Genomic DNA, 51,592 nt, shown 5'->3' with positions numbered 1-51,592 from the left:
TATTTATTCTTATTACTATTTCGTTCTTTATGATGCGCCTCGCGCCGGGAAGTCCCTTTACCGGCGAACGTACGTTACCGCCAGAAGTAATGGCCAATATTGAAGCGAAATATCATCTTAATGATCCCATCATGACGCAGTATTTCAGCTATCTGAAACAACTGGCTCATGGCGATTTCGGCCCTTCATTTAAATATAAAGATTATTCGGTCAATGACCTGGTCGCATCCAGTTTCCCCGTTTCAGCAAAACTGGGCGCTGCTGCATTTTTCCTCGCAGTGGTACTGGGCGTTAGTGCTGGCGTTATTGCCGCATTAAAACAAAACACCAAATGGGACTATACCGTCATGGGATTGGCTATGACGGGAGTGGTTATACCAAGCTTTGTCGTTGCGCCATTATTAGTCATGATATTCGCGATCATTTTGCATTGGCTACCGGGCGGTGGCTGGAATGGTGGGGCGCTGAAATTTATGATCCTGCCGATGGTTGCCTTATCACTGGCTTATATCGCCAGTATTGCGCGTATCACCCGTGGATCGATGATTGAAGTTTTACACTCCAACTTCATTCGTACCGCACGCGCGAAAGGTCTGCCCATGCGGCGCATTATTTTCCGCCACGCATTAAAGCCCGCGTTGCTACCGGTGCTTTCTTATATGGGACCCGCATTTGTTGGCATTATCACCGGTTCTATGGTTATCGAAACCATTTACGGTTTGCCGGGCATCGGACAATTGTTTGTTAATGGTGCCTTGAACCGTGACTATTCATTGGTGTTAAGCCTGACCATTCTGGTTGGTGCTTTAACCATTTTGTTCAATGCCATTGTCGATGTGCTATATGCGGTTATCGACCCGAAAATCCGTTACTGATACTGGAGCTCGCGATGATGTTAAGTAAGAAAAACAGCGAGACGCTGGAGAATTTCAGTGAAAAGCTGGAGGTCGAAGGCCGCAGTTTATGGCAGGACGCACGTCGACGTTTTATGCATAACCGTGCAGCAGTGGCCAGTCTGATTGTACTGGTGCTTATTGCACTGTTTGTTATCCTGGCGCCGATGCTCTCGCAATTTGCCTATGACGACACCGACTGGGCGATGATGTCCAGCGCCCCTGATATGGAATCTGGTCACTACTTTGGTACCGACTCTTCCGGTCGCGATCTGCTGGTGCGCGTTGCCATTGGTGGGCGCATCTCATTAATGGTTGGTGTTGCTGCAGCGTTGGTGGCAGTAGTCGTAGGAACGCTTTACGGTTCACTTTCCGGTTATCTTGGCGGCAAGGTGGATTCCGTAATGATGCGCCTGCTGGAAATCCTCAACTCCTTTCCGTTCATGTTCTTCGTCATTTTGCTGGTGACCTTTTTCGGTCAAAACATCCTGCTGATTTTCGTAGCGATTGGGATGGTTTCCTGGCTGGACATGGCACGTATCGTGCGTGGTCAAACCCTTAGTCTGAAGCGCAAAGAGTTTATTGAGGCGGCACAAGTTGGCGGTGTATCTACGCTTGGCATTGTGATTCGCCACATTGTGCCGAACGTGCTTGGTGTGGTGGTGGTCTATGCCTCTCTGCTGGTACCCAGCATGATCCTCTTTGAGTCTTTTCTTAGCTTCCTGGGACTGGGTACGCAAGAGCCATTAAGTAGTTGGGGCGCATTGCTCAGTGATGGTGCGAACTCGATGGAAGTCTCTCCGTGGTTGCTGCTATTTCCGGCAGGTTTCCTTGTGGTGACACTGTTTTGTTTCAACTTTATCGGCGATGGCTTGCGTGATGCCCTCGACCCGAAAGATCGTTAAGGAGTGCAGCCATGAGCGTAATTGAAACTGCAACCGTGCCGCTCGCACAGCAACAGGCTGATGCACTGCTGAACGTGAAAGATTTGCGAGTGACATTTAGTACCCCGGACGGTGACGTCACGGCGGTCAATGATTTAAATTTTTCCCTGCGTGCCGGGGAAACGCTGGGTATCGTTGGCGAATCTGGCTCCGGTAAGTCGCAAACCGCGTTTGCTTTAATGGGGCTGCTGGCGGCTAACGGACGCATTGGTGGATCGGCAACCTTTAATGGGCGCGAAATCCTCAATCTGCCAGAACGTGAACTTAATAAACTGCGCGCTGAACAAATCTCGATGATTTTTCAGGACCCGATGACCTCGTTAAATCCATACATGCGCGTCGGCGAGCAGTTGATGGAAGTGCTGATGCTGCATAAAGGTATGGGCAAGGCCGAAGCGTTTGAAGAATCGGTACGAATGCTCGATGCGGTGAAAATGCCAGAAGCGCGTAAGCGCATGAAGATGTTCCCTCATGAGTTTTCTGGCGGCATGCGTCAGCGTGTGATGATTGCGATGGCGTTGCTGTGTCGACCTAAATTGCTGATTGCCGATGAACCGACTACTGCGCTGGACGTGACAGTACAGGCGCAGATCATGACGCTATTGAATGAACTGAAGCGGGAATTTAATACTGCCATTATCATGATCACCCACGATCTCGGTGTGGTCGCGGGGATCTGTGACAAAGTTCTGGTGATGTACGCTGGGCGCACGATGGAATATGGCAACGCGCGCGATGTCTTTTATGAACCCGTTCATCCTTATTCTATCGGTTTACTCAATGCGGTGCCGCGTCTTGATGCGGAAGGTGAAACTATGTTGACCATCCCGGGTAACCCGCCAAACCTGCTACGTTTGCCGAAAGGTTGCCCGTTCCAGCCGCGTTGTCCGTATGCGATGGAGATTTGCAGTAGCGCGCCGCCGCTGGAAGAGTTCACGCCAGGCCGACTGCGTGCCTGCTTTAAACCGGTGGAGGAACTGTTATGAATGCTGTAACCGAAGGGAGAAAAGTCCTCCTCGAAATTGCCGATTTGAAAGTGCACTTTGAGATCAAAGATGGCAAACAGTGGTTCTGGCAACCGCCGAAAACCCTTAAGGCCGTTGATGGTGTGACGCTCAGGTTATATGAAGGGGAAACGTTGGGCGTCGTAGGGGAATCAGGTTGCGGAAAGTCCACTTTTGCCCGTGCCATCATCGGTTTGGTCAAAGCTACCGACGGTCATGTTGCCTGGTTAGGTAAAGAGTTGCTGGGCATGAAGCCCGATGAATGGCGTGCCGTTCGCAGTGATATTCAGATGATTTTCCAGGACCCGTTGGCATCGCTAAACCCGCGTATGACCATCGGCGAGATCATCGCTGAACCGCTGCGTACCTATCATCCGAAAATGTCACGCCAGGAAGTTCGCGAGCGCGTGAAGGTGATGATGATGAAAGTCGGCTTGCTACCTAACCTGATTAACCGTTATCCGCATGAGTTTTCCGGCGGTCAGTGTCAGCGCATCGGGATTGCGCGTGCACTTATTCTTGAACCGAAGCTGATTATCTGTGACGAACCGGTGTCGGCGCTGGACGTGTCAATCCAGGCGCAGGTGGTGAATTTACTCCAGCAGTTGCAACGTGAGATGGGATTGTCATTAATCTTTATCGCTCACGATCTGGCCGTGGTAAAACACATTTCCGATCGCGTGTTGGTGATGTATCTCGGCCATGCGGTAGAGTTGGGGACGTATGATGAGGTCTACCACAATCCGTTGCATCCCTATACCAAAGCATTGATGTCGGCAGTCCCCATTCCAGACCCTGATCTGGAGAGGAATAAATCTATCCAGTTACTGGAAGGGGAATTACCGTCGCCCATCAACCCGCCTTCTGGTTGTGTGTTCCGCACTCGTTGTCCGATTGCTGGTCCGGAGTGTGCCAAAACACGACCTGTGCTGGAGGGGAGTTTCAGGCATGCCGTTTCTTGCCTGAAAGTCGATCCGCTTTAAAAACAAAAAGGGCTGACAGTTGTCAGCCCTTTATCACGCCAAAAGCGATTATTTATTCCCGCCAGATAATATGGCAAAGTTTGTGATCTTTTTCGCGGCATAACAAAATACGGGCGAAAATATCGTTGATTTCGCCATCTTCACTGTCTGCCAGACCAATCACCACTTCGGCAAAAAAGTCCGGGTTCAAGTCGAAATCAACATGTTCCTGCCAGTCTTCCGCCGGATCAAATAACTCTGCACCACCGCGCTCTTCAAACTGCAGATTGAACAACAGAACATCAGCCGGATCGAGATTATCAGCGGCCAGTTCGAGAAAAATATCGTAGGCCTGCTCAAGCGTTTCATCTTCAGTCAGGCGATTGTTTAAATCCATATCCATAGTCACTACCTGTTTAATCTCTGTTGGCGACGTTTTACAGCAACGGGCTGAAGAAGTAAAACAGTCGCTCGGCGACACGTTGCCAGAGTGGACGTTTTAACCACAGCCGCGCATCGAGCAGACGCGAACGAGAAATGTAGTCGTCCTGAACGGCAGCCAGATCGGCACCAAAACCTTTATCGTCGATAGCCAGCGTGATTTCAAAATTCAGCCACAGACTACGCATGTCGAGGTTAACGGTGCCAACCAGACTTAATTCGCCATCGACCAGCACGCTCTTGGTATGCAGTAACCCACCTTCAAACTGATAAATCTTAACCCCAGCAGCAAGTAGTTCTGTAAAGAATGCGCGACTGGCCCAGCCTACCAGCATTGAGTCATTTTTCCTCGGCAAAATAATACTGACATCAACCCCGCGTTGCGCCGCCGTGCAGATTGCGTGAAGTAAATCATCGCTGGGGACGAAGTAGGGCGTCGTCATGATTAAATATTCACGAGCTGAATAAGCTGCAGTCAGCAAAGCCTGGTGGATCAGGTCTTCCGGGAATCCAGGGCCGGAAGCAATGGTATGAATCGTATGACCGCTGGCCTGCTCGAACGGCATAATATTGACATCAGGCGGTGGTGGTAAAATACGTTTTCCCGTCTCAATCTCCCAGTCGCAAGAATAGATAATTCCCATCGCGGTGGCGATAGGGCCTTCCATGCGAGCCATTAGATCAATCCATTGTCCTACGCCCGCATCCTGTTTGAAGAAGCGCGGATCGACCATATTCATGCTACCGGTGTAGGCGATGTAGTTATCGATCATGATCATCTTGCGGTGCTGGCGCAGGTCCATGCGGCGTAAGAATACGCGCATCAGGTTAACCTTTAAGGACTCGACCACTTCGATACCGGCATTTCGCATTAACTCTGGCCACGGGCTACGGAAAAAAGCAACACTCCCCGCAGAGTCGAGCATTAATCGGCAATGAATACCGCGTCGTGCTGCGGCCATCAAAGATTCTGCCACCTGGTCTGCCATACCGCCTGGTTGCCAGATATAAAACACCATCTCAATGTTATGGCGAGCGAGTTGAATGTCGCGGATTAACGCCTGCATCACATCATCAGACTCGGTCATCAGTTGCAGTTGGTTACCCTTGACCCCGGCGATCCCCTGACGACGCTCACAGAGCTTGAATAACGGTCCAGCGACGCTGCTATTTTCTTCAGCAAAAATATGCTTACAGGCTTTAAGATCGTTAAGCCATTTCGCCGTGGAAGGCCACATCGCTCTGGCGCGTTCGGCACGGCGTTTGCCTAAATGGAGTTCGCCAACGGCCAGATAAGCAATAATTCCGACCAATGGCAGAATGTAAATGATCAACAGCCAGGCCATGGCGGAGGGAACTGCGCGTCGTTTCATTAGAATGCGTAAAGTTACGCCTGCAATGAGCAACCAGTATCCCAGAATGGCCAACCAACTCACCAACGTATAAACGGTTGTCATAGATTAGAAATCCTTTTGAAAGCGCATTGTTATGAGTTTACGCATATGGATTCATCTGGCAAATAAAAACGCGGTAAAAGCACTGGTCAGCGTCGGGACCGGGGGTATAATGACCGCTCTGTTATTGCATAGAGTAGTTAACATGAAGCGGAGTAGAACGGAAGTGGGGCGCTGGCGCATGCAGCGTCAGGCTAGCCGACGGAAATCGCGTTGGCTTGAGGGGCAGTCACGCCGAAATATGCGTATCCACAGCATCAGGAAGTGCCTTCTAAACAAACAGCGAAACTCGTTATTGTTTGCGATCTACAATATCTAAATGTTCTGGGCACCAACGCGGTGCCCATTAAGATTATCTTTCCGCCGTTAAAATCTATTTTTGCGCAGATTCATTGTTGTCAGTTTTGGCTTCGTCGTCATTGTTATCGCTGAAAATGCCATGCCCGGAGTTCAGCAACATCGAGACGAGCATATCATTATTAATTTCTTCCCCATTGAGAATACGCGCCAGTATCTCGCTACCAAATAGCTGCGGTGAAAGAATAATATCCGGATGCACCATCTTAATCTTATTCAGGTTTTTGCTATCACTAACGGCAAGCACGGTTTTAACATCTTTGCTCATATCTTTCGCCGACAGAACGACAAAAGCATTATCGGCGTCATTATCACTTAACGCCAGAATAGCCCGACAGTGATCAATTCCCGCTTTTTTTAGTACTGAACTGTCATTGCTGTCACCGGGGATAACATCGGCATTGTCACCGAGTCTTTGTTCAAGCTGTTTTATGTCATCCTCTGGCAGGTTGCTGATAACCGTGACGTTTTGTCCGCGTTGATTCAGTTGCAGAATCGTGTTGATTGCCAGAATGGAATGCCCGCAAACAATAAAGTGATCTTTACGACGCATTGTATGATTGTTTCCTTTCACAAGTTTATTGAATCCTCCGCGGATAAGCGGGCCGAAAATCGAGGTCATGGAGGTGGCAAAAACGGTAATACCGGAAATAATGACCGAAATAGTAAACAGGCGCGCTGATTCAGAAACCGGGACGATATCGCCGTAGCCCACGGTTGACATAGTTTCTATCGAAAAATAGAACGCGGTCATTAGACTCTCTATTCGCGGATTAAAACCTTCGCTTAAATAAAGGGCGCCGTAGGTAGAGTAAAACAGTAACGTCGTAAAACTAATAAAAGCAAAAATTGTCCCGGCTGCAGCACTACTGTGAGAGAAGTCTTTACGCAGCACCAACAAAATTATCAAGGTAAAGATGCAAAAACCAATGCTGAATTTCAGCCAGGGATAAAAGTGCAGGGTGTAAATCAGCGTTATCAGCAATAAAATGATACTGATAGCCCATGCCAGCTTTGCCCGAAATAGCAAGCCGATCGAGTTCAAAACAAGAAAGACGCCGAGCATAAACAGTGGCGCATTGGCCAGCAAGGAGAGGTCAAGTTCTGAAAACGCCTGGATATGGAAAATATCGAGCAGATTGACCGACATGCCATAAATTGTTTTAAAAATAAGCAATCCATTTGAAAGGACCGCCAGCGCGATAACATCGTGCCGCAGGGTCACCCATAAATTTACCGCTGTTTGCTTGAATGTAGCCCAGTGACTCACTGATACCTCTGTAACCACAATTTTGTTTAATTATCTTCACGCGTACAGAATGTGAAAAACATGCGGCACGTGAATGTGTTAAACCATAGTAGATGACTTTATCCGCAGCAATCAAAGGTTTTGATTGTTCAAAACCGAGTCAGACAGAGGAATTTTGTCATTTTTAGACGGAGATGCCGAGGGTATATAGGGAGATACAGATAAAGTTATTATCTGTTTGTGGTGGTGGATTGGGGGCATCGGTAAATATAAAGAAAAAACAAGAGCACGGTTTCTGTCACCGCGCCCCTGGATGTTGATATTCAGAACACTTTCTTAAAGGGTTTCACGGAAACTTGCTCATAGACTCCCGCTGCCACGTACGGATCGGCATCTGCCCATGCCTGGGCTGCTTCCAGCGATTCAAATTCAGCAATAACGGTTGAGCCAGTAAATCCTGCGGCGCCTGGATCGTTACTGTCTACCGCTGGCATTGGACCGGCGGTCAGCAGACGCCCTTCATCATGCAGTAACTGCAAACGCGCTAAATGTGCCGGACGAACGGAAAGGCGCTTTTCGAGGCTATCGGCTTTGTCTTGAGCGTAAATAACATACAACACGGGCACAACTCCTTGTTCGGAAAAGTTATAAAGTACGTTATTTGAAAGGGCGAAGATCTGCAACGGAAAGATGATGTCTTTGTTAAGGCGTCACTAAAAGTAAGGTTAACAGCGCCAAAAATTGCGTTTTCACTGATCCTGATCGTCTTGCCTTATTGAATATGATTGCTATTTGCATTTAAAATCGAGGCCTGGTTTTTTTACTGAAACGATTATGACTTCAATGACCCTTGATTTACCTCGCCGCTTCCCCTGGCCGACGTTACTTTCTGTCTGCATTCATGGTGCTGTTGTGGCGGGTCTACTCTATACCTCGGTACATCAGGTTATTGAACTACCTGCGCCCGCGCAGCCGATTTCTGTCACCATGGTTGCCCCGGCCGAACTTGAGCCGCCACAAGCCGTTCAACCGCCGCCGGAACCAGTGGTGGAGCCAGAACCGGAGCCTGAGCCGATACCAGAACCGCCAAAAGAAGCTCCGGTAGTCATTGAAAAGCCGAAGCCGAAACCTAAGCCAAAACCGAAGCCGGTGAAAAAGGTACAGGAGCAGCCAAAACGCGATGTCAAACCGGTAGAGTCACGTCCGGCGTCACCGTTTGAAAATACGGCACCAGCTCGCCCGACATCAAGTACGGCAACGGCTGCAACCAGCAAACCGGTCACAAGTGTCGCGTCTGGTCCACGGGCATTAAGCCGTAATCAGCCGCAGTATCCGGCGCGCGCGCAGGCACTACGCATTGAAGGGCAGGTTAAAGTTAAATTTGACGTCACACCGGATGGTCGCGTGGATAACGTACAAATTCTTTCAGCCAAACCGGCGAACATGTTTGAGCGCGAAGTGAAAAACGCGATGCGCAGATGGCGTTATGAGCCGGGCAAACCCGGAAGTGGGATTGTGGTAAATATCCTGTTTAAAATTAACGGCACCACCGAAATTCAATAACCTGAAAATCAAAAGCCTCCAACTTGGAGGCTTTTGACTATTACTCTACAGGTAAGGCACGAGGCTTTCCTTCAGGGTCGACGGCAACATACTTAAATAACGCTTCCGTCGCTTTATAGCGCTGCCCAATCGGCTCAGACGCCACTTTTTTCACCCATACTTCAATATTAATGCTGACTGATGTCGTCCCTTTTTGGAGACAGCGCGCATAGCAGCACACCACATCACCAACCGCAACTGGTCGTAAGAAAGTCATTCCTTCAACCCGCACGGTCACGACGCGACCGTGGGCAATTTCTTTTGCCAGAATGGCACCGCCAATATCCATCTGCGACATCAACCAACCACCAAAGATATCGCCATTGGCATTGGTATCGGCAGGCATGGCTAAAGTACGTAAAACAAGATCGCCCTGAGGGACGTTAGGTGTTGTAGACATGGTAAAACCGACATAAAAGGAAAATCACAGGCGCGATGCTACTATGATTTTCCAAATGAGAACAGAGGATATGCAGCGCCGACCCCGAAGGGCCGGCAGACAGATTATGATTTATCTTCCTGAGGCATATGGCGGTAGATATAAATACCGCTTAACAGTGTGAAGATTAAGGTGAGGGCGGTCAGACCGAACACTTTGAAGTTGACCCAAATATTTTGCGGTAGCCAGAATGCGATGTAGATATTCGCCAGCCCACAAAGAATAAAGAAGACTGCCCAGGCCAGATTCAGTTTCGACCACACCGGCTGCGGTAGAGTGAGTTCTTTACCCAGCATGCGCTGAATCAGCGGCTTTTTCATTACCCATTGGCTAACCAACAAAGCACCGGCAAACAGAGCGTAGATGACAGTGACCTTCCATTTAATAAACTCATCATTGTGGAAGAACAGCGTCAGACCACCGAAAACAACCACCAGAACGAAGGTGATCAGGGCCATCTTCTCAACTTTCCGGAAGCGAACCCAGCTATAAATAATCACAATCGCCGTGGCGACGATGAGCGCCGCAGTTGCCGCATAGATGTCATAAATTTTGTAGAACGCGAAGAAGACAACCAGCGGTAAAAAATCAAGAAACTGCTTCATTTTACGATTCCGTAATCAAATACTTCAGGTTATTGGCGAATCAACATGTACAGGCGGAACAGATAGATAAGCAATACGGCTGAAATCAGGTTGCTTAAGGTATTCGCCAGTACGGCACCAATTTCCGGGGTTAATGCGGCAAACGAAGAGGCAAACAGCAGCAACAGTGTTTTTGCCAGTAACCAGCTTAGTACTGCAGGTGCCACCAGACGCATATTCGCCCATGTCAGCCGCATACTGCTGCGCATAGAGGCGAAAACGCCCATTTTATCCTGCACCAACATCACCGGCGCCAGTGCCAGTAAAATGGCCATTAAAATTCCCGGAACGACCACCAGCATGATGCCAATCTGTACTAAAAGGGTAGTCAGAAAAATCAGAATAAATAACTTTGGCAATATCGGCGCACTGGCACCAATAGCGCGTAGCGCACTGACTCTCTGACCCGCGGACACCAGTTGGATGATTAATATTACGCCTCCGGCGAGTATGGCGTTACCGATTAATCCTGAAAAAGTGGACGCAGCGGAAGCACGCAGCAAAATTTGTTGCTGTTCCGGGGACATATTTTGCACCAGATCGAACAACCCACCGCCGCCACTAACGGGCGCGCCGTCATTGAGCTGCGCAAGCTGTGCGTCACTGGGTGAGAAAACATGTCCTAACACCACTGTGATAAATGCACAAAGCAACGATACCAACAGAATGGTCATAAATTGATTACGGAAGAAATTTCCGGTGTCACGGTATACGGACTGCGCCGTGATAGACATGCACTCTCCTTGAGTTTTATGCAGGTGTTAATTAGCGGGCAATTGTACCCTGGTTATCCCTTCAGTGGCAGCATCACGACTTGTATGGAAAAGCATATCTTTGTAAAGCGCAGGTAATCCACAGCGTGCGTGGGTGCGATCACAGGATCCATTGCTTTCTCCAGACACGACAAATTCCTGACAAGCAGAAGGGCTGTTTGCATAAATACCGCAACTTACCGCCTGCTTAAAAGGCCAATAAGGTAGCAAAAGAATACTTTCGGAGATGGAAAGCATTCAAATTGATTTGAATCATATTAACCAGGATTTGCGATACAACTTCTAAATTAATCCAGATCAATAAATGGTCATTTAGCGAATGCAATGTGATCTATGTAGGATCATTTGTTACTCCAATGTAGGTATATTCGTCACGTTTTTATAACCATAACGACGGAGCGAACATGAAAAAATTAACAGTGGCGGCATTGGCAGTCAGTACACTTCTCTCTGGTAGCGTCTATGCTCACGAAGCAGGCGAGTTCTTTATTCGTGCAGGTTCGGCAACGGTACGTCCAACGGAAGGCGCAGATGGAACTCTGGGAAGCCTGGGTGGCTTTAGCGTGACCAATAACACCCAACTGGGCCTGACCTTCACCTATATGGCGACTGATAACATTGGTGTGGAATTGCTGGCGGCATCTCCGTTTCGTCATAAGGTTGGCACAGCCACAACCGGAGATATTGCGACAGTCCACCATTTACCGCCAACACTGATGGCACAATGGTATTTTGGCGATTCCGGCAGTAAATTCCGTCCTTACATTGGTGCGGGTATTAACTACACCACCTTTTTTAATAATGACTTCAATGACACCGGTGAAGGTCTTGGCTTATCCGATCTTAGTCTGAAGGATTCATGGGGCGTGGCGGGACAAGTCGGTGTGGATTATCTCATCAACCGTGACTGGTTGCTGAATATGTCGGTTTGGTACATGGATATCGATACCGACGTGAAATATAAATCCAACGGCGCAGTGCTGCCAGCAGGACATTACTCTGACAATGTCCGCCTTGATCCGTGGGTATTTATGTTCTCTGCGGGTTATCGTTTTTAATTATTTGCCCGTCAATAAACCGCCAGATGTTTTCTGGCGGTTTGTCTCGTATTAACTGCGCGTCGCCGCTTTCATCGGTTGTACAAAAGCTTTCAGTGCCGCCAGCATTTTCTCTGGCTGATTAATATGTTGCTCGATGATTTTAACAATTGCAGAACCAGAAATTGCGCCCGCAGCTCCTGCATCAATTGCTGCTTTTACCTGATCTGGGGCGGAAATACCAAAGCCCTGCAATGGAGGCGCAGCATTGTATTCTTTCAGCTTCGTGACCAGATGATTGAGCGGTAATGCCGCGCGGTTTTCCGCTCCGGTCACGCCCGCACGCGACAGTAAATAGGTGTAACCACGACCGTAAGAGGCAATCTGGCGCAGCAAATCATCATCAGCATTCGGCGGGCAGATAAAGATAGGTGCGACATTATGACGCAACGCGGCCTGGCGGAAGGGCGCGGACTCTTCCACTGGCACGTCGGCAACCAGCACCGAATCGACGCCGACTTTTTCACATTGAGCGTAAAACTCATCAATGCCTTTGTTAAACACCAGGTTGGCGTACATCAGCAGGCCAACAGGAATGGTCGGATGTTTTTGACGAATCAGTGCCAGCATCTCAAAGCACTGCGCCGGGGTCACACCCGCCGCAAAGGCACGCAGTGTAGCGTTTTGAATCGTCGGGCCATCCGCCAGTGGGTCGGAGAAGGGGATGCCTAGCTCCAAAGCATCAGCACCTGCTTCGATCAACGTATCGATAATTTTCAGCGACTGCTCAATGCCCGGATCACCGAGTGTGACGAAAGGAACAAATGCGCCTTCTTTGCGTTCCTTCAACTGGGCAGACAGAGATTCGTAGCGTTCCATCAGATTTCCCCTCGTGCTTTCAAAATATCGTGAACGGTGAAGATGTCTTTATCGCCGCGACCGGAAAGGTTAACCACCAGTAGCTGCTCTTTTTCCGGGTTTTCGCGCATCATTTTCAGCGCATGGGCCAGAGCGTGGGAGGATTCCAGCGCCGGGATAATCCCTTCGTGCAGGCACAGCGTTTTAAAGGCTTCCAGTGCTTCATCATCGGTAATTGAAACATAATCAGCGCGACCGATGCTGTTGAGATACGCGTGTTGTGGGCCGACGGACGGGAAATCCAGTCCGGCAGAGATGGAGTAAGATTCTTCAATCTGCCCGTCTTCGGTTTGCATCATCGGCGCTTTCATACCGAAATAAATGCCCACGCGACCATGTTTTAATGGTGCGCCGTGCTCACCGGTTTCGATACCGTGACCGCCTGGCTCTACGCCAATCAGGCCGACATTGGTTTCGTTGATGAAATCAGCAAACATCCCGATGGCATTCGAACCGCCGCCAACACAGGCGATAACGGCATCCGGCAGACGACCTTCTCTTTCCAGAATCTGCGCTTTCGTTTCTTCGCCAATCATCCGCTGAAACTCACGCACAATGGTCGGGTAAGGATGCGGGCCAGCTGCGGTACCCAGCATATAGTGCGCGGTTTCATAACTACCGGACCAGTCGCGCAGAGCCTCGTTACAGGCATCTTTCAGCGTCGCGGAGCCGCTATGCACCGGGATCACTTCCGCACCCATTAAGCGCATACGAAAAAACGTTGGGCGACTGGCGCTCCACGTCTTTGGCACCCATATAAATACGGCATTTCAGACCGAGCAGGGCGCTGGCAAGGGCAGACGCCACGCCATGTTGACCGGCACCGGTTTCGGCGATGATTTCGGTTTTACCCATCCGCTTCGCCAGCAATGCCTGACCGAGCACCTGGTTGGTTTTATGCGCGCCGCCGTGCAGCAAATCTTCGCGCTTCAGATACAGCGTGGTGTTCGTGCCAGCCGTAATGTTCTGGCATTTGGTCAGCGCGGTTGGGCGCCCGGCATAGTTTTTCAGCAGGTCGTTGAACTGGGCCTGAAATTCAGGATCTTTTTGCGCGCTGACAAAAGCTTCTTCCAGCTGGCGCAGAGCAGGCATCAGGATTTGTGGCACGTACATGCCGCCAAACTCACCAAAATACGGGTTAAGTAATGTTGTCATTGTTCCTTTCCTTAATATGCGCGCAGCGTCTGGAAAACCGAGGCCAAAAGGCGTACGTCCTTAATGCCCGGTTGCGACTCTACAGCAGAATTAAAATCAAGCCCGGCGCAGCCGGTTTGTGCCGCTTCCACGCAGTTATCTGCGCCTAAGCCCCCCGCCAGCAGGACGTTGCCAAGCGATTGACCGTTTAACAGTGACCAGTCGAAACGTTGCCCGCTTCCACCCTGGCCGTTGTCGAAAACATATTTATCAACGTGCTGAAAATCGCGCGCGGGAAGAGTTTCACCGACGCTCAATGCTTTCCAGATGGCAACGTTAGCGGGCAGCACGTCACGCAGCGTATCGATATACAGCTGATCTTCATTACCATGCAGTTGCACTGCTGCCAGCGATAACGCGTTAGCTTTGTCCACCACATCGGCAATATCGTGATTGCGGAATACGCCAACGTATTGCAACGGTGCCGCAGCCATCACTTCCTGCGCCTGTTCAACGCTGACGCAACGCGGTGACGTTGTAACAAATATCAATCCACCGTAAATCGCGCCCGCGTCATAAGCGGCTCTGGCATCTTGTGGGCGAGTCAGGCCACACACTTTATTCTCACCCAGCAACACCCGACACACGGCGGCGTTCAAATCGTCATGGGCCATCAACGCCGAACCAATTAAAAAGCCGTTAGCGAAGTGGCTTAACTCGCGTACCTGAGCGTAAGTATTGATGCCGGATTCGCTGATTACCGTCACGTTGTGTCCCAGTTTCGGCGCAAGCTCGCGGGTACGGTTGAGATCAATCGACAAATCACGCAGATCGCGGTTGTTGATGCCAACGACCTTTGCCCCCAATGCAATGGCGCGCTCCAGTTCCTCTTCATTACTGACTTCGGTCAGCACACCCATCTTCAGACTATGGGCGACGGCTGCAAGCTGGCGATATTGTTCATCGTCCAGAACCGACAGCATTAATAAGCAGGCATCGGCCTGGTAATAACGCGCCAGATAGATCTGGTAAGGGTCGATAATAAAGTCTTTACATAAAATCGGCTGCGGGGCGATTTGGCTGACGATGGGGAGGAAATCAAAGCTCCCCTGGAAATATTTCTCATCGGTCAGCACCGAAATTGCCGAAGCGTAATGTTTATAAATCGAGGCAATGCGTGCCGGATCGAAATCATCACGGATCACGCCTTTTGACGGCGACGCTTTTTTGCACTCCAGAATAAACGCCGTGCGCGCGCCCTGTAGCGCATCATAAAAATGTCGCGTGCTCGGCTGAACCTCATTCTGAAAACTGGCCAGCGGTTGCTGCTGTTTGCGGGCTTCTACCCAAATCGCCTTGTCTGCGACGATTTTCGCTAAAACGGTTTGCATCATTTACCCTCGTGCCGCCAGTGCGGTGACTCTGTCGTAAGCGGAACCACTGCGCAGTACCTCAAGAACGGTTTGCGCATTGGCTTGCAGATCTTCATGGCCATGCAGGCGCATTAACATGGCGACGTTCGCAGCGACGGCTGCTTCATGGGCGGAGTCGCCTTTACCTTGTAACAAGCGTGTTAAAATGTCACGGTTTTCTTCCGGTGTTCCGCCTGCCAGTTGCTCCTGGTGGTAGGGCGTCAGGCCAAAATCTTCAGCGGTCAGTTGATAGCTTTTAATTTCACCATCGTGCAGCTCGGCAACAATGGTCGGCGCGTGTAAGGAAACTTCATCCATCCCGCCGCTGTGCACCACCGCCGCGCGTTGATACCCCAGCACGCGCAAGGTTTCGGCAATCGGCAGCACCAGTTCCGGGCTGTAGACACCAATTAACGCCAGTGGAGGATGCGCCGGGTTAATCAGTGGCCCCAGCACGTTGAACAGGGTGCGAGTTTTCAGTTGCTGGCGAACCGGCATCGCGTGGCGGAATCCGGTGTGATACTTCGGCGCAAAGAGGAAACAAACACCTAACTCATCCAGCGCCTGGCGCGATTTATCGGCATTCATATCAAGATTAATACCGAACGCCGCCAGCAGATCCGACGAGCCGGATTTACTTGAGACGCTGCGGTTACCGTGTTTCGCCACTTTCAGCCCACAGGCCGCGGCGACAAACGCACTGGCGGTAGAAATATTGATACTGTTACTGCCGTCACCGCCGGTGCCGACGATATCGGCAAACAGATAATCAGGGCGTGGGAACGGCGCGGCGTTTTCCAGTAGCGCGGTTGCTGCTCCGGCGATTTCGTTTGGGTGCTCGCCGCGAATTTTCATGCTCACCAGCGCCGCCGCGAGCTGTTCTGGCTTCAGCTCGCCACGCACCACCGCTGAAAAAAGCTGGTGGCTTTCTTGTTGGCTAAGCGTCTGCGCCTGATACAGTTTTTCCAGAATCGGTTGCAGCGTGTTGGTTGGCTCTAGTTTCTGCTGCGCCCAGGCCAGCGTTTGTTCCAGCAGGCGAGCGCCCTGGGTAGTGAGAATGGATTCCGGATGGAACTGGAATCCGCAAACGCGATCCGCATCGTGACGCACCGCCATCACCATGCCATTAAAATGGGCGTTGATGGTTAAACCTGCCGGAATATTACTGCCAACCAGCGAGTGATAACGCGCCACCGGCAATGGGTTTGTTAATCCGGCAAACATCGCCTGACCGTCATGTTCAATGCTCGACGCTTTACCGTGAAGAATTTCGCCCGCCTGACCGACATAGCCCCCGTAAGCTTCGACAATCGCCTGATGTCCGAGGCAAATGCCAATAATTGGCAGCTTGCCACGCAAGCGGGTAAGCAGTTCTGGCATACAACCGGCTTCGCTCGGCACACCGGGGCCAGGAGAAAGCATCAGCACCGGATTGCTCATGGTCGCCAGACGTTCAATTAAGGTCTGCGCCGGAATATGGTTGCGGTAAATCACCACGTTATGCCCATTGCTGCGCAACTGATCTGCCAGGTTGTAAGTAAAAGAGTCGATATTATCGAGCAGCAGAATGTCAGCCATCAGAAAGTCTCCTGTGCATGATGCGCGGTGGCAATAGCGCGCAGTACAGCGCGGGCTTTGTTACGGGTTTCGTCGGCTTCCGACTGCGGAACAGAATCAAGGACTACGCCAGCACCGGCTTGCACGGTGGCGATACCGTTTTCCACCAGCGCCGAGCGGATCACAATGCAGGTGTCGAGATCGCCATGCGCGGTGAAATAACCTACCGCGCCGCCGTAGCTGCCGCGGCGACGACCTTCCGCCTCGGCAATTAACTGCATAGCGCGTACTTTCGGCGCACCACTTAACGTCCCCATATTCATACAGGCGCGGTAAGCGTGCAGGGCGTCGAGATCGTGGCGCAGCTCACCGACCACGCGGGAGACCAGGTGCATCACGTAAGAGTAACGGTCAACTTTGGTGAGGTCGGCGACGTAGCGGCTGCCGGGGGTGCAAATGCGTGCCAGATCATTACGGGCGAGATCCACCAGCATCAGATGTTCAGAAAGCTCTTTATGATCGGTACGCATTTCCAGTTCGATGCGGCTGTCGAGGTCTCTGTCCAGTGAACCATCGGCACGACGACCGCGTGGACGTGTTCCGGCAATCGGGTAGATCTCAATCTGGCGGCTGGTGGCATCATACTTGAGCGAGCTTTCCGGCGACGCGCCAAACAGGGTGAAATCATTATCCTGCATAAAAAACATGTACGGGCTGGGATTACTCTTTTTCAGCACGTAATAGGCCGCCAGCGGTGAAGGGCAGGGCAGCGAGAAACGGCGAGATGGCACCACCTGGAAAATTTCTCCGGCGCGAATCGCTTTTTGCAACAAACGCACTACGCCACCGAACTCTTCATCGCTCTGGTTACATTCACAACGCATATGCGGCACGGAAACCACCGGCAGCGGTGGCGCGGTTTCGGTCAGTTGCTGGCGAAGATCGTTCAGGCGCGCAGTGAGACGTTGTTTTTCTTCTTCATTCGGAGCAAACAGGCTGGCCTGAATGCGGGTGCTTTTTTTCTGATGGTCAATCACCATCAGCGTTTCAGCGAGATAAAAACAGAAATCAGGGCAGTTATTTTCCGCTGACAATTGCGGTAAATCTTCAAACCCCGCAACAAGGTCATAAGAGAACAGGCCGCCGAAGAACATTGCTTCTCGTTCTTCCTTCGGTACATTCAACAGACTCTGCAATAAGCGGAAAGCGTCAAAAACTGAAAGGGAGCATAAGCGAGCGTCTTCATCCAGCAGTGGACTGACAGGGGGGAAGCGCAGCACTCGGCAGTTTGGCGATTGTTCATTTTCCACACCCGCAGGCAGGGCGTTATCCAATAGTGTCAGCAGGGCTTCGCCATTGCGTGAGAGTGCTTTAATTGTGACAGTGTCACCTAAAGCTGTAATACGCAGCGCACTGTCCACCAGCAGCAGGCTTTTTAAATCATCTTTGCTGTCGATATCTGCGGATTCCAGCAGCAGCGTTGCCGGACGATCCCCACACAACTGGTGAAAAAGCGCGGTGGGATTGTCGCGATAAGCGCCTTCGCAGGTTAACAATTCGAGAGTTGGTTTTTGTGTTTGCATTGTTATTCTCTAATTTTGTTCAAAAAAAAGCCCGCTTATAAGGCGGGCTGGGTATCTGATTGCTTTACGCATGGTGAATACACTGCCCGTTTCAGGAAGTGCGCCACCAACCTTTCAGTACGAAAATCGCTTTCATTGTCGATACCCTTTTTACGTGAACTTGCGTACTAGTTAACTAGTTCAATGGTTAATTGTCAACAGCTCATTTCAGAATATTTGCCAGAACCGTTATGATGTCGGTGCCAAAAACATTATCCAAAACGGGAGTGCGCCTTGAGCGACACGAATTACGCAGTGATTTACGACCTGCACAGCCACACCACAGCTTCCGATGGCTGCCTGACGCCAGAAGCATTGGTGCACCGTGCAGTCGAGATGCGCGTTGGCACCCTGGCGATCACCGACCATGACACCACAGCTGCAATCGCGCCAGCAAGAGAGGAAATTTCACGTTCGGGACTGGCGCTGAATCTTATCCCCGGCGTGGAAATTTCCACGGTCTGGGAAAATCATGAAATTCATATTGTCGGGCTGAATATTGATATTACTCATCCGCTAATGTGTGAGTTCCTCGCGCAGCAGACAGAACGGCGCAATCAGCGGGCGCAGCTAATTGCCGAAAGACTTGAAAAAGCGCAAATACCAGGGGCGCTGGAAGGCGCGCAACGACTGGCGCAGGGCGGCGCGGTGACGCGCGGTCATTTTGCTCGTTTCCTGGTGGAGTGCGGCAAAGCCAGTTCAATGGCGGATGTCTTTAAAAAGTATCTGGCGCGCGGGAAAACCGGATACGTTCCGCCACAGTGGTGTACAATAGAACAAGCTATTGATGTCATTCATCATTCTGGCGGTAAGGCGGTGCTAGCTCATCCTGGGCGGTACAATCTTAGTGCTAAATGGCTGAAAAGATTGGTTGCGCATTTTGCCGAACACCACGGCGACGCGATGGAAGTCGCGCAGTGCCAGCAATCGCCCAATGAACGCACCCAGCTGGCGACACTTGCGCGTCAGCATCATTTATGGGCATCACAAGGATCTGATTTTCATCAGCCATGCCCGTGGATCGAACTGGGTCGTAAACTCTGGCTGCCCGCAGGCGTTGAAGGCGTCTGGCAGCTATGGGAACAGCCGCAGAACACCACAGAGAGGGAATTATGAGCCAGTTTTTTTATATTCATCCTGATAACCCGCAGCAACGTCTGATCAACCAGGCGGTGGAGATCGTGCGTAAAGGCGGGGTGATTGTTTATCCAACTGATTCCGGCTATGCGCTCGGCTGTAAAATTGAAGATAAAAACGCGATGGAGCGTATTTGTCGTATTCGCCAGCTGCCGGACGGTCACAACTTTACCCTGATGTGTCGCGATCTTTCTGAACTTTCGACCTATTCATTCGTGGATAACGTTGCGTTTCGTTTAATGAAAAACAACACGCCGGGCAACTATACCTTCATCCTGAAGGGGACGAAGGAAGTGCCACGCCGTCTGTTGCAGGAAAAACGCAAAACCATTGGGATGCGTGTGCCTTCTAACCCGATTGCGCAGGCGTTGCTTGAGGTATTGGGCGAACCGATGCTTTCCACATCGCTGATGCTACCGGGCAGCGAATTTACCGAATCCGATCCGGAAGAAATTAAAGACCGTCTGGAAAAACAGGTGGATTTGATTATCCACGGCGGCTATCTCGGGCAGAAACCGACAACGGTCATTGATCTTACCGATGATACGCCGGTCGTGGTGCGTGAAGGCGTGGGTGATGTGAAGCCTTTCTTATAAAAAAATTGCGTTCCACGGATGGAAGATTATGGCAGGGATATATCGCTGCATTTTGCTGTTGATCGTTGGGCTTTTTTTCTCATCGTTGAGTTATGCGAAAAACACGGAGATCCCTTCATATGAAGAAGGGATCTCGCTCTTTGATGTTGAAGCCACTCTGCAACCGGATGGGGTGCTCGACATCAAAGAGAACATTTATTTTCAGGCGCGAAATCAGCAGATTAAGCACGGATTTTCTCGTGATTTACCGCGACTATGGATGCAGTCTAATGGGGACGCTGCACTGCTGAACTATCGTATTGTTGGCGTTACCCGTGACGGCGTTCCTGAACCCTGGCATCTTGACTGGCATATCGGGTTAATGAGTATTGTCATGGGCGATAAACAACGTTTCTTGCCTCAAGGCGACTATCATTATCAAATTCATTATCAGGTTAAAAATGCTTTCCTGCGCGAGGGTGATTCTGACCTGCTAATCTGGAACGTGACCGGGAACAACTGGCCGTTTGAAATCTATAAGACCCAATTTTCACTCAAGTTCTCTAATATTGCGGGTAATCCATTTAGTGAAATCGATCTCTTTACCGGAGATGAGGGCGACACATATCGAAATGGCCGCATCCTTGAGGACGGAAGAATTGAATCCCGCAATCCGTTTTATCGTGAAGACTTCACGGTTCTCTACCGCTGGCCTCATGCCTTGCTGGATAATGCCCCGGCACAACACACGACGAATATTTTTAGCCATCTTTTTGGGCCCTCAACATCGTCTCTTATCATTTGGTTACCGTGTTTGCTCCTGGCGTGCGGATGGTTATATCTCTGGAAGCGCAGGCCGCAATTTACGCCGGTAGATGTGATTGAAACCGATGTCATTCCGCCAGATTACACGCCCGGCATGTTACGTCTCGATGCGAAACTGGTTTACGACGATAAAGGTTTTTGTGCCGATATCGTAAATCTGATTGTGAAAGGAAAAATTCATCTGGAAGATCAGTATGACAAGAACCAGCAAACCCTGATCCGTGTTAATGAAGGCGCCACCAGAAATAATGCGGTATTACTGCCCGCAGAGCAGTTATTACTGGAAGCGTTATTTCGTAAAGGCGATAAGGTCATTCTCACGGGGAGGCGCAACAGAGTCTTACGCAGGGCGTTTTTACGGATGCAGAAATTTTATCTGCCGCGTAAAAAGTCTTCCTTTTACCGACCTGATGCGTTTTTGCAATGGGGGGGAATGGCGATATTGGCGGTCATTCTCTACGGTAATCTGAGTCCCGTAGGTTGGGCAGGAATGAGTCTGGTGGGCGATATGTTTATTATGATCTGCTGGCTTCTTCCTTTTTTATTTTGTTCCCTTGAGCTTTTGTTTGCCCGCGATGATGACAAGCCTTGCGTTAATCGTGTAATCATCACTTTGTTTTTACCACTGATTTGTTCAGGCGTGGCCTTCTATTCTCTCTATATCAATGTCGGAGATGTATTCTTTTACTGGTATATGCCAGCGGGTTATTTTAGCGCTGTTTTCCTGACCGGTTATCTCACTGGCATGGGGTATATTTTTCTGCCAAAGTTTACCCAAACCGGGCAGCAACGTTATGCCCACGGTGAAGCTATCGTTAACTATCTTGCGCGTAAAGAGGCGGCAACACACAGTGGGCGGCGGCGGAAAGGGGAAACACGGAACTGGATTACGCGTTGTTAGGTTGGGCTATATCGGCAAATTTGGGGAGGGAATGGGCGTTACGCATCGCCCCTTCGCTTTCTTCGGCGATTTGCGCTCCAGAGATTGCCCGTAACGGCGTTTTATTCTCATTACAGACGCACCTGAGTTGCGGGGCCTATACCAGTTTGTTGGGGCGGAGCTATTCCGGTGGTGGTTCTGGCGCTGGTGGCGGAGGCGGTTGGTAACCAAATCGACGTTAATCGAAACAAGCTTTAACCATAAAGATAGTGTAGTATGTTGCGCCTCAAAGCCAGGCCGATAAACGTCGAGTCGTTTACTTAAGGCCTGAAGAGTTCGAACAGACTTTACTATCAGTGAGTCAGATGTAAGTTCTGACTCATTGTTGCACAAAAGCATATCAGACGCCTGGGAAGGCGACACCAAAAGGAAGCTCTATGAGCGAAAAGCTACAGAAAGTGCTGGCGCGTGCCGGCCACGGTTCTCGCCGTGAAATCGAATCTATTATTGAAGCCGGTCGTGTGAGTGTTGATGGCAAAATTGCTAAACTCGGCGATCGCGTTGAAGTTACCCCTGGGCTGAAAATCCGTATCGATGGTCATCTGATTTCGGTACGTGAGTCCGCTGAACAAATTTGTCGCGTTCTGGCCTATTACAAGCCGGAAGGTGAGTTGTGTACACGTAATGACCCGGAAGGGCGTCCGACCGTGTTTGATCGTCTGCCGAAGCTGCGCGGTGCGCGCTGGATTGCCGTGGGTCGTCTGGACGTTAATACCTGCGGTCTGTTGCTGTTTACCACCGATGGTGAACTGGCAAACCGTTTAATGCACCCCAGCCGTGAAGTTGAACGTGAATATGCCGTGCGTGTATTTGGTCAGGTTGACGACGCGAAACTGCGCGATTTAAGTCGTGGCGTGCAACTGGAAGATGGTCCGGCAGCATTTAAAACCATCAAGTTCAGCGGTGGTGAAGGGATTAACCAGTGGTACAACGTGACTCTGACCGAAGGTCGTAACCGTGAGGTTCGTCGTCTTTGGGAAGCGGTTGGTGTGCAGGTAAGTCGCCTGATCCGTGTGCGTTACGGTGATATTCCACTGCCGAAAGGTCTGCCACGCGGCGGCTGGACAGAGCTGGATCTCGCCCAGACTAACTATCTGCGTGAACTGGTGGAACTGCCGCCAGAAACCAGCTCTAAAGTCGCTGTAGAAAAAGACCGTCGTCGTATGAAGGCGAATCAGATTCGTCGTGCGGTGAAACGTCATAGCCAGGTGAGCGGTGGTCGCCGTTCTGGCGGACGTAATAATAACGGTTAATTTAAGATAAGTATAAAATAAAGGCCCTGCGGGGCCTTTTCTTCATTTGAAGCATGATAAATAGTCGCAGTATTTTAATTTAATTTCATACTTGCTTATGAATAATACCCGGAAATAGCCACATTACTATTTAATTATCTGAGATAAACTCAACGTCAAGAGGTGGGTTATGATTAGATATAGTGGAATATTTCTATCGCTGTTAATGCTTTCAGGTTGTGCAACTGAAGCATTGAAAAACGAACAAGCTGAAACTGTTATTACTGCGGGTAACAAAGCAGTGGCAGCGAATGCAAGTTTCTTTAAACAATACTATGCTTCTCGTGAAAACTTCCTTGTTAATTTCTATGCAACTAATCCGGATTGTGCCCTGCGACCTGATTATGCCATAGATATAGGCGGTGATGGGAATGGAGGGAAATTATGCCAGCGTCCAGGGCCAAATACAAAACAAGTACAATTAGTCCCTTTCGAGAAAGAAAAATTACTGGCTTCAATGGAAGTCATTAATAGCATGAGCGCTTATGTAGAACTTCTGACTGAGGATATGGCAACAACGGAAAGTCAGCAAGTGGCATTACTTAAACAGGCTCTGGATCACGCAAACAACGCACAAACACTACTTGGTGTTTCACATAGCAAAGATTTAGCTCAGTCTGCAGCAGCGGTTAAAGATTTGGTAAATTATTTCAATGAGTTATATATAATTAAAGTCAATTCTGGAAAAATAGGCAAAACGGTAGATGAAAACTGGGTAAGACTTATAAAGAACATGGCAGTTTTGCGCAATGATATTTATACAAAAAGCAATAAGATTGAAAATTATACCTTTGCGAATGTGCATGATAATATGTTTTATTATAATACGGCATCTAAAAACTCTAAGAATACAGAGTTTAACACTCTGAAAAACAGGAAGGAGTTTCTAAGTTCAGTAATCAATGTGAATGAAACCAGACTACAGGCATCGGCACCTGCCATGCCTGCGATTGAGGCTTTAAATGCCTTTATAGATAAGGGTGATTATCTGAAAAACTTATACGTTAATAAAACACGTACGGCAGCTGAACAAAAAAGATTAAATGAAATATTACGCGCACAAGTAATTAGTGGATTAAAGGCGTCTGAGGGGCTGGCAAAACTACTTATTGCTAGCGGAATAATGTTATAGGAGGCTTTTTATGAACGATGTACAAAATCGTAGAATACTGGCATTACTCGACATGCTGTATAATACCTTGGGCAACAAAACCACATGCAAGGTTTGTCATAAATATTTTATCCTTATCCTCTCGGTTATGAACAATCTGACGATTAACTATGGTACTGAAACCTCACCAGAGTTAAGCGGAATCAGTTATGAAGATGCGAATGTGCTAATTACGGAACTGATATTATTTATTGAAGATGTTGACGCTGAGAATCATGAAGCATATCCGGGACATTTGAATGAGATTAAACGAATTCTGAATTTCGCTATTGCCGCTTGAATATAATTATGATTAAAGCACCTCAAGAGGCAATCTTTTGAGGTGCTTTCACTTAGTAGTCAATCCCGATTTGCGCCTTAACACCTGCATCAAACGCATGTTTGACGGGGCGTAATTCACTGACGGTATCTGCCAGTTCAAGTATATCCCGATGACAGCCACGACCCGTAATAATCACCGTTTGTTGATGTGGACGATCATTTAAGGCTTGCATCACTTCTTCCAGTGGCAAATAGTCATACGCCACCATATACGTCAGCTCATCGAGCAAAACCATATCCAGTGAGGAATCAGCCAGCATCCGCTTTGCATGTTGCCAGACTTCACGGCAGGCGGCGGTATCAGACTCGCGATTTTGCGTATCCCAGGTAAAGCCCGTTGCCATCACCTGAAACTCGACGCCATGCGGCTCCAGCAAATTGCGCTCGCCGTTAGGCCAGGTACCTTTTATAAACTGCACGACCCCCACTTTTTTGCCATGGCCAACCGCGCGAGTTGCGGTACCAAATGCCGCGGTGGTTTTGCCTTTTCCATTGCCGGTAAAGACGATGACAATGCCACGCTCATCCTGCGCTTGCGCCACGCGAGCATCAACTTTCTCTTTAACACGCTGCTGACGCTGTTGGTAGCGTTCATCACTCATTGGGAAATTCCTGGTTTGCGGCCCGGTTGGGCGTCAAAGGTCATGCCGGTTTTACGGCGGCTGTCATCGCCCATCAGCCATAAATAGAGTGGCATGATATCGGCGGGTGTTTTGAGTTTCTGTGGATCTTCGGTGGGGAAAGCACTGGCACGCATTGCAGTACGTGTACCACCTGGGTTAATACAGTTCACACGCAGACGCTGCTGGTATTCATCGGCCAGCACTTGCATCATTCCTTCGGTGGCAAATTTCGACACCGCATATGCGCCCCAGTTGGCTCGTCCCTGACGTCCAACGCTTGATGAGGTAAAGACCAGCGAACCCGCGTCCGATTTGAGTAATAAAGGAAGCAGTGCCTGGGTGAGCATAAAGGTGGCATTAACGTTGACCTGCATGACGTCCTGCCAGACCTGCGGATTTTGTTCGCGCATTGGGCAAACATCGCCGAGCAATCCGGCGTTATGCAGCACGCCGTCCAGACGCGGATAATTAACAGCAATACGCTGTGCCAGTTGTTGGCAGTCTTCAGACGTACAGGTCAGCAAATCGAGAATAAACCATTGCGGCTGGCGTCCTGTCTCTTCGAACATGCTCTGGGCCACCTGACGTAATTTTTCTTCGTTCCGGCCCAGCAGAATGACCGTCGCGCCATAGCGCGCATAAGTTAAAGCGGCTTCACGACCAATGCCGTCGCTGGCGCCTGTCACCAGGATAATACGATCATTGAGTAAATCTTGTTTTGGTTGGTAATGCATGGCTACTCCCCGACGACATCAACAGTCGCGCTGCCAGTGTACTTTATGACTTTGGGGTTTTATGCCTGAAACAGGAGGGCATTTCAATCAGCCTGGGGCGATAACGCCGTAAAATGAATACTTTGTCATACTTTCGCTGCAATAACATCTCTGCGAGACGGCTTAACATGCCTGTTGTAAACTGTGAGCCAAAGCGTTGTTTAACCAAGGTGGGACTCGTGGAATTGTTGTCTGAATATGGTTTGTTTTTGGCGAAAATCGTCACCGTTGTGGTGGCGATTGCGGCTATTGCCGCCATTATTGTCAATGTTGCTCAACGTAATAAACGCCAGCGTGGCGAGTTACGAGTCAACAATCTCAGCGAACAGTATAAGGAGATGAAAGAAGAACTGGCTGCGGCGCTGATGGATCCACATCAGCAAAAACAGTGGCACAAAGCGCAGAAGAAAAAGCACAAGCAAGAAGCGAAGGCAGCGAAAGCAAAAGCCAAACTGGGCGAGGTGGCAGCCGAAAGCAAGCCTCGAGTCTGGGTGCTGGATTTCAAAGGCAGCATGGACGCCCATGAAGTGAACGCGCTACGTGAAGAGGTCACTGCGGTACTCGCGGCATTTAAACCGCAGGATCAGGTCGTTCTGCGTCTGGAAAGCCCCGGTGGCATGGTACATGGTTACGGCCTGGCGGCTTCACAGTTGCAGCGCCTGCGCGATAAAAATATTCCTTTAACCGTTACGGTAGACAAAGTGGCTGCCAGCGGCGGTTACATGATGGCCTGTGTGGCGGATAAAATTGTTTCAGCGCCGTTTGCAATTGTTGGCTCTATTGGTGTTGTGGCGCAAATGCCCAACTTTAACCGCTTCCTGAAAAGCAAAGATATTGATATCGAACTGCACACTGCCGGGCAGTATAAGCGCACGCTGACAGTGCTGGGTGAAAACACCGAAGAAGGGCGCGAGAAATTCCGCGAAGAACTGAACGAAACGCATCAGTTATTTAAAGATTTTGTGAAGCGTATGCGTCCGTCTCTGGACATTGAAATGGTGGCAACCGGTGAACACTGGTACGGACAACAGGCGGTGGAGAAAGGGCTGGTTGACGAAATCAACACCAGTGATGAAGTGATCCTTAGCCTGATGGAAGGTCGTGAAGTGGTCAATGTACGCTATATGCAGCGTAAACGGTTGATCGATCGATTCACTGGCAGCGCGGCAGAGAGCGCCGACCGGTTGTTGCTACGCTGGTGGCAACGCGGGCAAAAACCGTTGATGTAAAAGATAAACGCGAGGGTAAAACCTCGCGTTTTTTCTTTAATCGACCAGATGGTATTTTTCCGAGAGCACATGGGCCAGGTGTTTGAACATATTAAACACCGCGGTGCTTTTCGCTGTCGGCAATCCTTGTTCATCTAAAAAATAATCGCCGCTAAACACCAGCACGCCATTACGCTGCGTGACGCCGGTGGCTTCAATCCCTGCGAGCGTATCCTCATGCTCACGTATGATTTTGTTAGCCTCTTTCAACAGCGTTTCGCGGTCGATGGGTTGTGTCTCTTTGTTCATTATTTACTCCTTAAACAAGGACATTAGTCTACGCCAGGCATGTCTTGCAGACAAATATACCACGCTGACGGCAAGAGCGCCTTACTGGCAACTTTGGATTTTGCATGCTAATAAAGTTGCGTAACGGATTTTATCAGGTACAGTGTGACGCTTTCGTCAATCTGGCAATAGATTTGCTTGACATTCGACCAAAATTACGTCGTGCTATAGCGCCTGTAGGCCAAGACCTGTTAACTCAGTCACCTGAATTATCGTGAACAGAGTCACGACAAGGGGTTGATATCCGCAGAGAGCGAGTCCATATCGGTAACTCGTTGCCAGTGGAAGGTTTATCAATGTGCGACGCATTCCTGGAAGAATCAAATTAGGTAAGGTGAATATGGGTAAAGCTCTTGTCATCGTTGAGTCCCCGGCAAAAGCCAAAACGATCAACAAGTATCTGGGTAGTGACTACGTGGTGAAATCCAGTGTCGGTCACATCCGCGATTTGCCGACCAGTGGCTCAGCTGCCAAAAAGAGTGCCGACTCTACCTCCACCAAGACGGCTAAAAAGCCTAAAAAGGATGAACGTGGCGCTCTCGTCAACCGTATGGGGGTTGACCCGTGGCACAATTGGGAGGCGCACTATGAAGTGTTGCCAGGTAAAGAGAAGGTCGTCTCTGAACTGAAACAACTGGCTGAAAAAGCCGACCACATCTATCTCGCAACCGACCTTGACCGCGAAGGGGAAGCCATTGCATGGCACCTGCGGGAAGTGATTGGTGGTGATGATGCGCGCTATAGCCGAGTGGTATTTAACGAAATTACGAAAAACGCGATTCGTCAGGCATTTAACAAGCCAGGTGAGCTGAATATCGATCGTGTTAATGCCCAGCAGGCGCGTCGCTTTATGGACCGCGTGGTGGGGTATATGGTTTCTCCGCTGCTGTGGAAAAAAATTGCTCGTGGTCTGTCTGCCGGGCGTGTGCAGTCGGTGGCGGTCCGCCTGGTGGTTGAACGTGAGCGTGAAATTAAAGCGTTCGTACCGGAAGAGTTCTGGGAAGTGGATGCCAGCACGACCACGCCATCCGGCGAAGCATTGGCTTTGCAGGTGACCCATCAGAATGACAAACCGTTCCGTCCGGTCAATAAAGAACAAACTCAGGCTGCGGTAAGTCTGCTGGAAAAAGCGCGCTATAGCGTGCTGGAACGTGAAGACAAACCGACCACCAGTAAACCTGGCGCTCCTTTTATTACCTCCACGCTGCAACAGGCTGCCAGCACCCGTCTTGGTTTTGGCGTGAAAAAAACCATGATGATGGCGCAGCGTCTGTATGAAGCAGGCTATATCACTTACATGCGTACTGACTCCACTAACCTGAGTCAGGACGCGGTAAATATGGTTCGCGGTTATATCAGCGATAATTTTGGTAATAAATATCTGCCGGAAAGTCCGAATCAGTACGCCAGCAAAGAAAACTCACAAGAAGCGCACGAAGCAATTCGTCCTTCTGACGTCAATGTGATGGCGGAATCGCTGAAGGATATGGAAGCGGACGCACAGAAACTTTACCAGTTAATCTGGCGTCAGTTTGTTGCCTGTCAGATGACCCCGGCGAAATATGATTCCACCACGCTGACCGTTGGTGCGGGTGATTTCCGCCTGAAAGCGCGCGGACGTATTCTGCGCTTTGATGGCTGGACGAAAGTAATGCCTGCGCTGCGTAAAGGCGATGAAGATCGTATTTTACCGGCGGTCGATAAAGGCGACTCCCTGTCGCTTGTTGAACTGACTCCGGCACAGCACTTTACCAAGCCGCCAGCCCGTTTCAGCGAAGCCTCGCTGGTTAAAGAACTGGAAAAACGCGGTATTGGTCGTCCGTCTACCTATGCGTCGATTATTTCGACCATCCAGGATCGCGGCTATGTGCGTGTGGAAAACCGTCGATTCTATGCGGAAAAAATGGGTGAAATCGTAACCGATCGCCTGGAGGAAAATTTCCGCGAATTAATGAATTACGACTTCACCGCGCAGATGGAAAACAGTCTCGACCAGGTGGCAAATCACGAAGCGGAATGGAAAGCCGTACTGGATCACTTCTTCTCGGATTTCACCCAGCAGCTTGATAAAGCGGAAAAAGATCCGGAAGAGGGCGGTATGCGCCCGAACCAGATGGTTCTGACCAGCATTGACTGCCCGACTTGTGGTCGCAAAATGGGTATTCGTACAGCGAGCACCGGGGTATTCCTTGGCTGTTCTGGCTATGCGCTGCCGCCGAAAGAGCGTTGCAAAACTACCATTAACCTGGTGCCGGAAAACGAAGTACTGAACGTACTGGAAGGCGAAGACGCTGAAACTAACGCCCTGCGCGCCAAACGTCGTTGCCCGAAATGCGGCACGGCGATGGACAGCTATCTCATCGATCCAAAACGTAAGTTGCATGTTTGTGGTAATAACCCAACCTGCGATGGTTACGAGATCGAAGAGGGCGAATTCCGCATTAAAGGTTATGACGGCCCGATCGTTGAGTGTGAAAAATGTGGCTCTGAAATGCACCTGAAAATGGGGCGTTTCGGTAAATACATGGCCTGCACCAACGAAGAGTGTAAAAACACGCGTAAGATTTTACGTAACGGCGAAGTGGCGCCACCGAAAGAAGATCCGGTTCCGCTGCCAGAATTAGCGTGCGAAAAATCGGATGCTTATTTCGTGCTCCGTGACGGCGCTGCTGGAGTGTTCCTGGCTGCCAACACCTTCCCGAAATCTCGTGAAACGCGTGCGCCGCTGGTTGAAGAGCTTTATCGCTTCCGCGACCGTCTGCCGGAAAAACTGCGTTATCTGGCGGAGGCTCCGCAGCAAGATCCAGACGGTAATAAGACAATGGTTCGCTTTAGCCGTAAAACCAAACAGCAATATGTCTCTTCGGAAAAAGACGGAAAGGCAACTGGCTGGTCAGCATTTTATGTTGATGGCAAATGGGTTGAAGGGAAAAAATAACCTTTAAGTCTGTCAGGTTTTTATAAACAAAGGGTCGCAAAAGCGGCCCTTTTTCATTGCATATTATTTTTTCTACACACCTATACACTAAAGCTATAAATGATATAGTGGTTATAGTTATCACTTTTTTTATTATTAAATCGTATTAGTCACCCGCCAGGTGTGGCGAAAAAACGATGTTCTGATGGCGTCTAATTGGATGGTTTAACATGAAATTACAACAACTTCGCTATATTGTTGAGGTAGTCAATCATAACCTGAATGTCTCCTCAACGGCTGAAGGACTTTACACATCACAACCCGGGATCAGTAAGCAAGTCAGAATGTTGGAAGATGAACTGGGCATTCAAATTTTTTCCCGTAGCGGTAAGCACCTGACGCAGGTAACCCCCGCAGGGCAGGAAATTATTCGTATTGCTCGTGAAGTGTTGTCAAAGGTCGACGCCATTAAATCGGTAGCCGGTGAACACACCTGGCCTGATAAAGGTTCGCTATATATTGCCACTACCCATACTCAGGCACGTTATGCGCTGCCAAATGTCATTAAAGGCTTTATCGAGCGTTATCCTCGCGTTTCTTTGCATATGCATCAGGGCTCGCCGACACAAATTGCTGATGCAGTCTCTAAAGGTAATGCCGATTTCGCAATCGCCACGGAAGCCCTGCATTTATATGAAGATTTAGTGATGTTGCCGTGCTACCACTGGAACCGGGCCATTGTGGTAACCCCGGATCATCCTCTGGCGGGCAAAAAGGAAATCACGATTGAAGAACTGGCGCAGTATCCGCTAGTAACGTATACCTTCGGCTTTACCGGCCGTTCCGAACTGGACACAGCCTTTAACCGCGCAGGACTGACGCCGCGAATTGTCTTCACAGCAACTGATGCTGACGTCATTAAAACCTACGTTCGTCTTGGGCTGGGAGTAGGGGTCATTGCCAGCATGGCGGTCGATCCGGTTTCAGACCCCGATCTGGTGCGTGTCGATGCACATGATATCTTCAGCCACAGCACAACTAAAATTGGTTTTCGCCGTAGTACGTTTTTACGCAGCTATATGTATGATTTCATTCAGCGTTTTGCGCCGCATTTAACGCGAGACGTCGTTGATGCCGCCGTTGCACTGCGTTCCAATGAAGAAATTGAAGTCATGTTCAAAGATATCAAATTGCCAGAAAAATAATTACCCACGTTATTTCCGGCATCTTTTTATGTGACAAAGGTGCCGGAATATATTCTCTATTCCTTTTTATTTGTTAGTCGCTCACAATATAAATATCCACAAAATTTTTATGGCAAATCGAGCATAAAGTAGTGTCTATTTATCCGCGTTGCAAACTCCACTCTTCAAATATCTATTTCAGGTCAAAAGATTGAATTATTCACTGGAAACGATTCGTAAATTCGCTGGATTTTTGACTAAAGTTTCATTAGGATTTGTCCTATCATTTGATTAATTATACCAATCGTTTAGCGTCTTGCTGATAAGTGATGGCGATTATATGAGGTTAGCAATGCCTTCTGGAAATCAGGCCCCCCGCCGGGACCCTGAATTAAAACGCAAAGCCTGGCTTGCGGTATTTCTTGGTTCTGCGCTCTTTTGGGTGGTTGTCGCACTGCTGATTTGGAAAGTGTGGGGATAACTATGGTCGTTCAGGAGCAACATCAGGAACCGTCACCATTATGTCAGCAGAATGACAATGCAACGGAAACGAAACGGGATTGTTCCGTCGTTATACCCCATAGCTGGAAACTAACACCGCAACAGCAAGCCTTTATAGAGATGTTTGCTGAAGATGATCAGCAGAAACAATAATTATCATCATTCTTGTTACCCAATATATTAATGAATATAACGGCTTTTAATACACCACAGCAATAACAGGTTGAGTTATCTCAACATAAAGTAATAACAGTTAAGGGTGTAGCCTATGATCACTACAAATACGAAATACTGGTCCTGGATGGGCGCATTTTCTCTGTCGATGCTCTTCTGGGCCGAACTCATCTGGATCGTTACTCACTGATCCCTGACCCCGCTGCGGCGGGGTTTTCTTTTGCGTTGCCACAAGGTTTCTCCTCTTTTATCAATTTGGGTTGTTATCAAATCGTTACGCGATGTTTGTGTTATCTTTAATATTCACCCTGAAGAGAATCAGGGCATCGCAACCCTGTTATTAAGGAGGAGCTATGTCGTCAACCCTACGAGAAGCCAGTAAGGACACGTTGCAGGCCAAAGATAAAACTTACCACTACTACAGCCTGCCGCTTGCTGCCAAATCACTGGGCGATATCACCCGTCTGCCCAAGTCACTCAAAGTTCTGCTCGAAAACCTGCTGCGCTGGCAGGATGGCAATTCGGTCACCGAAGAAGATATTCATGCGCTGGCGGGATGGCTGAAAAATGCCCATGCCGATCGCGAAATTGCCTACCGTCCAGCCAGAGTGCTGATGCAGGATTTTACCGGCGTACCTGCTGTTGTTGATCTTGCGGCGATGCGGGAAGCAGTAAAAACGTCTCGGTGGCGATACCGCGAAGGTGAATCCGCTCTCACCGGTCGATCTGGTGATTGACCACTCGGTTACCGTCGATCGCTTTGGCGATGATGAGGCATTTGAGGAAAACGTACGCCTGGAAATGGAGCGCAACCACGAGCGTTATGTGTTTCTGAAATGGGGGCAACAGGCGTTCAGTCGTTTTAGCGTTGTGCCACCAGGCACTGGGATTTGCCACCAGGTGAACCTTGAATATCTCGGCAAAGCGGTGTGGAGTGAATTGCAGGAGGGGGAATGGATTGCTTATCCGGATACGCTCGTCGGCACCGACTCGCACACGACCATGATTAACGGTCTTGGTGTGTTGGGCTGGGGCGTTGGTGGAATCGAAGCGGAAGCGGCGATGTTAGGTCAGCCAGTTTCCATGCTTATTCCTGATGTGGTGGGCTTTAAACTCACCGGTAAACTGCGTGAAGGTATTACCGCCACCGACCTGGTGCTGACCGTTACTCAGATGCTACGTAAACATGGCGTAGTAGGTAAATTCGTCGAATTTTACGGTGATGGTCTGGATTCACTGCCACTGGCGGATCGTGCAACCATTGCCAATATGTCGCCGGAATATGGTGCGACCTGCGGCTTCTTCCCAATCGATGCTGTCACTCTCGATTACATGCGGTTAAGCGGCCGTAGTGAAGACCAGGTTGAACTGGTTGAGAAATATGCTAAAGCGCAGGGGATGTGGCGGAACGCAGGTGATGAACCGGTGTTTACCAGTACGCTTGAATTGGATATGAACGACGTAGTCGCTAGTCTTGCCGGTCCAAAGCGTCCACAAGATCGTGTTGCGCTGCCTGATGTGCCAAAAGCTTTTGCCGCCAGTAACGAACTGGAAGTCAACGCCACGCATAAAGATCGCCAGCCGGTCGATTATGTTATGAACGGGCATCAGTATCAGTTGCCTAATGGTGCAGTGGTTATTGCTGCGATAACGTCGTGTACCAATACCTCAAACCCCAGCGTGCTGATGGCGGCCGGATTACTGGCGAAAAAAGCCGTCACCCTGGGGCTGAAACGACAACCGTGGGTCAAAGCGTCTCTCGCGCCTGGCTCGAAAGTGGTTTCTGACTATCTGGCAAAAGCCAAACTGACGCCGTATCTTGATGAACTGGGCTTTAACCTTGTGGGCTATGGTTGTACCACCTGTATTGGTAACTCTGGTCCGTTGCCCGATCCTATCGAAACCGCGATCAAAAAGGGCGATTTAACCGTTGGCGCGGTACTGTCTGGCAACCGTAACTTTGAAGGACGTATTCATCCGCTGGTTAAAACCAACTGGTTGGCTTCGCCGCCACTGGTGGTTGCCTATGCACTGGCGGGCAATATGAATATCAACCTGGCTTCCGAACCTCTGGGGCACGATCGTAAAGGCGATCCGGTATATCTGAAAGATATCTGGCCATCGACTCAAGAGATTGCTCGCGCTGTTGCGCAAGTCTCCACTGAAATGTTCCGTAAGGAGTACGCGGAAGTTTTCGAAGGGACTGCGGAGTGGAAGGAGATTAAGGTTGTACGATCAGATACCTACGGATGGCAGGATGATTCGACCTACATTCGCTTATCGCCTTTCTTTGATGAAATGCAGGCAACCCCTGCGCCAGTGGAAGATATTCACGGCGCGCGAATTCTGGCAATGCTGGGTGATTCGGTTACCACTGACCATATCTCTCCGGCAGGCAGCATTAAGCCTGATAGCCCCGCGGGTCGATATCTACAAGGTCGTGGTGTTGAGCGTAAAGATTTTAACTCCTACGGTTCGCGTCGTGGTAACCATGAAGTGATGATGCGCGGCACGTTCGCCAATATTCGCATTCGTAACGAAATGGTGCCTGGTGTTGAAGGGGGGATGACGCGCCATCTACCAGGCAATGATGTTATCTCTATTTATGATGCGGCGATGCGCTATCAGCAAGAGAAAACACCGCTGGCGGTAATTGCCGGGAAAGAATATGGGTCAGGTTCGAGTCGAGACTGGGCGGCAAAAGGCCCGCGTCTGCTCGGTATTCGCGTGGTGATAGCAGAATCGTTTGAACGTATTCACCGTTCGAATTTAATCGGCATGGGTATTTTGCCGCTGGAGTTCCCGCAAGGTGTGACGCGTAAATCGTTAGGGCTGACGGGGGAAGAGAAGATTGATATTGCCGATCTGCAAAATCTGCAACCTGGCGCTACGGTTCCTGTGACACTAACGCGAGCTGATGGTGTGCAGGACGTTGTGCCGTGCCGTTGTCGCATCGACACTGCAACAGAATTAACCTATTACCAGAACGACGGTATTTTGCATTATGTCATTCGTAATATGTTGAAGTAATTCAGCTTTATTTGCCGGATGTGGATCATCCGGCAAATATATTAAGTCTGTAGCGAACAGGGTTATTTGTTGAACAAATGGCCCATTTTCTCGGCTTTAGTATCGAGATAGTGTTCGTTATTTGGGTTACGGCCAACAATCAACGGCACGCGCTCAACAATGTTGATACCTGCTTCGGTCAGAATTTCGACTTTTTTCGGGTTGTTGGTTAACAGACGGACTTCATTAACGCCCAGTAACTTGAACATGTCGGCGCAGAGGGTGAAATCACGTTCATCAGCGGCGAAACCTAACTGATGATTGGCCTCTACAGTATCGTAACCTTGATCCTGTAACGCATAAGCACGGATTTTATTCAACAAACCGATGTTACGTCCTTCCTGACGGTGGTACAGCAAAATACCACGGCCTTCTTCGGCAATATGCGTCAGTGCCGCTTCAAGCTGGAAGCCACAATCGCAGCGCAAGCTGAACAGGGCATCACCGGTCAGACACTCAGAATGGACGCGTGCCAGGACAGGAGTATGTCCTGAAATGTCGCCATAAACTAACGCGACATGATCGTGTCCGGTTGCCAGTTCTTCAAATCCCACCATCAGGAAATCGCCCCATGGGGTTGGCAGTTTGGCTTCTGCCACACGTTTAAGCTGCATGAAATTCTCCAGATAATGCTGGTTCTGTATTGGCTTATTTTGCCATAACGCGAAGGGGTTCTCCTAATCACGACGCGCCAATCGTTCACTGAATGGCACAAATCTGTCAATTTTTACTGGAGCAGGCATTTTCAGTTATGATTGTGGGAATTATAAAAAGGAGAGGCCATGCGTTCGATTGCCAGACGTACCGCAGTGGGAGCTGCACTATTACTTGTAATGCCGGTAGCTGTATGGATTTCTGGCTGGCGTTGGCAACCAGGAGATCAAAGTTGGCTGTTAAAAGCGGCCTTTTGGGTCACTGAAACCGTTACTCAGCCCTGGGGCGTCATTACACATCTGATTTTATTCGCTTGGTTTCTCTGGTGTCTGCGTTTTCGCCTCAAAGCCGCAATTATGCTGTTTACCATTCTGGCTGCGGCGATCCTCATTGGACAAGGCGTGAAATCCTGGATAAAAGATAAAGTTCAGGAGCCGCGCCCCTTCGTGATATGGCTGGAAAAAACACATCATATTCCGGTTGAGGAGTTCTACACTTTAAAACGTGCGGAACGCGGAAGTTTAGTGAAAGAACAGTTGGCTGCAGAAAATAATATACCGGGCTATTTACGCTCTCACTGGCAGAAAGAGACGGGTTTTGCCTTTCCTTCCGGTCACACGATGTTTGCTGCCAGTTGGGCGCTGCTGGCCGTTGGGTTACTGTGGCCGCGTCGGCGAACGTTCACCATTGCACTCTTGCTGGTTTGGGCCACGGGAGTCATGGGAAGCCGCCTACTGCTCGGGATGCATTGGCCGCGTGATTTGGTGGTGGCTACATTGATTTCGTGGGCGCTGGTGGCGGTGGCAACCTGGCTTGCACAACGAATTTGTGGGCCATTAACACCACCTCCGGAAGAAAATCGTGAGATAGCGCAACGAGAAGAAGAAAGTTAACGCTGGTTGATTTTCTGATTTTCGCCCTTAAATCACCAACAATGCACGTAGTTGCCATTTCGCAGTCGGCGTGAAAATGGTACTTTAAAGGGCTATTGCGGTAAGTTGACCATAATTTATGCGCTCTAACCACATAACGGGAAGTAATGTGAAATATTTACTCATTTTCTTATTGGTGTTGGCGATTTTCGTGATTTCGGTCACGTTAGGTGCGCAGAACGATCAACAGGTGACGTTTAACTATCTGTTAGCGCAAGGGGAGTATCGTATCTCTACTTTGCTGGCGGTATTGTTTGCTGCGGGCTTTGCTATCGGTTGGTTAATTTGCGGACTGTTCTGGCTGCGAGTTCGTGTTTCTCTGGCGCGTGCTGAACGTAAAATAAAGCGACTGGAAAACCAGCTTTCACCCGCGACTGATGTGGCGGTAGCGCCGCATGCGTCAGTGGCGAAGGAATAACCTTCTATGCTGGAGTTGTTGTTTCTGCTTTTGCCTGTAGCCGCTGCCTATGGCTGGTATATGGGCCGCAGAAGTGCGCAACAAAACAAGCAAGATGAAGCCAATCGCCTGTCACGTGATTACGTGGCGGGGGTTAACTTTCTGCTTAGCAATCAACAAGATAAGGCGGTGGACCTGTTCCTCGATATGCTCAAAGAGGATACCGGCACCGTTGAAGCCCACCTTACGCTCGGAAACTTGTTCCGATCCCGTGGCGAAGTCGATCGCGCAATTCGCATCCACCAAACTTTAATGGAAAGCGCCTCGCTGACCTATGAACAGCGCCTGTTGGCAATTCAGCAACTGGGGCGTGATTACATGGCTGCCGGATTGTACGATCGTGCGGAAGATATGTTTAATCAATTGACTGATGAAACTGACTTCCGTGTTGGCGCTTTGCAACAACTCCTGCAAATCTACCAGGCCACCAGTGAATGGCAAAAGGCGATCGATGTCGCCGAACGTTTGGTTAAACTGGGTAAAGATAAACAGCGGGTCGAAATAGCTCATTTCTATTGTGAATTAGCTCTTCAATACATTGCCAGCGAAGATCTCGATCGTGCCATGACGTTGCTGAAAAAAGGGGCGGCGGCCGACAAAAACAGCGCGCGCGTATCCATCATGATGGGGCGTGTGTTTATGGCCAAAGGCGAGTACGGCAAAGCCGTCGAAAGCCTGCAACGCGTTATTTCTCAGGACAGAGAACTGGTCAGCGAAACGCTGGAAATGCTGCAAACCTGCTATCAGCAACTGGGTAAAACTGCCGAATGGGCGAGAGTTTCTCCAGCGAGCGGTGGAAGAAAATACGGGTGCTGATGCTGAACTGATGCTTGCAGACATCATTGAATCGCGTGACGGGAGCGATGCAGTTCAGGTTTATATTACGCGCCAGTTGCAACGTCACCCAACCATGCGCGTGTTCCACAAATTGATGGATTACCACCTCAATGAAGCGGAAGAAGGGCGTGCAAAAGAGAGCCTGATGGTGTTGCGCGATATGGTTGGTGAGAAGGTACGCAGTAAGCCGCGTTATCGCTGCCAGAAGTGTGGTTTTACCGCTTATACCCTCTACTGGCATTGTCCGTCCTGTCGGGCCTGGTCGACCATTAAACCAATTCGTGGTCTGGATGGCCTGTAGTTTTAAAAAAAATCGACTTTAGTTACAACATACTAATGGTTGTTATCAACAAATGTGCTTCGGTAACTCCTGCATGGAAAAGCCTGACAGGGGAGAAATCGCAACTGTTAATTTTTTATTTCCACGGGTAGAATGCACGCCGTTTACCTTTTTCGCGCCACTTCCGGTGCCCATCATCAAGAAGGTCTGGTCATGACGTTAACTGCTTCATCTTCTTCCCGCGCTGTTACGCGTTCTCCCGTCGTTGTTGCCCTTGATTATAATAATCGTGATGCTGCGCTGGCATTTGTCGACAAAATCGACCCACGCGATTGTCGTCTGAAAGTTGGCAAAGAGATGTTTACGCTGTTTGGGCCACAGTTTGTCCGTGAACTGCAAGAGCGTGGTTTTGATATCTTCCTTGACCTGAAATTTCACGACATTCCCAACACAGCAGCGCACGCCGTGGCCGCAGCGGCTGACTTAGGTGTGTGGATGGTGAATGTTCATGCCTCTGGCGGGGCGCGTATGATGACCGCAGCTCGTGAGGCGCTGGTTCCGTTTGGCAAAGACGCGCCGTTGTTAATAGCGGTAACTGTGCTGACTAGCATGGAATCAAGCGATCTGGCGGATCTCGGCGTGACACTGTCACCAGCGGATTATGCAGAGCGTCTGGCGGCGCTGACACAAAAATGTGGTCTTGATGGCGTGGTGTGTTCTGCCCAGGAAGCCGTTCGTTTTAAACAAGCGTTTGGTCAGGACTTCAAACTGGTTACGCCGGGTATTCGTCCGCAGGGGAGTGATGCTGGAGACCAGCGCCGTATTATGACGCCAGAACAGGCGCTGGCAGCTGGGGTTGATTATATGGTGATTGGTCGCCCGGTGACGCAATCTGCGGATCCAGCGCAAACGCTGAAAGCGATCAACGCCTCGTTACAGCGGAGTGCATAATGAGTGATTCCAACAGCCGTCTGGTCTATTCAACGGAGACTGGACGTATCGATGAACCGAAAGTAGCCCCTGTACGCCCTAAAGGTGATGGCGTTGTGCGTATTCAACGTCAAACCAGCGGTCGCAAAGGTAAGGGTGTTTGCCTGATTACTGGTGTTGATCTCGATGAAGCTGAACTGATAAAGCTAGCGGCAGAACTGAAGAAAAAATGCGGCTGCGGAGGGTCAGTAAAAGAAGGAATTATCGAAATTCAGGGAGATAAGCGTGATTTATTAAAATCAATGCTTGAAGCGAAAGGCATGAAGGTAAAACTCGCCGGCGGTTAACAAAAAAAGCCACGAAAATATTCGTGGCTTTCGTTTATTTTACTGTGTGTATTATTCAGTTATTTCGTACTGAACAGAGTTAAGCGTATTATAATTGCGAGTCGCTAATCGACATTTATTTACGATTATTTACCGACCTGGTGACCGATAATACCACCGACTGCTGCACCGCCTAACGTACCCAGCGTGCTGCCATCAGTCAGTACTGCGCCACCTAAAGCACCTGCACCCGCACCGATTGCGGTATTACGATCTCGTTTAGACCAGTTAGAACAGGCACTCAGAGACATAGCCAGCGTAATCGCCAGAACAGCCGCGGTCATTTTTTTGCTCGTTACAAACATAATACTCTCTCCTGAATTTATGATTCACGGAAGTAAGCTCTCTTTAACTATAATAGTTAAGACGCTTTCTGAAAAAGTTATTTTCCGTGAAATCCTCTCGCGCAGGGTTATATCACGCAGGTGACAGTCACTTCCTGTTATATCGCTAATGTTAAGTTTACAACTTTGAAGTTTTAAGGACAGGTAAATAGTCTTAATTAACAACCAGGAATCATCTTAGAGCGGATGATTTGCGAAAGTGCAAATCATCCGTAGAGGAGGGGAAATTAATTGTTGATGACGTGAACCGTCAGTCTATTATGCTCAAGATGCAACAGGTGGCTTGCAGGTATCTTCGAGTCGGTAATGACCCGTTTGATTTTCTCAACAGGGCCGATGGAGTAAGAATGTACGGCACCAAATTTTGAGCTGTCCGTCAGAACGATTGCTTCGCACTCTTTTTCCAACACGGCATTGACTACGTCGGTACGCATCATATCGCGTCCAGTAAATCCAGTTTCAGGTTGCCAGCCATCAATACCAATAAATGCCTTACTGAAATGAACCTGCTGGATACACTGACGTGTCAGAGGGCCAACCATGCTTTCGCTTTTTTTCTGGTACACGCCACCAAGTAGAATGACTTCACAGGGTGCGTCTTTCAACAAATGCGCAATGTAGCTGCTAACCGTAATGATGGTAACATCTTTCTTCTGTTCGCCTAACGTGCGAGCCAGAAGGGCATTGCTGCTGCCATTTTCAATAAAGATAGTTTCACCTGACTGAACCAGAGAAGCCGCAAACTCGGCAAGTTCACGCTTCAACGTATAATTACTCATCATCCGGGTTTCAACATCATCGCTATCAAGCGAAACTGCAAAACCATGCGCGCGGCGCAGATAACTCAGTTTTTCGAGGGTGTTGAGATCCTGGCGAATAGTAACTTCAGAAACACCAGTGGCTTTTGCCAGTTCGGTTACGCTAACCTGACCCTGGTCAATGACCATCTGTAGAATTGTTTGTTGTCGGGAATTCATCGCTGTAATTCTTATAACGTTATAATATTCAATAAAAAAGCTGACGCGCCTGGCATCCTTTTCTGCTAAATGGAAAGCCTGAAAGCACGACTGTTAAATCTCCCACGGTGCCTTCGGGATGTCTGGCGTAGATGCAGCAACCTGGCGCAAGAGTTCTGCTTTTAGTATCTCGAGATTATGGATCGCAGAGTGGTGATCGCCCGCCACAAGGATATCTAACACAATATCAATACGTTCGGCAACGCGCTGGGCATCAAATTCAGACATGAGGGCATCCTTATGGCAAATAAAGGCAAAAATGAATAATGCAAAAATTGCCACTAAAAGAGAAGCGTATAGTGGCAAAGGCCAATTTTCATTCGAGAAAATGATATGTGATAAGATTATATATCGCTAATTATATACATTCGTCTCTTTATGAGCGTTTCAGGTAACGTTTAAACCAACGTTCAAAGGCCACAGCAGGCATTGGTTTGGCAAACAAAAATCCTTGCCTCTCATTGATGCCGTTCTTGGTTAAAAAGGCATCTTCTTTTGTGCTTTCCACGCCTTCGGCGATGACTTGCAGATTCAATGCCTGTGCGACGGCGACAATCGCGCGCACTAATGACTGCGAGACAGGTTGTTTGTGAATATTACGGACAAAAGCCTGGTCAAGTTTAATCGCATCAATGGGAAAGCGGGCAAGTTGCGAAAGCGAAGAGTAGCCGGTGCCAAAATCATCCAAATGCACTTGCGCGCCTAACTGACTAAATTGCTGGATAACGGAGAGGGCGAGTTCATCATTTTCTATCAGACAGCTTTCAGTTAACTCGATATCAATAGGGCAGTATTCAAAATTCAGTTTTTGAAGAACCTGCTTCAGATCGGTAAAAAGAGTTTGATCGGCAAACTGGCGAGCAGAGATGTTCACCGCTACCCGCAGATTAATGCCTTTATCACGCCATTTCGCCACCTGACGCACCACATCGAGAATCACCCAACGTCCTAATGGAACAATTAGCCCAGACTCTTCTGCATAGGAAATAAAGTCTAACGGGGGAATGAGTCCGCGTTCAGGCGACTGCCAGCGCACCAACGCTTCCAGGCTTCGAACTTCACCGCGCCAGGTGATTTTCGGTTGATAATGAATAACTAACTGATCGTTTTCCAGCGCTTTACGCAGGTTGGTATCAAGCCAAAGATATTCGAAAACACGTTGGTTCATTTCTGGCGAAAAAACACAGAACTGTCCGCGCCCACCTTCTTTTGCGGTGTACATTGCGGTGTCGGCATGGCGAATAATGGCTGCGCTGTCCATACCATGTTGTGGCGAAAGTGAAATACCGACGGAACAGCCAGTATAGACTTCAATTAAACCAATGCGGAAGGGTTGGCGAAGCCGGGTTAAAATACGCGATGCCATCGCTTCCAGTGCGCTTTGTGATGTATTGGGTGCCAGTACCAGAAACTCATCCCCGCCAGGACGCGCCAGCACCTGATCCTGTTCAAGGCAGCTTAAAATGGCCAGTGACACCTCACGTAATAACTGGTCGCCAAATAAATGCCCGTAAGCGTCGTTTACCTTTTTAAAATTGTCTAAATCAAGATATACAACACCAACCTTACAGTCGTTAGCTTGATCAATGGCATGATCGATTAACGCCTGCATGGCGTTACGATTCGGTAGTCCAGTGATGCTGTCGGTATTTGCCAGTATGCGAAGTCGTTCCTGGGCGCGACGCTCTTCGGTAATATCGGTGCCGGAACAGATTAAATAGATCTCATTTTTGCCGCTACCGCTGTGCACAAATTTGTTGCGAAACAGAAATAGCCGTTGACCTTTGCGCGTTGGTATCCAGAGCTCAATTTCATAAGCATTACCGCTGCGAAAAAAGCCACGGTTATTGCGGCTGGATGCTGCAGCTTCACGACGGCTCATAAACAGCTTAAATACGCTTTGCCCAATGACATCGTGCTCTTTGAAACCTGTGTATTCTTCACATAATCGGTTAAACCGTTGGATATTTCCCCGGCTGTCAAGAATGACTATCGCGGAATGAGCTTCAGACACTACCTGTTCAGCAAAAGAAAGCCCATGCGATAAATCGCGGGCTACTGCAAGTGTGTCATGCCATGCAGACGCGTTGCCGCCCCATTCGCGCTTATTGATTTTTCGTCCAACCAGATGCACAGAAAGATCGCTCTCATTGACGGTCAGACTCATCATCAAGCTGGAAGTGATGACCGTCATTTCCCTGATGCGAGCAGCCTGTTCGGCAGATAACTGCAAAGTACGTTCAGGTTCTGTGGTTTCGGTGGTGGAAAAGCGCAAAACATCGCTGCTTTCCGATAAACGCCAGTATGGATTGTGCGATCCGAGAAAGTTGTACAACGTTGTGGACTCCCTAACTGTTTTCATGAAGCGTGTCTTCCGGTTAACAGCGGAGTTCGCGATTAAAAGAAAGGTCCAACATGAATTACATAAAATTAGCGACGGCTAAACGTATTGTTTTATTTATATATTTATTTGTAATCCAGTTTTGGAAAAACGCCAGTTTACAAACGAAAGTCTGTGAAAAAAATCTGGGGGGATAAAAATGAATGCGGAGACGAGTCAAGTAAACGGCCCATCCGTAATGAATGGGCCGCAAAAGAATATTACGCTACCGGACGAGCAATAATGCTGCGAGTTTCCATACGAACTTCGGCAATAGTGACGTCGATAACATCGGTTACCTTGTAAACCGTTTCACCTTTAATTTGCACGGTGCCATTTTCCTGACTGCAAACCAGTTCATCACGCACAGCGTGTAAGAAAGGCGCAGGAATAAAAGCGATAGCGCCGTTATCAACCAGACGCACGCGCATGCCGCCACGGCTGATATCGACAATTTCTGCCGCAAAACGGGTGTCGGTCCCGGCTTTGTCTTTCAGGAAGCGTGCGTATAACCAATCACCGACATCACGTTCCGCCATCCGGTTGAGACGACGACGCTCTGCCATTTGGACGGTGATTTCATCCTGCGGACGCGTCGCTGTTTCGCCTTTAATGATCGCTTTTAGCAGACGATGGTTGATCATATCGCCATATTTACGGATCGGTGAGGTCCAGGTGGCATACGCTTCCAGGCCGAGGCCAAAATGAGGGCCTGGTTCAATGCTGATTTCGGCAAAGGATTGGAAACGACGAATACGGCTGTCGAGGAAACCGGTCGGTTGCGCATCCAGTTCGCGACGCAGTTTGCAGAAACCATCCAGCGTGAGCACTTCTTCAGCATCGACATGCAGACCGTGCGTTTTTAGCAATGCTGCCAGCGCTTCAGCATTTGCCGGATCAAAGCCCATATGCACGTTATAGATGCCAAAACCGAGCTTATCGCGCAGTACGCGGGCCGCACAAATGTTAGCGGCGATCATCGCTTCTTCGACAATACGGTTGGCAATGCGACGAGGCTCGGCGACGATATCCAGCACTTCACCTTTTTCACCGAGAATAAAACGGTAATCCGGGCGATCTTTAAACACCAGTGCATGGTTATGGCGCCACTCGCTGCGACGCTGACAAATTTGCGCCAGGAGGCGAATTTGTTCGGCAATGGCCTCATTTTCTGGCTGCCAGTCGCCGGTGTTTTCCAGCCAGTCGGAAACCTGGTCATAAACCAGTTTCGCTTTGGACTCGATGGTTGCGGCAAAGAACTCGATATTGTCTTCAATGGTGCCATCTGCGGAGAGCGTCATCCGACACGCCAGTACCGGGCGAACTTCATTGGCGCGCAGTGAGCAGAGATCGTCGGAAAGCTCACGCGGCAGCATTGGGATGTTGAAACCTGGCAGATAGTTGGTGAATGCACGAACTTTTGCCGCTTTGTCCAGTTTACTACCTTCTGCAATCCACGCGGTTGGATCGGCAATCGCCACGATCAGTTGCAGTTTGTCATCCGGGAGCGCCTTCGCGAAGAGGGCGTCATCCATATCTTCCGTGCTGGCGCTATCGATGGTGACAAAATCCAGTGCAGTCAGATCTTCGCGCACCAGACCTTCGTCGAGCATTTCAGTAGCAACGCCGTTCGGCGCTTCTTTTTCCAGGTTATGACGCGCCAGAGTTACCCACCACGGCACGAAGTGATCGTCGCCAAAAGTGATGTACTGCGTGAGTTCTGCATAGAAAGAACGATCGCCTTTCAATGGATGACGGCGCATTTCGGCAACTGCCCAGTCGCCTTCTTTGAATTCATGTGTCAGGCCACGGGCTGCGCGGCAAGGAATGGCATCTTTCAATAATGGATGATCAGGGACAATGGCCAGACGGTCATTCTTGCCCTGAACTTTACCCACGAAGCGGGTTAGAAAAGGTTCAACCAGTTCTTCTGGTTCGGCAGATTCACGATCTTTTTCGCTGTGGATGACTGCGATAATTCTGTCGCCATGCATAACTTTTTTCATTTGCGGCGGCGGAATGAAATAATTTTTCTGTGCATCGACTTCCAGGAAGCCAAAGCCTTTTTCAGTGGCTTTTACCACCCCTTCAGCGCGGGGCGTCTGGGAATGCAGTTGCTGTTTAAGCTGCGCTAGCAGCGGGTTGTCCTGAAACATAATTGTCTATTTTGGTGGCCATTAGAGCGGCTGACAGTTTTACGCGATTCTGTCTGACGCAGCAAGGTTAATATGTTTCACCCAACGCGATTTTTAAGCGATTGATCCAGCCACAAAGCCCGCTCCATACCAACAAATTAATAACCTGCGTTGATGATATTTCGTGTTCGAGTAATGGGCTGAACTGGGCGGCGCTAAAGCGATCGGGTGCTCGGGTCAGCCATTGTATCGCCTGAACGGTAGCGCGCTCAACACAATGGCTATCAGCCCACCGATTAATTTCATTTTCGCCCTGACGTAGAATGAGGATTGCCTCTTTATATTCTGCTGTTGAATATGTTTGGCTAGCGAAGCAAGCGGCGCTGCCATTAATCCGCGCGGTTAACAACGTCGCAAGTTGATGGTTGGTTTTGGCGCTAACCAATGTGCTGGCGAATAGCTCCTCAAGGCGTGAAAGTAGAGCTGGGTGAAGATTGAGTATTTCGGTCAGTTGGCTGAGTTCAACCGACGAACTATTCACCGCATCTTCACATGATTTTTCTACGGCGTAGCAGGTACGCCAGCGAGTTGATTCATTCGCAAACAGTGATGCATCGGCGTAGTTTTGCATCTCCAGACCGGGTTGCCAACGAACGGGTTGCTCGAGATAAGCCTGCAATGTGGCAATCACTCGCGCCTGAAAACCGACAAAGCCAATAATTTGGTTAATGAACACACAGTCCCAGGCGGTAAGGCCGACATCTTTAAGATGTTCACGGGACCGACCGTCGATAATAGATGGAGAGAAGGCCAGTTGGCGGGCATATTGTGTGATTTGCGCCAGCCGATGATTACTTTCTCTGGAGGAATCCGGTCCGGGAAGTGGTGTCAGGCGCGCGGAATAGTAGTTGCACAACCGCTGGACGCCGCAGACCTGGGCAACCGTCAGGGCTGTAGACAGGCGTTCATAAGCGGTGAATGTCTGCAAGCGGGTCACGGCCAGCTGATCCGGGAACAACGCTCCGGCGAGTGCACGTGCGGGTGCCAGCCATGACTGAAAAGGGGCCAGCGTTTGTTCCTCAAGAATCACGTCGAGCAAAAAAGGGTCGTTGACCTTTGCGGCTTCGGGTACAAGTGGCAGAACGTTATGCTCTGAAGTGCTGGATTGGATTTCATGATACCAGTGGCTTTTGCCGGAACTATGGCGTTGCTCCATGGGCGCTCCTTGGTCATAACGGAAATCGTTATCCTGACGCAAGGCGGGAAGGGGAGAAAGACGGATCGGCGATAACAAATATCAGAAAGGTATAACAGAGAAAATGGGCGGCAGAACGCCGCCCATCTTGACCAACAGAACGATTATTTCAGTTCCAGTTCGTTCATTGCAGCGATGCTGAAACCGCCGTCAACGTGGACCACTTCACCGGAGATACCGGCAGAGAGATCGGAGCACAGGAACGCTGCGGAGTTACCCACATCCTCGATGGTAACGGTACGACGAATCGGCGTAACGGCTTCGCAGTGCGCCAGCATTTTACGGAAGTCTTTGATGCCGGAAGCGGCCAGCGTACGGATCGGACCTGCGGAAATGGCGTTAACACGCACACCTTCCGGCCCCATTGCGTTGGCCATATAGCGCACGTTAGCTTCCAGAGACGCTTTAGCCAGACCCATAACGTTGTAGTTCGGGATAGCGCGCTCAGCGCCCAGGTAGGAAAGGGTCAGCAGAGCAGAGCCCGGATTCAGCATGGAGCGGCAAGCTTTTGCCATTGCAACGAAGCTGTAGGAGCTAATGTCGTGGGCAATTTTGAAGCCTTCACGCGTTACGGCGTTAACATAGTCGCCATCCAGCTGATCGCCAGGTGCAAAACCAATAGAGTGTACGAAACCGTCAAATTTCGGCCAAACTTTACCCAGTTCAGCGAACATGGTGTCGATGCTGGCATCTTCGGCAACATCGCACTGCAGAACGATGTCAGAACCTAATTGAGCGGCAAATTCTTCTACGCGGCCTTTCAGTTTGTCGTTCTGGTAGGTGAATGCCAGTTCAGCTCCTTCGCGGTGCATCGCCTGAGCGATACCGTAGGCGATGGACAGTTTGCTGGCAACACCGGTTACCAGAATGCGCTTACCGGAAAGAAAACCCATAGCTTTAATCCTTATTGTTGATGCTTGTTGTGCCTGAAAATCAGGCGATTCGTCGTTTTAGTAAACAGTACGAACAGATAAACGGTTATTATAATCAACCTGGCTGTGGGTGGCTATAGTTGCGCTTTCTGTACCGGAGAGAATCAGCAGTCCAGAGCATTTTGCGACGCCTGCAAGGGGCAGGTTGTGGAAATATCTTATAGCGTCTGGCTTTAAAACTATTCGTATTACTTCCGGTAAGTTTGATGATAAAACAGACGCGGATTTATCAGGTCCGGCGTTTGTTGTGTCATCGGCGATTAATAATCTGGCGCCAATCAGTCGCTGTCTTATCTCTGACAAATAGCCTCCAATTTAATATTGTCAACTATCTTCACAGAATCTCCACAATCTCTTCATTATCAGAATATACACCATGAATAAGATAAAAATACTTTCCCTCACTTTGGAGAAATGTATAATTGGCAAAAATGAGAACGATCGTTCTCACTAAGTGGAAGGACAGGAGACAGAAATGACCAGCAAGCTGGAGATACGTCACAAACAGCGTCAGGATGAAATCATCAACGCCGCCCGTCGGTGTTTTCGTCGCCACGGGTTTCATGCCGCCAGTATGTCGCAAATTGCCAGCGAAGCTCAACTTAGCGTGGGTCAGATATATCGTTACTTCGCCAATAAAGACGCCATTATTGAAGAGATGGTTCGCCGTATCATCGACTTTCGTATTGCCCAGATGGACATTGACGCGCGTACCGATCACTTCCCGGAAGTTCTTGCTTTGCGGAAATCCTTAAATGAGGACGACGACGCGTTGATGCTGGAAGTGGCTGCAGAAGCCACACGCAACCCACGGGTGATGGCGATGCTCGAGGAAGCTGACGCCAGAATGTTCGCTAACGGTTGTGCGCATATGAAAAGAATGCATCCCCATCTTAGCGATGAGCACATTCGTTGCTGCGTTGAAGTGCTTGCCACCATGATGGAAGGTACGGTTTATCGTCGCTTAACACCGCAAAAAAGCGATCCCCAACGTCTGCAAAAAATATATCAGGACATTGTTAGCATGTTGATAAATTAATAAGAAAAGAATTAACCGATAGTGGGGGATATTAATCCCCCTTATTTCATTGCGAAATTCATTTCGCGATGCGGGTCGTTATATCTGAATATCCCTGGCATATCCTCATTGATTTTAATGAGGAGGGTATTGTTCACCCTGGAGAAAATAATGAAGTATATAGCAACGTCTGTAGTGGCAATGCTGCTTTTATCTGGTTGTGATAATACGCAAAATAACAATTCATCCCCGTCGGAAACAGAAGTGGGCGTTGTTACGCTCAAATCTCAACCGGTTTCGGTAGTCAGTGAATTAACCGGACGCACCAGTGCGGCACTCAGTGCTGAAGTACGTCCGCAGGTTGGGGGAATTATCCAGAAACGCCTATTTACTGAAGGCGATTTGGTTAAGGCCGGACAACCATTGTACCAAATTGATGCGGCCAGTTATCGGGCGGCATGGAATGAAGCCCGGGCAGCATTACAACAGGCACAGGCACTGGTAAAAGCCGATTGCCAGAAAGCGCAGCGTTATGCCCGACTGGTGAAAGATAACGGTGTCTCACAACAGGATGCTGATGATGCTCAGTCTACCTGCGCACAAGATAAAGCCAGTGTTGAAGCGAAAAAAGCCGCACTGGAAACCGCGCGCATTAATCTTGACTGGACCACGGTAACCGCGCCGATTTCGGGGCGTATTGGCATTTCGTCGGTGACCCCTGGCGCACTGGTGACCGCGTCGCAGGATACGGCGTTAACGACTATTCGTGGTCTGGATACAATGTATGTCGACCTCACTCGCTCCAGTGTCGATTTATTACGTCTGCGTAAACAGTCACTGGCGACCAACAGTGACACCATGAGCGTCTCACTTATTCTGGAAGATGGCACAACCTACAGCGAAAAAGGGCGTCTGGAACTCACCGAAGTCGCTGTGGATGAGTCTACCGGCTCGGTGACATTACGGGCGATTTTCCCCAATCCACAACAACAGTTATTACCAGGCATGTTTGTTCGCGCTCGTGTCGATGAAGGCGTGATGGAAGACGCTATTCTCGCGCCTCAACAGGGCGTCACGCGCGATGCTAAAGGCAATGCAACTGCGCTGGTGGTGAATAAAGACAATAAAGTAGAGCAGCGAACGCTCGAAACGGGAGAAACGTATGGTGATAAATGGCTGGTGCTGAACGGCCTGCATAACGGCGACCGACTGATTGTTGAAGGTTCTGCAAAAGTCACTTCAGGGCAGACGGTCAAGGCTGTTGAAGTTCAGGCTAATGGAGGCAACGCCTGATGTTTTCGCGCTTTTTTGTTCGTCGTCCGGTCTTTGCCTGGGTTATCGCCATTTTGATTATGTTGGCGGGTATTCTGGCCATTCGCACATTACCCGTCGCGCAATATCCTGACGTTGCGCCGCCGACCATAAAAATTTCAGCCACTTATACCGGTGCTTCAGCCGAAACGCTGGAGAACAGTGTGACCCAGGTTATCGAACAGCAACTCACCGGGCTGGATAATTTGCTCTATTTCAGCTCAACCAGCAGCTCTGATGGTTCGGTCAGTATTAATGTGACCTTTGAACAAGGTACCGATCCCGACACTGCACAGGTTCAGGTGCAGAATAAAATTCAGCAGGCTGAGTCACGCTTACCGAGTGAAGTGCAGCAAACGGGCGTCACAGTGGAAAAATCACAAAGCAACTTTTTGCTGATTGCTGCCGTGTATGACACCACTGACAAAGCCTCCAGTTCGGATATCGCCGACTGGTTGGTCAGTAACGTTCAGGACCCGCTGGCGCGCGTTGAAGGTGTGGGGAGTCTGCAAGTTTTTGGAGCTGAATATGCTATGCGCATTTGGCTTGACCCGGCCAAACTGGCGTCTTACTCGCTGATGCCTTCAGACGTGCAAAGTGCTATCGAAGCGCAAAACGTGCAGGTTACTGCCGGGAAAATTGGGGCATTGCCCTCGCCGAATACTCAGCAACTGACGGCGACAGTACGTGCGCAGTCTCGTTTGCAGACGGTGGATCAGTTCAAAAATATTATCGTGAAAAGCCAGTCAGACGGCGCAGTTGTTCGCATAAAAGATGTGGCTCGCGTCGAGATGGGCAGTGAAGATTATACCGCGATCGGCAAACTTAACGGTCACCCGTCTGCCGGGGTTGCTGTAATGCTTTCGCCCGGTGCGAATGCGCTGAATACGGCGACGCTGGTCAAGGATAAAATTGCAGAGTTTCAGCGGAACATGCCGCAGGGATACGACATCGCATACCCGAAAGACAGCACTGAATTTATTAAAATCTCCGTAGAGGACGTAATTCAGACACTGTTTGAAGCCATCGTACTGGTGGTTTGCGTGATGTATTTATTCCTGCAAAACCTGCGTGCCACACTGATTCCGGCGTTAGCTGTCCCCGTCGTTTTGCTGGGCACATTCGGCGTTCTTGCGTTGTTTGGTTATTCGATTAATACCCTGACGTTGTTTGCAATGGTGCTGGCGATCGGCTTGTTGGTGGACGATGCCATTGTGGTGGTGGA

The 51,592-nt window shown here is 49.5% G+C and carries 49 protein-coding genes, 5 pseudogenes and 1 other annotated feature (1 of these 55 only partly in view); of the genes and pseudogenes, 29 read left to right on the top strand and 25 right to left on the bottom strand.

What is annotated here, in order from left to right:
* The 4 genes from oppB to oppF form a co-directional block, all read left to right on the top strand.
* Positions 1-875 (top strand): oligopeptide ABC transporter permease OppB (oppB, locus tag CRI63_RS23265; RefSeq protein ID WP_135520928.1); only part of this gene is annotated, 875 nt, incomplete at its 5' end.
* Positions 876-889: 14 nt separating this feature from the next.
* Entirely contained in the window at positions 890-1,798 is a 909-nt protein-coding gene (gene oppC, locus CRI63_RS23260) for an oligopeptide ABC transporter permease OppC (RefSeq protein ID WP_096093992.1), read from the top strand.
* A gap of 11 nt (positions 1,799-1,809) precedes the next feature.
* The gene (gene oppD / locus CRI63_RS23255; protein ID WP_130208888.1) at positions 1,810-2,823 is read left to right on the top strand and encodes a murein tripeptide/oligopeptide ABC transporter ATP-binding protein OppD; all 1,014 of its coding nucleotides are present in this window, start codon (positions 1,810-1,812) and stop codon (positions 2,821-2,823) included.
* Positions 2,820-3,824: a murein tripeptide/oligopeptide ABC transporter ATP-binding protein OppF gene (gene oppF / locus CRI63_RS23250; protein WP_130216026.1), complete on the top strand. Its 1,005-nt coding sequence runs from the start codon at positions 2,820-2,822 to the stop codon at positions 3,822-3,824. Before oppD ends, oppF begins: the two co-directional genes overlap by 4 nt.
* A 52-nt stretch (positions 3,825-3,876) precedes the next feature.
* Here oppF and CRI63_RS23245 read toward each other — a convergent pair whose 3' ends face one another.
* Together CRI63_RS23245 and cls are read right to left on the bottom strand one after the other, a co-directional pair.
* On the bottom strand, positions 3,877-4,206 hold the full coding sequence (locus CRI63_RS23245; protein WP_000366958.1) for an HI1450 family dsDNA-mimic protein: 330 nt from the start codon (positions 4,204-4,206) through the stop codon (positions 3,877-3,879).
* 34 nt (positions 4,207-4,240) lie between these two features.
* A complete protein-coding gene (cls, locus tag CRI63_RS23240) occupies positions 4,241-5,701 on the bottom strand; it encodes a cardiolipin synthase (protein ID WP_130208884.1) in 1,461 nt (486 codons plus the stop codon).
* 142 nt (positions 5,702-5,843) lie between these two features.
* Here cls and CRI63_RS23235 point away from each other — a divergent pair, with 142 nt between their 5' ends.
* Entirely contained in the window at positions 5,844-6,017 is a 174-nt protein-coding gene (locus tag CRI63_RS23235) for a YciY family protein (protein ID WP_122983112.1), read from the top strand.
* Between the two features lie 54 nt (positions 6,018-6,071).
* Here CRI63_RS23235 and kch read toward each other — a convergent pair whose 3' ends face one another.
* Complete coding sequence (gene kch / locus CRI63_RS23230) at positions 6,072-7,325, bottom strand: voltage-gated potassium channel protein (protein WP_130222791.1); 1,254 nt, start codon at positions 7,323-7,325, stop codon at positions 6,072-6,074.
* Between the two features lie 302 nt (positions 7,326-7,627).
* Positions 7,628-7,924 carry a YciI family protein gene (locus CRI63_RS23225; protein WP_000967596.1) on the bottom strand — a complete coding sequence of 99 codons (297 nt, stop codon included), beginning with the start codon at positions 7,922-7,924 and terminating at the stop codon, positions 7,628-7,630.
* 223 nt (positions 7,925-8,147) lie between these two features.
* Here CRI63_RS23225 and tonB point away from each other — a divergent pair, with 223 nt between their 5' ends.
* Complete coding sequence (gene tonB, locus CRI63_RS23220; protein ID WP_064528843.1) at positions 8,148-8,867, top strand: TonB system transport protein TonB; 720 nt, start codon at positions 8,148-8,150, stop codon at positions 8,865-8,867.
* Between the two features lie 40 nt (positions 8,868-8,907).
* Here tonB and yciA read toward each other — a convergent pair whose 3' ends face one another.
* The 4 genes and pseudogenes from yciA to CRI63_RS24595 form a co-directional block, all read right to left on the bottom strand.
* Positions 8,908-9,306, bottom strand: a complete 399-nt coding sequence (gene yciA / locus CRI63_RS23215) for an acyl-CoA thioester hydrolase YciA (protein ID WP_130208879.1) — start codon at positions 9,304-9,306, stop codon at positions 8,908-8,910.
* A 104-nt stretch (positions 9,307-9,410) separates the two neighbouring features.
* Positions 9,411-9,950, bottom strand: coding sequence for a septation protein A (locus tag CRI63_RS23210; protein WP_135520926.1), 540 nt, complete (start codon positions 9,948-9,950; stop codon positions 9,411-9,413).
* A gap of 29 nt (positions 9,951-9,979) precedes the next feature.
* Positions 9,980-10,723, bottom strand: a complete 744-nt coding sequence (locus CRI63_RS23205) for a YciC family protein (RefSeq protein WP_130208877.1) — start codon at positions 10,721-10,723, stop codon at positions 9,980-9,982.
* 27 nt (positions 10,724-10,750) lie between these two features.
* Positions 10,751-10,965 (bottom strand): annotated as a pseudogene (locus CRI63_RS24595) (YkgJ family cysteine cluster protein); the annotation flags it as partial.
* A 201-nt stretch (positions 10,966-11,166) separates the two neighbouring features.
* On the opposite strand from CRI63_RS24595, the gene ompW reads away from it, so the two are divergent.
* The gene (ompW, locus tag CRI63_RS23200) at positions 11,167-11,820 is read left to right on the top strand and encodes an outer membrane protein OmpW (RefSeq protein ID WP_130216030.1); all 654 of its coding nucleotides are present in this window, start codon (positions 11,167-11,169) and stop codon (positions 11,818-11,820) included.
* Between the two features lie 51 nt (positions 11,821-11,871).
* Here ompW and trpA read toward each other — a convergent pair whose 3' ends face one another.
* The 6 genes and pseudogenes from trpA to trpL form a co-directional block, all read right to left on the bottom strand.
* The gene (gene trpA / locus CRI63_RS23195; protein WP_135520924.1) at positions 11,872-12,678 is read right to left on the bottom strand and encodes a tryptophan synthase subunit alpha; all 807 of its coding nucleotides are present in this window, start codon (positions 12,676-12,678) and stop codon (positions 11,872-11,874) included.
* Positions 12,678-13,872, bottom strand: a pseudogene (gene trpB / locus CRI63_RS23190) (tryptophan synthase subunit beta). Before trpB ends, trpA begins: the two are co-directional and overlap by 1 nt.
* 11 nt (positions 13,873-13,883) lie before the next feature.
* On the bottom strand, positions 13,884-15,245 hold the full coding sequence (gene trpCF / locus CRI63_RS23185; RefSeq protein ID WP_205713094.1) for a bifunctional indole-3-glycerol-phosphate synthase TrpC/phosphoribosylanthranilate isomerase TrpF: 1,362 nt from the start codon (positions 15,243-15,245) through the stop codon (positions 13,884-13,886).
* Positions 15,246-16,841 (bottom strand): bifunctional anthranilate synthase glutamate amidotransferase component TrpG/anthranilate phosphoribosyltransferase TrpD, encoded by a 1,596-nt coding sequence (gene trpD, locus CRI63_RS23180; RefSeq protein WP_135489377.1) that lies wholly within the window; start codon positions 16,839-16,841, stop codon positions 15,246-15,248.
* Entirely contained in the window at positions 16,841-18,403 is a 1,563-nt protein-coding gene (gene trpE / locus CRI63_RS23175; protein ID WP_135489376.1) for an anthranilate synthase component I, read from the bottom strand. The genes trpD and trpE overlap by 1 nt, the downstream gene beginning before the upstream one ends.
* Before the next feature lie 21 nt (positions 18,404-18,424).
* Positions 18,425-18,518 (bottom strand) — a sequence feature (Trp leader region).
* Positions 18,495-18,539 (bottom strand): trp operon leader peptide, encoded by a 45-nt coding sequence (gene trpL / locus CRI63_RS23170; protein ID WP_001700591.1) that lies wholly within the window; start codon positions 18,537-18,539, stop codon positions 18,495-18,497. Its footprint overlaps the feature before it by 24 nt.
* A gap of 137 nt (positions 18,540-18,676) precedes the next feature.
* Here trpL and rnm point away from each other — a divergent pair, with 137 nt between their 5' ends.
* From rnm to CRI63_RS23140, 6 genes and pseudogenes are all read left to right on the top strand, one after another.
* Positions 18,677-19,558 carry an RNase AM gene (rnm, locus tag CRI63_RS23165; protein ID WP_001285663.1) on the top strand — a complete coding sequence of 294 codons (882 nt, stop codon included), beginning with the start codon at positions 18,677-18,679 and terminating at the stop codon, positions 19,556-19,558.
* Positions 19,555-20,175, top strand: a complete 621-nt coding sequence (locus CRI63_RS23160; RefSeq protein WP_001516499.1) for an L-threonylcarbamoyladenylate synthase — start codon at positions 19,555-19,557, stop codon at positions 20,173-20,175. The genes rnm and CRI63_RS23160 overlap by 4 nt, the downstream gene beginning before the upstream one ends.
* 28 nt (positions 20,176-20,203) lie before the next feature.
* Positions 20,204-22,086 (top strand): annotated as a pseudogene (locus CRI63_RS23155) (DUF2207 domain-containing protein).
* A 210-nt stretch (positions 22,087-22,296) separates the two neighbouring features.
* Complete coding sequence (gene rluB, locus CRI63_RS23150; protein WP_001291217.1) at positions 22,297-23,172, top strand: 23S rRNA pseudouridine(2605) synthase RluB; 876 nt, start codon at positions 22,297-22,299, stop codon at positions 23,170-23,172.
* A 169-nt stretch (positions 23,173-23,341) separates the two neighbouring features.
* Positions 23,342-24,343, top strand: coding sequence for a hypothetical protein (locus CRI63_RS23145; RefSeq protein WP_130216040.1), 1,002 nt, complete (start codon positions 23,342-23,344; stop codon positions 24,341-24,343).
* 10 nt (positions 24,344-24,353) lie between these two features.
* On the top strand, positions 24,354-24,662 hold the full coding sequence (locus CRI63_RS23140; protein ID WP_130216042.1) for a hypothetical protein: 309 nt from the start codon (positions 24,354-24,356) through the stop codon (positions 24,660-24,662).
* A 52-nt stretch (positions 24,663-24,714) separates the two neighbouring features.
* Here CRI63_RS23140 and cobO read toward each other — a convergent pair whose 3' ends face one another.
* Both cobO and CRI63_RS23130 read right to left on the bottom strand, forming a co-directional pair.
* Positions 24,715-25,305 (bottom strand): cob(I)yrinic acid a,c-diamide adenosyltransferase, encoded by a 591-nt coding sequence (gene cobO, locus CRI63_RS23135; RefSeq protein WP_130222781.1) that lies wholly within the window; start codon positions 25,303-25,305, stop codon positions 24,715-24,717.
* The gene (locus CRI63_RS23130; protein WP_064527203.1) at positions 25,302-26,060 is read right to left on the bottom strand and encodes a YciK family oxidoreductase; all 759 of its coding nucleotides are present in this window, start codon (positions 26,058-26,060) and stop codon (positions 25,302-25,304) included. The genes cobO and CRI63_RS23130 overlap by 4 nt, the downstream gene beginning before the upstream one ends.
* Positions 26,061-26,278: 218 nt before the next feature.
* On the opposite strand from CRI63_RS23130, the gene sohB reads away from it, so the two are divergent.
* A complete protein-coding gene (gene sohB, locus CRI63_RS23125; protein ID WP_130259729.1) occupies positions 26,279-27,328 on the top strand; it encodes a protease SohB in 1,050 nt (349 codons plus the stop codon).
* 36 nt (positions 27,329-27,364) lie between these two features.
* On the opposite strand, the gene CRI63_RS23120 is transcribed toward sohB, so the two are convergent.
* Complete coding sequence (locus CRI63_RS23120) at positions 27,365-27,616, bottom strand: YciN family protein (RefSeq protein WP_130208857.1); 252 nt, start codon at positions 27,614-27,616, stop codon at positions 27,365-27,367.
* A 379-nt stretch (positions 27,617-27,995) separates the two neighbouring features.
* On the opposite strand from CRI63_RS23120, the gene topA reads away from it, so the two are divergent.
* The 6 genes and pseudogenes from topA (at position 27,996) to acnA (ending at position 35,461) form a co-directional block, all read left to right on the top strand.
* Positions 27,996-30,593 carry a type I DNA topoisomerase gene (topA, locus tag CRI63_RS23115; protein WP_130208855.1) on the top strand — a complete coding sequence of 866 codons (2,598 nt, stop codon included), beginning with the start codon at positions 27,996-27,998 and terminating at the stop codon, positions 30,591-30,593.
* 209 nt (positions 30,594-30,802) lie between these two features.
* Positions 30,803-31,777, top strand: a complete 975-nt coding sequence (cysB, locus tag CRI63_RS23110; RefSeq protein WP_064527218.1) for an HTH-type transcriptional regulator CysB — start codon at positions 30,803-30,805, stop codon at positions 31,775-31,777.
* Positions 31,778-32,096: 319 nt separating this feature from the next.
* Complete coding sequence (locus CRI63_RS23105; protein WP_214251104.1) at positions 32,097-32,237, top strand: YmiA family putative membrane protein; 141 nt, start codon at positions 32,097-32,099, stop codon at positions 32,235-32,237.
* A gap of 2 nt (positions 32,238-32,239) precedes the next feature.
* Entirely contained in the window at positions 32,240-32,410 is a 171-nt protein-coding gene (locus tag CRI63_RS23100; protein ID WP_130208853.1) for a hypothetical protein, read from the top strand.
* 115 nt (positions 32,411-32,525) lie between these two features.
* Positions 32,526-32,621, top strand: coding sequence for a small membrane protein YmiC (gene ymiC / locus CRI63_RS23095; protein WP_130216048.1), 96 nt, complete (start codon positions 32,526-32,528; stop codon positions 32,619-32,621).
* A gap of 163 nt (positions 32,622-32,784) precedes the next feature.
* Positions 32,785-35,461, top strand: a pseudogene (acnA, locus tag CRI63_RS23090) (aconitate hydratase AcnA).
* A 62-nt stretch (positions 35,462-35,523) separates the two neighbouring features.
* Here acnA and ribA read toward each other — a convergent pair.
* A complete protein-coding gene (ribA, locus tag CRI63_RS23085; protein WP_130208847.1) occupies positions 35,524-36,114 on the bottom strand; it encodes a GTP cyclohydrolase II in 591 nt (196 codons plus the stop codon).
* A gap of 168 nt (positions 36,115-36,282) precedes the next feature.
* Here ribA and pgpB point away from each other — a divergent pair, with 168 nt between their 5' ends.
* The 5 genes and pseudogenes from pgpB to yciH all read left to right on the top strand — a co-directional run bounded on the left by pgpB (position 36,283) and on the right by yciH (position 39,937).
* On the top strand, positions 36,283-37,047 hold the full coding sequence (gene pgpB, locus CRI63_RS23080) for a phosphatidylglycerophosphatase B (RefSeq protein WP_130222773.1): 765 nt from the start codon (positions 36,283-36,285) through the stop codon (positions 37,045-37,047).
* Positions 37,048-37,195: 148 nt separating this feature from the next.
* Positions 37,196-37,504: a lipopolysaccharide assembly protein LapA gene (lapA, locus tag CRI63_RS23075; RefSeq protein ID WP_130208843.1), complete on the top strand. Its 309-nt coding sequence runs from the start codon at positions 37,196-37,198 to the stop codon at positions 37,502-37,504.
* Between the two features lie 6 nt (positions 37,505-37,510).
* Positions 37,511-38,681 (top strand): annotated as a pseudogene (gene lapB / locus CRI63_RS23070) (lipopolysaccharide assembly protein LapB).
* Between the two features lie 192 nt (positions 38,682-38,873).
* Positions 38,874-39,611 carry an orotidine-5'-phosphate decarboxylase gene (pyrF, locus tag CRI63_RS23065; protein WP_130208839.1) on the top strand — a complete coding sequence of 246 codons (738 nt, stop codon included), beginning with the start codon at positions 38,874-38,876 and terminating at the stop codon, positions 39,609-39,611.
* The gene (gene yciH, locus CRI63_RS23060; RefSeq protein ID WP_064527234.1) at positions 39,611-39,937 is read left to right on the top strand and encodes a stress response translation initiation inhibitor YciH; all 327 of its coding nucleotides are present in this window, start codon (positions 39,611-39,613) and stop codon (positions 39,935-39,937) included. Before pyrF ends, yciH begins: the two co-directional genes overlap by 1 nt.
* 125 nt (positions 39,938-40,062) lie before the next feature.
* On the opposite strand, the gene osmB is transcribed toward yciH, so the two are convergent.
* The 4 genes from osmB to pdeR all read right to left on the bottom strand — a co-directional run bounded on the left by osmB (position 40,063) and on the right by pdeR (position 43,698).
* Positions 40,063-40,281: an osmotically-inducible lipoprotein OsmB gene (osmB, locus tag CRI63_RS23055; protein ID WP_000498252.1), complete on the bottom strand. Its 219-nt coding sequence runs from the start codon at positions 40,279-40,281 to the stop codon at positions 40,063-40,065.
* Between the two features lie 266 nt (positions 40,282-40,547).
* On the bottom strand, positions 40,548-41,297 hold the full coding sequence (locus tag CRI63_RS23050) for a DNA-binding transcriptional regulator YciT (protein WP_130216058.1): 750 nt from the start codon (positions 41,295-41,297) through the stop codon (positions 40,548-40,550).
* Between the two features lie 93 nt (positions 41,298-41,390).
* On the bottom strand, positions 41,391-41,564 hold the full coding sequence (yciZ, locus tag CRI63_RS23045) for a protein YciZ (RefSeq protein WP_130208833.1): 174 nt from the start codon (positions 41,562-41,564) through the stop codon (positions 41,391-41,393).
* Between the two features lie 148 nt (positions 41,565-41,712).
* Positions 41,713-43,698, bottom strand: a complete 1,986-nt coding sequence (gene pdeR, locus CRI63_RS23040) for a cyclic di-GMP phosphodiesterase (RefSeq protein WP_130222767.1) — start codon at positions 43,696-43,698, stop codon at positions 41,713-41,715.
* 53 nt (positions 43,699-43,751) lie between these two features.
* Between pdeR and CRI63_RS23035 the strand changes: the two genes are divergently transcribed.
* A complete protein-coding gene (locus tag CRI63_RS23035; protein ID WP_130208829.1) occupies positions 43,752-43,874 on the top strand; it encodes a hypothetical protein in 123 nt (40 codons plus the stop codon).
* Between the two features lie 63 nt (positions 43,875-43,937).
* Here the strand turns inward: CRI63_RS23035 and CRI63_RS23030 are convergent, their stop codons facing one another.
* From CRI63_RS23030 to fabI, 3 genes are all read right to left on the bottom strand, one after another.
* Entirely contained in the window at positions 43,938-45,872 is a 1,935-nt protein-coding gene (locus CRI63_RS23030; RefSeq protein WP_135520922.1) for an exoribonuclease II, read from the bottom strand.
* 67 nt (positions 45,873-45,939) lie between these two features.
* Positions 45,940-47,067, bottom strand: coding sequence for a CMD domain-containing protein (locus tag CRI63_RS23025; RefSeq protein WP_135520920.1), 1,128 nt, complete (start codon positions 47,065-47,067; stop codon positions 45,940-45,942).
* A gap of 143 nt (positions 47,068-47,210) precedes the next feature.
* Entirely contained in the window at positions 47,211-47,999 is a 789-nt protein-coding gene (gene fabI / locus CRI63_RS23020) for an enoyl-ACP reductase FabI (RefSeq protein WP_000506490.1), read from the bottom strand.
* A 514-nt stretch (positions 48,000-48,513) separates the two neighbouring features.
* Here fabI and CRI63_RS23010 point away from each other — a divergent pair.
* The 3 genes from CRI63_RS23010 to CRI63_RS23000 all read left to right on the top strand — a co-directional run.
* The gene (locus CRI63_RS23010) at positions 48,514-49,077 is read left to right on the top strand and encodes a TetR/AcrR family transcriptional regulator (RefSeq protein WP_130216068.1); all 564 of its coding nucleotides are present in this window, start codon (positions 48,514-48,516) and stop codon (positions 49,075-49,077) included.
* A 150-nt stretch (positions 49,078-49,227) separates the two neighbouring features.
* Entirely contained in the window at positions 49,228-50,349 is a 1,122-nt protein-coding gene (locus CRI63_RS23005) for an efflux RND transporter periplasmic adaptor subunit (protein ID WP_135491190.1), read from the top strand.
* On the top strand, positions 50,349-51,592 hold the beginning of the coding sequence (locus CRI63_RS23000; protein WP_165383546.1) for an efflux RND transporter permease subunit. The gene runs 1,864 nt beyond the window's last position; the window shows 1,244 of its 3,108 coding nt (coding positions 1-1,244); it begins with the start codon at positions 50,349-50,351; its stop codon lies beyond the right edge, outside the window. Before CRI63_RS23005 ends, CRI63_RS23000 begins: the two co-directional genes overlap by 1 nt.

The sequence above is a fragment of the Escherichia sp. E2661 genome (assembly GCF_004745185.1).
In the GTDB taxonomy this organism is placed as follows: Bacteria; Pseudomonadota; Gammaproteobacteria; order Enterobacterales; family Enterobacteriaceae; genus Escherichia.
Note: the sequence above shows the minus strand (reverse complement) of the source record. Positions and strands in the feature narration are given on the sequence as shown.

Excerpts from the sequence above, each read along its gene's own strand:
- oppC (WP_096093992.1), top strand. The coding sequence starts at position 890 with ATGATGTTAAGTAAGAAAAACAGCGAGACGCTGGAGAATTTCAGTGAA.
- oppD (WP_130208888.1), top strand. The coding sequence starts at position 1,810 with ATGAGCGTAATTGAAACTGCAACCGTGCCGCTCGCACAGCAACAGGCT.
- oppF (WP_130216026.1), top strand. The coding sequence starts at position 2,820 with ATGAATGCTGTAACCGAAGGGAGAAAAGTCCTCCTCGAAATTGCCGAT.
- CRI63_RS23245 (WP_000366958.1), bottom strand. The coding sequence starts at position 4,206 with ATGGATATGGATTTAAACAATCGCCTGACTGAAGATGAAACGCTTGAG.
- cls (WP_130208884.1), bottom strand. The coding sequence starts at position 5,701 with ATGACAACCGTTTATACGTTGGTGAGTTGGTTGGCCATTCTGGGATAC.
- CRI63_RS23235 (WP_122983112.1), top strand. The coding sequence starts at position 5,844 with ATGAAGCGGAGTAGAACGGAAGTGGGGCGCTGGCGCATGCAGCGTCAG.
- tonB (WP_064528843.1), top strand. The coding sequence starts at position 8,148 with ATGACCCTTGATTTACCTCGCCGCTTCCCCTGGCCGACGTTACTTTCT.
- yciA (WP_130208879.1), bottom strand. The coding sequence starts at position 9,306 with ATGTCTACAACACCTAACGTCCCTCAGGGCGATCTTGTTTTACGTACT.
- CRI63_RS23210 (WP_135520926.1), bottom strand. The coding sequence starts at position 9,950 with ATGAAGCAGTTTCTTGATTTTTTACCGCTGGTTGTCTTCTTCGCGTTC.
- CRI63_RS23205 (WP_130208877.1), bottom strand. The coding sequence starts at position 10,723 with ATGTCTATCACGGCGCAGTCCGTATACCGTGACACCGGAAATTTCTTC.
- ompW (WP_130216030.1), top strand. The coding sequence starts at position 11,167 with ATGAAAAAATTAACAGTGGCGGCATTGGCAGTCAGTACACTTCTCTCT.
- trpA (WP_135520924.1), bottom strand. The coding sequence starts at position 12,678 with ATGGAACGCTACGAATCTCTGTCTGCCCAGTTGAAGGAACGCAAAGAA.
- trpCF (WP_205713094.1), bottom strand. The coding sequence starts at position 15,245 with ATGATGCAAACCGTTTTAGCGAAAATCGTCGCAGACAAGGCGATTTGG.
- trpD (WP_135489377.1), bottom strand. The coding sequence starts at position 16,841 with ATGGCTGACATTCTGCTGCTCGATAATATCGACTCTTTTACTTACAAC.
- trpE (WP_135489376.1), bottom strand. The coding sequence starts at position 18,403 with ATGCAAACACAAAAACCAACTCTCGAATTGTTAACCTGCGAAGGCGCT.
- CRI63_RS23160 (WP_001516499.1), top strand. The coding sequence starts at position 19,555 with ATGAGCCAGTTTTTTTATATTCATCCTGATAACCCGCAGCAACGTCTG.
- rluB (WP_001291217.1), top strand. The coding sequence starts at position 22,297 with ATGAGCGAAAAGCTACAGAAAGTGCTGGCGCGTGCCGGCCACGGTTCT.
- CRI63_RS23145 (WP_130216040.1), top strand. The coding sequence starts at position 23,342 with ATGATTAGATATAGTGGAATATTTCTATCGCTGTTAATGCTTTCAGGT.
- CRI63_RS23140 (WP_130216042.1), top strand. The coding sequence starts at position 24,354 with ATGAACGATGTACAAAATCGTAGAATACTGGCATTACTCGACATGCTG.
- cobO (WP_130222781.1), bottom strand. The coding sequence starts at position 25,305 with ATGAGTGATGAACGCTACCAACAGCGTCAGCAGCGTGTTAAAGAGAAA.
- CRI63_RS23130 (WP_064527203.1), bottom strand. The coding sequence starts at position 26,060 with ATGCATTACCAACCAAAACAAGATTTACTCAATGATCGTATTATCCTG.
- CRI63_RS23120 (WP_130208857.1), bottom strand. The coding sequence starts at position 27,616 with ATGAACAAAGAGACACAACCCATCGACCGCGAAACGCTGTTGAAAGAG.
- topA (WP_130208855.1), top strand. The coding sequence starts at position 27,996 with ATGGGTAAAGCTCTTGTCATCGTTGAGTCCCCGGCAAAAGCCAAAACG.
- cysB (WP_064527218.1), top strand. The coding sequence starts at position 30,803 with ATGAAATTACAACAACTTCGCTATATTGTTGAGGTAGTCAATCATAAC.
- CRI63_RS23105 (WP_214251104.1), top strand. The coding sequence starts at position 32,097 with ATGAGGTTAGCAATGCCTTCTGGAAATCAGGCCCCCCGCCGGGACCCT.
- CRI63_RS23100 (WP_130208853.1), top strand. The coding sequence starts at position 32,240 with ATGGTCGTTCAGGAGCAACATCAGGAACCGTCACCATTATGTCAGCAG.
- ymiC (WP_130216048.1), top strand. The coding sequence starts at position 32,526 with ATGATCACTACAAATACGAAATACTGGTCCTGGATGGGCGCATTTTCT.
- ribA (WP_130208847.1), bottom strand. The coding sequence starts at position 36,114 with ATGCAGCTTAAACGTGTGGCAGAAGCCAAACTGCCAACCCCATGGGGC.
- pgpB (WP_130222773.1), top strand. The coding sequence starts at position 36,283 with ATGCGTTCGATTGCCAGACGTACCGCAGTGGGAGCTGCACTATTACTT.
- pyrF (WP_130208839.1), top strand. The coding sequence starts at position 38,874 with ATGACGTTAACTGCTTCATCTTCTTCCCGCGCTGTTACGCGTTCTCCC.
- yciH (WP_064527234.1), top strand. The coding sequence starts at position 39,611 with ATGAGTGATTCCAACAGCCGTCTGGTCTATTCAACGGAGACTGGACGT.
- osmB (WP_000498252.1), bottom strand. The coding sequence starts at position 40,281 with ATGTTTGTAACGAGCAAAAAAATGACCGCGGCTGTTCTGGCGATTACG.
- CRI63_RS23050 (WP_130216058.1), bottom strand. The coding sequence starts at position 41,297 with ATGAATTCCCGACAACAAACAATTCTACAGATGGTCATTGACCAGGGT.
- yciZ (WP_130208833.1), bottom strand. The coding sequence starts at position 41,564 with ATGTCTGAATTTGATGCCCAGCGCGTTGCCGAACGTATTGATATTGTG.
- pdeR (WP_130222767.1), bottom strand. The coding sequence starts at position 43,698 with ATGAAAACAGTTAGGGAGTCCACAACGTTGTACAACTTTCTCGGATCG.
- CRI63_RS23035 (WP_130208829.1), top strand. The coding sequence starts at position 43,752 with ATGAATTACATAAAATTAGCGACGGCTAAACGTATTGTTTTATTTATA.
- CRI63_RS23030 (WP_135520922.1), bottom strand. The coding sequence starts at position 45,872 with ATGTTTCAGGACAACCCGCTGCTAGCGCAGCTTAAACAGCAACTGCAT.
- CRI63_RS23025 (WP_135520920.1), bottom strand. The coding sequence starts at position 47,067 with ATGGAGCAACGCCATAGTTCCGGCAAAAGCCACTGGTATCATGAAATC.
- fabI (WP_000506490.1), bottom strand. The coding sequence starts at position 47,999 with ATGGGTTTTCTTTCCGGTAAGCGCATTCTGGTAACCGGTGTTGCCAGC.
- CRI63_RS23010 (WP_130216068.1), top strand. The coding sequence starts at position 48,514 with ATGACCAGCAAGCTGGAGATACGTCACAAACAGCGTCAGGATGAAATC.
- CRI63_RS23005 (WP_135491190.1), top strand. The coding sequence starts at position 49,228 with ATGAAGTATATAGCAACGTCTGTAGTGGCAATGCTGCTTTTATCTGGT.